A 56,895-nucleotide genomic window follows, 5' to 3' on the forward strand; every position below is an offset into this window, starting at 1 on the left:
TTCAGGCTCGAAACAGCACAGTTGGTTATCGATCAAGGTTACAGTCATCAGGAAGCTGCTGATGCGATGGGAGTGGGTTACTCAACGATTGGTAAGTGGGTAAGGCAACTTCGCGCAGAGCGCTCAGGCACCACTGCTCAGTGCACCCCGATCAGTGATGAGCAAAGAGAAATACGAGAGCTAAAGAAACGGGTTGAACGGCTTGAATTAGAAAAGGATATTTTAAAAAAGGCTTCAGCTCTGTTGATGTCGGACTCCATGAAACACTCTCGATAGTTGAGAGACTGAGTCAGAGCGATAAGCGCCGTTATACGGTAAAAATATTGTGCGAGGTATTGGATGTCCACCGCAGCACGTTCAAGTATTGGCAAAAGCGGGATAAACGTATCAACCCGGAAACCGTCAAATTGCATAGTTTAGTGCGAACTGCCCACCGGTTGAGTCAAGGCTCAGCTGGTGCCAGAACTATCGCTGATATAGTCACCAACGACGAGTCGCACCCAGTCAGTTTATCTCGATATCGTGCCGGGCGTATTATGAAAAAACTCAGTTTAGTCAGCTGCCAGTTGCCCAAACATGCATACAAGAAGGCGGCGCAGGAACATGTTGCCATACCTAACCTACTGGCTAGGGAATTTACCGTTTCGCATCCCAACCAGGTGTGGTGCGGTGATGTCAGTTTTATTTGGGCGGGGAGTCGTTGGGCATATTTAGCAGTTGTTATTGACTTGTTTGCCCGAAAGCCAATTGGCTGGGCTATGAGCTATTCACCGGACAGCTATTTAACGTGTCAGGCCCTGACAATGGCTTATGAAAGTCGCGGGCGGCCGCAGAACATCATGTTCCACAGCGATCAGGGCAGTCATTATACCAGTCGTCAATTCAGGCAAAGAGTATGGCGATACCGGATGAAACAAAGTATGAGCCGTCGCGGAAACTGTTGGGACAATAGTCCAATGGAAAGGTTTTTCAGGAGTTTAAAAACAGAATGGGTACCGGTCACAGGTTACCGGTATTTTACGGAAGCCAAACAGCGTATTGGTGATTATATCCATGGCTATTACAGTCAGCTCAGACCGCACTCATTCAACGGTGGATTAACACCAAATGAGAAAGAACAGAGGTACTGGGATAGCTATAAACCCGTGGCCAAAATGACTTGACCACTACACTGCGTGTGTGCCGCTGATGAAAGTGCGTTATGAGTACTTGTAAGCAGAGTAAGTGATTACAAAAGGAGAATAGTTAATGCATGATTATGCGATATTTGGTCATGATCGCGCTGGTATAGGTCGTTGGCTCGGATTGATAGCCATACTTCTTGCTGGCGGTGTGGCTCAACTTGGCAGCCTGTTGTCTAGCATGACGGGATGGGAAGCTTTTACAAAAGGTTCAGTTACTGTCGGCGTAGTATATTTTGGATTGCATTGGCTCTTTAATAAATGGATTTGGAAAGTTCAGTTTTTCAATATTCCTGACTTGAACGGAGTGTGGAAAGTTGATGGCCGCACTTTGGATGAGGAAGGCAACAATAAATATGAGTGGCCGGCTGAGTTAGATATAGAACAAAACTGGAAGCAAATTTCTATAAATATAAAAACTAGTAAGAGCCAAAGTGAAAGTTACACTGCAACTCTTTTCAAAAGAAGTGGAGTTCGTGGTGGTTGGGTTTTGAGTTATAGCTACAAGAATGAGCCTAACCTAGATCAGTCGCATGAATTAAGCTCCCACAAAGGCTTTTGCGAAATTGAATTTGATAAGGCCCTGAATTCTGCGGAAGGTACATATTTTAATAGTGGCGGAAGAAAAACCTACGGTTTGATGAGTCTTGAGAGAGGACAAAAATGATCAATTTCGATGCAAGGCTTAAAAGGCTTAAAGACAGACGCCAAGGTACAAGAGAGTTAGTTCTTTTAGAGAAAGGTTTTCATTCTTGGGATACCGGAGACTACCGGATTAGAGAGTCCTATGAGGAGCTTTCGGAGAGTCCTGGAGTTCGTTATGCCATTGGGTCAATGTCCGCTGTAAACCCTGAATCTACAAAAGTTTCCATCAATGAAGGAAATCGCGTTTCAGATACATTGATAAGCATGTTAAAAACAGAAGGAATTGGCGCTACTAAAAGAATTCAGGGATCGGTAGCGCTAGACATTCATATTGAAGGTCATTCTGATGTGGATATGCTTATAATTTGTGAAGACACTATTCTGGTGCAAACACCAAAACTTGATGGGTCTACTTGCTACGCTGCAGATAACCGTCCCATGGTTGAGATAATTGCAGAGCTGAGGAATAAATCAGAGCAGAAATTAACAACCAGATATTATGAGACAGATGTAGATTGTACAAACAGCAAGTCAATTTCCCTTGTGGGTGGAAGTTTAAAGCGTAAAGTGGATATAGTGCCAAGTTGTTGGTATCACACGCATGACTATCAAAGGAGCCGCCAAGAACGAGATATTGGCATAAAGATATATCACAAGAAAGAGCATCGATTATTAGGAAACTTTCCATTCAAACACATTGCTAGGGTGAATGATAAAGATACTCAGTACTCAGGTAATTTAAAAAAAGTAATTAGGTTGCTGAAAAACTTGGTTGCTGACATGCCCGATTATAAAAAAGGAAAAGCAAAGAAGCTGACGAGCTATGATCTAGCGGGGATTGCTTATCATATGGATCAGAGACTGAATGTTCCCAGCTATATGCCACTGGCACTTGTAGAGCAAACAAGAGACTTTCTTAGTTTACTAAATGCTTCTGAAACCTACCGGAATACTCTTACGGTTCCAGACGACACAAGAAAGATTTTTGATGATGAATCAAAAAAAGAAGCTCTAGAAATTATAACTAAGGAGGTGGAGGATTTGGCTTATTCGATTTTCAGAGAGTTACGTCCTCTGTCACAGGTCTACGACGGAAGTGTAATTGAGTCTAAGGTCATATAATGTGTCAGGCCACTCATAACAATTCAAAGCACTCGGACGTCGCTACGCTCCGCCGGTGTTTGAGGCGTTATGTGCCTTGCATACCAAGTGCCAAAGTAAAGGCACGATCAGTGTATAAAGGAAGGCGACAGAAACGTAATTGGCACATGAAATATCAATCACAGTCACCACTACTGCCGCTCGATTGGATAATCTCTCCAGAATGAGAAAGTATTATTTCAATTCAGTTAAACCCTACTGACATACTTCTGAACGAGGAACAAAGAATGATCAGATACAGAGATATAGATGGCGATTCCGGTGTAGCAATGTATGAAACAGGCCCTGATTACATCCGTGTTCAGTTCACAACCGGCGCAATCTACCTATATACCTATAATAGTGCAGGTCAACAAGCCATCGAACACATGAAGGCATTAGCCGCTGCTGGTGAAGGACTGAACGCTTTCATCAACACCAAAGTACGAAAAAAATATGCGGCGAAGGAAAGGTAATCCTAAAAACCTTTTAAGATATGTGTAACCCAGCTCCTTAAGGATAAAATCGGAATGAAAGAAATAATATGCCCAAACTGTAAAAAGGCCTTCAAAATTGACGAAGCTGGTTACGCTGAAATATTGAAACAAGTTCGTGATAATGATTTTGAAAAACAGCTTCATGAAAGACTCGAAATTGCTGAGCGAGAAAAGCAAAGTGCTATTGAACTCGCCAAGGAAAAAACTAGTAATGAGTTGCAACAGAAATCTGCTGAGAAAGATGCTGAAATTCAGCGCCTAAATACTCAAATTGAAGCAAACGAAGTGTCCCAGAAACTTGCAATCACGGAAGCCATAAGCTCAATTGAAAAAGAACGAGATGAACTTAAGAACAATCTAGAAAAATCAAACTTAGAAAAGGAGTTGGCTGAAAAGTCACTCAAAGATAAGTACGAGACACAAATTAAAGACAGAGACGACGCAATCGAGCGTCTCCGGGATATGAAGGCAAGATTATCAACCAAGATGGTTGGCGAAACACTTGAACAGCATTGTGAAACAGAATTTAACCGCATTCGCGCAACAGCCTTCCCGAACGCATACTTTGAAAAAGACAATGATGCAAGTAGTGGAAGTAAGGGAGACTACGTATTTCGAGACATCGATTCTTCAGATATTGAAATCGTTTCCATTATGTTCGAAATGAAGAATGAAAGCGATACAACTGCAACCAAGAAGAAGAATGAAGATTTTTTTAAGGAGCTTGACAAAGATCGCACAGAAAAAAACTGTGAGTATGCAATTCTAGTATCACTTCTTGAACCTGAAAGTGAATTATATAACACAGGAATCGTAGACGTGTTTCATCGTTATCCCAAAATGTATGTTGTACGACCACAATTCTTTCTCCCAATAATCACGTTATTAAGGAATGCCGCCTTAAAGTCTATCGAGTATAAGAAAGAGCTAGCTCTCGTTAAAGAGCAGAATATTGATATAACCAACTTTGAAGATGACCTGGAAAAGTTCAAATCCGGGTTTGCAAGAAACTTTGATCTAGCGTCTCGAAAATTTAAGACAGCTATTGATGAGATCGATAAATCTATCGATCACTTACAGAAAACAAAAGATGCACTTCTTGGTACTGATAGAAACCTTCGCTTGGCGAATGACAAAGCGCAAGACGTGACAATCAAAAAGCTTACAAGAAGAAATCCGACAATGGCAGCAAAATTTGAAGACATTGAAAGTGACGACTGATAGGCCTAGAAAACGGCAAATAACAAGCAGTTCAATAGAGGACGCTGCTCATCGCAGCGCCCATTAACAAGGGCGCTACCCGAGCTACCTACTACGAAATACAGGAAGATAAATGAGCAAAACGATTGGAAAATGTACCTGCGGTTCTCTGGAATTTACGTGCGAGGGAGACCCAATAAATTCTGTTTTCTGTTATTGCTCCTCCTGTCAGCAGCTCACAAACGCTGATAAGTGGTTTGGCCTCTGGTACCCCAAGGATAATATGAAGCTCCTGAAAGGGGAGCCTCTGGTATTTACTAGAAAAGGTGCATCAGGTAAAAATATGGAACACCTGTTTTGCGGCGATTGCGGTACGACGATTGCCGCATTCTGTGAAGCGGGAGATTTCTATAGCGTTGCTGCATCCTGCCTGCAAAATGGCAGAGAGTTACTGCCAAACATGCTCATATATACCTCTCAAGCGGTGAGCTGGGCGCAATTCCCAAGTGATATCCCAAAATTTGATATTTTGCCACCAGGAATGGGCAAGGCTTAGCTCTTATGGCGGCTACTCCGGGGATGGTATCGAATGATTGCCTTGATTAGCTGCAGCAAAGCCATTACATTCGCGTCTTTCTGCTACCTTCACCCCTAAGCAATCAGGCGAGTCTCCGTCCATGGCCACCAAACCCAGCATCCACAAATTCACCATCGCTCTCAGCGATCTCGACCGCAACATCTACGACTCCCTCAACCTGACCGTAGCCCGCCATCCTTCCGAAACCATCGAACGTATGATGGTTCGCGTGTTAGCGTTTTGCTACAACGCCAGCGAAAACCTGGTTTTCTGCAAGGGACTCAGTGATTCGGATGAGGCTGATTTGTGGGAGAAGAACCTGAACGGCACTCTGGATCTGTGGATTGATGTGGGTGAACCGGCCTTTGATCGTATCAAGAAAGCCAGCCGCATTGCCAAGACGGTGCGTGTCTATGCTTTCAATACCAAGGCCAGTGTCTGGTGGAGTCAGCAGCAGCCCCAGTTCAGCCGACTCAATGTTTCTGTTTATCGTTTCCCCTGGGAACCGCTGGAGGCCCTGGCTAATGTGGTGGATCGCACCATGGATCTGTCCGTGACCATCTCTTCAGGTTCCGCTTATGTCGCCACGGCCAATGGCGAATTTGAATTGACTGCCGACGTCCTGCAGTCGGTGGACTAGTGTTCATCAATAGTCCAGCCACTCCATAAAATCCACCGACGCCTTGATCAACCGGGCGCGTGGTGTTTCCAGCAATGCCGCATGATCACCACCAGCCAGCACAACCCACTGCTTGTTGGGGTTGGCGATTTTGGCAAAGAAACGCGCATGCGCATCCGTGTCCGCCAGTGGATCAAATTCTGCCTGTAACAGCAGCACAGGAACATCCAGTGCTTCACCGTCCAGTGCATTCCATTGATGCAACTGGTTCCAGTCTGCCCGGACCGGGTCGGCTGCCAGTGACGCTTCCACATAGGCCTCAATGGCTGCCTCACTGATCGAGCCGGGAACGATAAAATCAGAGGCCGCGGCTTCTGCCGTATTGGTTCGATTCTCCGGTTCACTGTCACCGGTCGCCATCGGGATTTCCACATCCGGGTCGGTGGGATAACCAAACAGCGTGACACTGCGAATGTCTCCTGGGTAACGCTGTGCTGTCAGTTGCGCCACCATGGAACCGTATGACCAGCCCCAGACATTAATCGCTTCTCCGGTGCGATCTTCCAGCCAGTCCAGCACCACCGACATATCCCTTGCTGCCTTGTCCGGTGTGTTCCAGCCACTGGCATCCTCCGGCGTGCCGCCATAACCCCGCGCATCCATCGCCCAGACGCTGTAGCCCATCTCGTTGAACCCTTCCATCAGCGACAGGTCTTCGCCGGACACCTGGAGATCAAAATCAGGTACCGAACTCCAGGTCCGACCGTGATGCAGGAGGATGTGACCTTTAGGCTCCGGTACCGATTTCTCCCAGACCGCAATCGGGTGTCCGTCGGATGTCACGGTGTGCTGTGTTAGCGGGTTTTGGGCGCAGGCAGTGTTTATCCAGCAAAGTGTGAGGAAAGGGATGAGTAGCAGGGCGGGAAATCGCTGAGCAGACATGTCGGGCCTCTCTATCTGTTTGACGGAACGGGTGTCTTGAGAATAGGAGTTTTGGATGGCCAAGTCCAGCTACCGTCCAGCTCGGTCAGTGACCTTAAAACACGAATGCAACTTAACGTTGCTGTGCCTGCCATCACACCCAGCCACCCCGTTGCTGCGTTACGCTATCCGCCAATAAATAATCTGACTCCACCAAGCGCTTTATCCATTTGTTGAGCAGGTACAATAATGAATAACCTTCTGGAACTCGGTCTGGTACCGTTTTTCATCCAGCAATTGAATGATGTGTCATTGCTGGAAACACAACTCGCTCGCGTGACTGCCGTGCAGCGTTCCCGATTAACGGTAGTGACCGAAACCGGCGAAAAAGTTGTCGAGCTTTCGCCAGCGTTGCTCCAGGCCGAACCGACTGACCGGCCCACTGTCGGTGACTGGGTGTTGCTGGATGCGTCACTCGCCCGTATCACTGATGTACTCGAACGCAAGAGTCTTTTCAAACGCCTGGGAGCCGGTAGCAGCAGTGAGATTCAGCCCATCGCGGCCAACGTTGATATTCTTTTTATCGTCACTTCCTGCAACGAAGAATTCAAGGAATCACGCCTTGAACGCTATCTTGCGCTTTGCGCAGAAGCTGGTGCCATGCCAGTCATTATTCTCAGCAAAGCCGACCTGGCTGATGATGTTGATCAGTATGTTCAGCGTGCCCGCCGAACACAGGCCGGGGTGGCTGTTGAGACAGCAAATGCGCTCGACCCTGACACGCTTGCAGGTGTTCGTTCCTGGATCGACAGCCATACCACTGTCGCGCTGGTCGGCTCTTCCGGTGTTGGAAAATCCACACTGCTGAACACACTGGCAGGGCACACGCTGACTGCAACCGGTGAGATTCGTGAACAGGACAGGAAAGGGCGACACACCACCACACACCGTCAACTTCATACGCTCCCTGACGGCGGATTGCTGATTGATGTGCCCGGCATGCGGGAACTTCGCGTTGCCGATGTTGACCAATCATTAAGTACGGTTTTTAAGGATATCGAAGCGCTGGCCACCCAGTGCCGTTTTGCCGATTGTCACCATGACTCAGAGCCAGGCTGCGCTGTTATGAAAGCGATCGAAACAGACAGTATCGATAGTCGGCGCTTGAGCAATTACAAAAAACTGTTGCGCGAAAATGCCCAGGCCACCGCAACACTTGCACAAAAACGGCAGCAGGGTAAGGACTTTGCCCGGATGGTCAAAGAGGTAAAACGTATCAAACAGAGCAAGCACGCAGAATGAACATTTGCCATCATTCAACATAATCTCGCCCGCTTCTTGTCAAAGTCAGTGGTTATATTGAAGCTGCTAGAAGCGACGATCAATCAGGAAGATTAATAACAATGAAGCCGTTAAACAAATTGTTGCCCCACCTCGCAGCGATCAGTTTATTCATGCTGTTGCTGGGCATCTCCATTTTTGGGTCCGATCGGGAAGCCGGTGCAGAGGTTTTGCCTGAGCCGGAAATTACCACCTATTCCAACGTACCCCGGCAGTATGACTAATTCTCTGTTGGCCAAAGGCAGCCTGGCAACTTTCCCCCAATCCTAATGTCTGTAAAATGATGGACTTTGTTTTAGCAGGGCTTTATTAGCCAGGGACGCCAGCAGTATGAGCCGACAACGCAGGATCAAAGCAATCCTCATCAAATGTCTGATCGCCTATGGCATTTTCACCTTTTTGCTCGGCATCGCCTTCGTCTCCGCTGGCGGCATGCAGCTTTTTTCCTCTTCAATCACGCCGCCTGTGCCTGAGTCGCCAACCCTGGCCTCTGATCTGGAATACCTGCGCGATGTGGTTCTGCTCAATGAAAAAGACATCACGCCAGAACAGCGCGGCGCCTTCAATGAGGTGCTGGACAATGCCCCAGAGCCGGAGAGCGTCACCGACGTTACGCTGACCGCCATGCGGGCGCTGGCGGTGTTTGATAATGCTCATACCACGGTGCTGGAAACCTGGATGCATCACTTGCCGGTGCGCTTTCACTGGACATCCAACGGCCTGATCATCGTCAAGGCCCGCTCGGCCTATGCGGACTTGTTGGGGCAGAAAGTTATCTTGATGGGCGGGAAGCCACCCAATACTCTGCTCAATGCCATGACGGAGTTTGTCGGCGGGGGCACAGACAGCTGGCGCCGCTACCGCAGTGAGTCGCTGTTCTCAGTACCTGCTGCGCTCGCGCAGATGGGCGCGATGGTCAATAACGCCAGCGTTGAACTGGCTCTGGAAAGCCCTGATGGTCAAAGATCCACCGCGACCCTCCAGGCCGATGAAGACCCCATGCCCGGCGATCCGTTCTGGGATTTCCGGCATGCCTTCCCCGGTAACGATAGCTTTGGTACTGCCGGCTGGGAAACGCTGCTCAGCGATGATCAGCCACTGCCGCTGTACCTGCAACAAAGCGACCGGCTGCACGTGGTTGGCAGTCTGCCTGATTTCAATGCGGTATACCTGCGCATGAACGCCAGTTTCGCTGACAGCGACGAAACCCTGGATCAGCTGGAGCAGCGGGTTCTGAATCTGATTGATGACTCCGCTGCTGACAACATCATTGTCGATTTTCGCTTTAATCGCGGTGGTGACTACACTCAGGTGTTGCCCATTGTCCGTGCCACGGCCGAGGCGGTGCCCGAGCAGGGCGAGCTCTATCTGCTTGTTGGCGCCAATACGTTCTCTGCCGGTATTATCGCGGCCAGCCAGTATCAGCGCTATCTCCCGGACAACCTGACCATTGTTGGCAGTGAAATCGGCGATCAGCTTCGCTTTCGCGCGGAAGGGTTCTATCCCACTCTGCCAGCTTCCGGGATTCAGCTCTATCTCACCAAGGCCTGGACAGACCTGGCTAATGGCTGCGGCTGGTTTGATGACTGCTGGCCGGTGAACAAGCTGCTGCTGCGCCAGGTCGATTCCCTGACGCCGGATATCTATGTGGAAAACACCTGGGCGTCCTATCGGGCGGCGCATGACCGGGTACTGGAGATGGTACTGCAGCATCAGCATATGATGACAGACCGTCCGGTCACAGCCGATCTTCCTGATTGATGGAAAAAATCCCTTGCAGAACCGTAGAAACGTATAAGGCTAAAGTCTGATATGATTGGGAAAACAGTAATCAAGGTTTTGGCGCCACCACTGTTATAAAGGTTGTCCAGAAACAGCCCTGAAAACAGTCTTGAAGCAACCGCCATGCCTTGCATGTAATGACTGCTGCTAAGAGGAAGTATTGTGGCCAAGACAGCAACGGAAGAACGTATTAAACGCCTGAAAACCCATCTTGAGCAGGAGAATCCTGCGCTGGCCGAGGCGGTGGAGCATTTTCAGGAGCTTGACGTGGTGGCTCGCAAACTGGGCTTTATGAGCGCAGATGACTCCTATGCCACGCAAATCTCCTGGTGGCCGGTGATCGCCGTACTGGGTACCTTTTCCGCGGGCAAGTCCACCTTCCTCAATGAATACCTGGGCCGTAACCTCCAGCGCACCGGAAACCAGGCCGTCGACGACAAATTCACCGTCATTTGCTACAGCGAAGAAGAGGAGCCCCGGCAGTTACCCGGTGTGGCCCTGGACAGCGATCCGCGCTTTCCTTTCTATCGCATCAGCCAGGAAATCGAATCCGGTGTGGCCGGTGAAGGTAAGCGAATCGATTCCTACCTGGCCCTGAAAACCTGTAAGGCCGAGCAACTGCGCGGCAAGATCCTCATTGATTCCCCCGGGTTTGATGCCGACAAGCAACGTGATGCTACCTTGCTGATCACTGATCACATTATTGGTCTGTCGGATCTGGTATTCGTCTTCTTTGATGCCCGTCACCCGGAACCCGGTGCCATGACCGACACCCTGAAGCACTTGGTGGCGAACACCATCAATCGCTCGGATTCGGACAAGTTCCTCTACATCCTCAACCAGATGGACAACACGGTGCGTGAGGATAACCCGGAAGAAGTCGTCGCGGCCTGGCAGCGCGCTATGGCTCAGTCCGGTCTGACTGCGGGTCGTTTCTACCGGATTTACTCGGAAGAGGCATCACTGCCTATTCCCGACGATCAGATGCGGCAGCGCATGCAGTCCAAACGTGATGAAGATCTTAAGGAGATCAAGCAACGCATTCAGCAGCTGGATGTGGATCGCTCTTACCGCATTGCCCGCCTGCTTGAGCACAGTGGCACGCACTTGCGCGACGTGCTGGTACCGGAACTGATCAAAGCACGCCAGTTGTGGTTCAAACGGGCCCGCTGGTTTCATGGTGTCACCTTTGGCGTGCTGATTGCCGCGTTCGCCTGGTGGAGCCTCAGTGCCGGTCACTGGAATGGTCTGACCTTCACGCCGCTGGCTAACCGTGCGCCGGTGCTGCAATTTCTGATTGGCGGCGTCACCGTGGCTGTGTTGTATCTTCTTTATTCCCGTCTGCGTCTGTTTGCCGGACGCACGGTATTGCGGAAAATTCGCAAGGAAGAGCGGCCCGGAGACGACAGCAAGCGCCTGGCCATGGCGTTTGAGAAGAACCTGGAAGCCTGGTGGTCGCCTCTATCTGCCGAGAAGCCGCAAGGCTGGACAGGTCGCACACAAACCAAACTGGACAAACTGATTGCCAGCGCGGACATCCTGATCCAGAAACTCAATGACCGGTTTACCACGACAGCCGGTGACAAGGAATGATTTGTCACGGTTGATGACGTTGGGCGTCCCGTTATAACAAGGCAGTGGCAAGTTCATGCGATGACCGCGAAGGCGTCGATGCCATGAACACCGCAGCGGGCAAGCACGGTGGCACCGCTGATGTCAGTCCTATGCAGGATCATGGTTTTATGTACAGTCGCATGCTGGCTGACCCGGATGGTCATATCTGGGAACCCATGTGGATGGATATGTCGGCAATGCCTGCGGCTGAGTAGTCATATCACTGTCACACGCTGGACATGATCCGTCTGGTACCTTCTGCCTAATTCATTATGGGTCGCTGTAAAGCAGCGATTGTCAAAGCAGGTAGAAGTAAAGTGATGAGATTAGATCGAACCCGTGTGCTAAAACAGGTCTGTTTTTCAGTGGCGTTGCCGTTATTAGCGGCAAATAGCATGTCAGTTGGCGCTGCTCAGGAAGGTGCACAGGAAGCTGAAGTCGCGCCCAGCCTGAACTGGCTGGCCTATCGCGTCAGAAGTGACGCCTCTGTGGCGTTGAATGCCGACGCAGGCTGGGCTGCTGCTGAAAACACCATGACGGCATTGCACTACGACAGCCCTTTCCGGTTGCGTGTACAGGTCCTGGCCAGCGAGGTGACAGCAGACGGTCATCAAATCAGCCTGCAATATCGCACGAATGATGACGCCTGGAAACCGGTCGGCTACGCGCACTTCCCTTACCCTTCACTGGCATCGCCATTAGTGTCCATCATCAAAACTGATGCGTATCAGTCGGGTGATGAAACCACACGTCTGCTGGGCGAAGCCACACAGGACTGGGATGATGGCCTGGGACTAAACGCTGAAGTCGCTACTCCGGTCTGGCGTGAAACCGGTAATGCACTGGGGTGGGAGTGGCCACTGGTGGTTCGCCGCTTCTCGGATGGCCCGACCTTTGCTGAAGACGGGCTGTCGGTGGACCTCCGTCTGGTCAATGGACTCGGTCAGCCACTGGGGGGTGTTGAGCCGTTGCAACTGACGTTGTCGGCGGAGCCCGGTCACCTGGGCGGCACATTTATTGAAACGCCAGGACGTATCGGCCCTTACCAGACAGAAAATGGTTCGCTGTATTTCTTTATGGAGCCAACGGAAACGGACAACCGTTTCATGGCCATGATCTCGACGGATTATGGCAATAGCTGGCGTGAAGTCGATGGTGAGAACCGCCCGGACGCTGATGATCTGGAAGGCGTGGCTGCTGCCCGTCATGGTGATGTGATCCATCTGATTCACCAGCAAAGCGAAGAAGTCTTCTACCACGCCTTTGATCTGTCGGCTGGCGCTGCCGGGCAATGGCTGGTCAATAGTGAGTCGATCGCACAGCCAGCTGAACCACCAACCCAGTATGCTGACCTGATTGCGCGCCAGGATGGGTCGCTGGTGGCATTGTATGCGGGTGATCACAAGCTCTTTATGCAGTTCCGCGATGTGCATGGTAACTGGACTGAGCCCGGCGAGCTGGATACCGACATGGCCCCTGATTTGTCAGGACCGGTCATGGCAGTCGGAGACGATGGTCAGGTAACGCTGGCATACACGGCGCTGGATGGTCAGGGCTTTGTCCGCCACCTGCGTGCCGACAACACCCTCACCGATCGTCAGCAGATTTCATCTGACCTGGGCACACGAGATATCGATAATGGTGCGATCGCACCGCTGGTTATCGATCCTGAAACTGGCGATAGCATCATTGTTTACCGTGAAAGTGATGGCATGTTGTATGAGCGTCGTCTGTCTCATGATGGTGAGCTGTCAGCACTTGCCAAAATCTCAGACATGTCGGTGGTGACAGGTGCTGTGGATTCCGAACAGGTCGGGGCAGACCTGATTTATCACAATGGTGTGCTGCACTTGCTGTTCATCGAAGAAGCCTCGCGTGACATCTATCATACCCAATCCAGTGAGCCTGGTGTCTGGCAGCAGCCGATGCGTGTCGTTGACAACATTCAAGGCGGATGGGTGCGCGGTTCCGTTCACCTGAACCAGGCAGGCGAACCAGTCTACGGGTTTGTCTATGATGCTGGCTCAAAAGGTGGTTCAGGGTTCAATCGCTACATGGCATTACCACTGAACTAAACCACTGAGCTAGCCTGAAACTACTCCAACAGGGTTGTTGCTGCGACTGTGACAGCCCTGTCACTGAACGATCACATCTTTGTCACTGAATCGACACCTCCTGCCACTAGTATCGCCGTCGAATAAGAACCGTATTTTCATACTGAATTATCGAGGCTATACATGACTATCGAGCGACGAGATGAATCCCAAGCCATCCGCCAGGGATTTGTAAAGAAGCAACTGGTACGCGAACTTGAGCGTGTCAAAAAGGGAGCTGTTACCCTGGCATTTGTTTTGGGAGCCTCACATGCTGCCGCGCAATCCGGTGAAGGCTCGCTCACAGGTCGTGTCTCGGAATCAGGGTCAGGCCGTTCGCTGGAAGGCGCTATCGTGACTATCTCCGATGCGCGCTATCGTGACTATACCGATGCCAGTGGCCGCTTCTCGATCACCGATATCCCACCGGGTGAGTACGAGGTTGTGATTACTTACGTAGGTCTGCAACCAGAGCAGGGAACAGTAACCGTACAGGCTGACCAGACGACGACATTCAATATGGACCTGGATCGCCAGGAAGGTATTGAAATGATCACTGTGCGTGGCATGCGCACAGGTACAGATCGCGCCATCAACGAACAAAAGACTGCTGCCGGTATTGTTAACGTGATCTCGGAAGAGTCCTTTGGCGCCATGGTTGATGGCAACATTGGTCAGGCCATGCAACGTCTTCCTGGTATCAGTGTCGACCTGGACCAGGATGGCTCGCAGGGCAGCATCAATATTCGCGGTGTCTCCGGCGAATACAACTCGGTGCAGATGGACGGCAATCGTGTGCCTTCCTCTGGTGGCAGCAACAGCTTTAACCCGCGTCAACTGGCGGCGGATGGTGTGACCAAGATTGAAGTGATCAAGGCACCGACACCGGATCGTGACGGTGATGCTGTTGGTGGTATCGTCAACCTGGTGTCTCGCAGCGCATTCCAGCGCCAGGGCCGACAAATGAGTGTTGATCTGTCAGGGCAGCTTAATGAAGAGCCTGGTAACTGGGGGCAGTCCGGTACGTTCTCTTACTCAGATATTTTCAGCGTTAACGGTGACCAGAACAATCTGGGTGTCAGTCTGACGGTAAGCAGTTATGACACGGACCGTTATTCACGTAACGCAGACCAGGACTGGGTCCAGGTCTCACCAGAAACAAACCCTGAACTGAAGCTGGGGGCTTATGGTGGTGACCCGGTCTGGTTCATGGAGTCGACTCACTTTGAGCACGACACTCGCGAGACCAAAACCAATACCGTCAGTGGCTCCATTGATTATCGCATCAGTGAAGGTAATTCATTTTACTTGCGGCCAATGGTCAGTACTTACTCGCGCCAGGGCAATAAGTATGAAACGGATATCGACATTGATACTGCCTTTGGCAATGACGCCGATGGCGACAAAACCTATGCTGAGCTGACGCCAAGCTACGGTCGTGGCACGGCTGACAGTGAAGGCTCGCGCGGCTGGATTGGTACGCTGGAAGATCAGGACAATACGCTGTATTCCATCTCGGCCGGTGGCAGCCATGAGAATGATGCCGACGTACTTACCTACGACCTGTCTTACTCGAGCAACAAAAGCGAGATTCATGACGACAGCGAAATGAATATGTTGATGGAACCGGATGATCCCTGGTTCATCTTTGAATATGAAGTGTTCGATCCAAACGGTGATATCCGCGTTGATGTGATCAATGGTGTTGACTCAACGGATCTGAGTCTGATGACCGAAGGCGAGCTGGAAAAAGTCTACGGTGAAAAAACGGAAGATGCTTTCAGTGCGCGACTGGACTGGGAGCGTAACTTCGCTCTGGACAGTGGCGCTTTCACCTTCAAAACCGGTGCTAAATATCGCCTGAGTTCACAGACACGGGACCTGACAGTTAATTTGTATGAGACAGATGACGCTTTCCCGTATGCCCAGGTTCTGACACCGACTGATGAAGTGATTTTCCGCAAGCCCAAGTACTTTGATGTGCAGCCTCAGGTCGGCCTGGCCATGCTGCAGAGCAATCCTGAGCTGTTTGAGTTTGTTGAAGATGACTCGCTGGAAGACAGCAACGTGGAAGACTACGATGCGGAAGAAACCATTTCTGCTGTCTATGCCATGGGTACCTTTGAAACTGGCATTCACACCATCATTGGTGGTCTTCGCTATGAACGTTACGGCTGGGATAACGAAAACAAGGTGGTCAGTTACCTGAATGACGTGGCCAGTGTGACGCCAGTGTCGCGCAGTGATTCACACGGATTCGTGTTGCCAGGTTTGCACCTGCGTCATGCGCTGAGCGAAAACCTCATCCTGCGTGAAAGCTATAACCGCAGTTATGCGCGTCCGCGACTGAGCGAGCTGTCTCGTGGTCGCTGGGTGGATGATGAAGGTAATATCGAAGACGGTAACGCCAATCTGCAACCGGCGATCTCGGATAACTTTGATGCGCAGCTTGAGTACTACACAGAGCAGGGCGGCCTGTACTCGGTGGGTGTGTTCTACAAGGATATTGCTGACTTCACTTACACGGAAACCTATGAGTTTAACGAGTTAGGCAGTGACGGCATTCCGGTCCCTGTCACAAATGGTGATTTTGAGTATGAGCGTCCGGTTAACGGTACTGATGCCAAGAACTATGGCATTGAGCTGATTGCCCGGCAGAACCTGTTCTTCCTGCCAGGCGCGCTGCAAGGCCTGAACGTGGCACTGAGCACGACACTGACTGAAAGTGATGCCAATTATCCGAACCGCACAGACGGTCGTGATTTGCCGCTGGAAGGCTTCTCAGAGCTGCTGTACACCGTCACACTGGGGTATAACTGGGGCGGATTCAGTGCTCGTATCGACTACACTTACCGTGATGACTATATCGAAGGCCTGGGTGGCGATATTGAGAGCGATGAGTTCTATGCCGCCGAAGATCGTGTTGATGCCGAGATTCACTACAGTGTTTCCGACAGCCTGCATGCCTTCCTGACGGGCAGCAACCTGACAGATCAGCCACAGGTCTCCTATCAGGGCTATGCGCCCTTTGTGGAAGATGCCAGCTTTGCCGGCCGCAAGTACACCATGGGACTGCGTTTCGAGTTCTGATCAACTTAGATGCCCTGCAAGGTTTTACGGCCTTGCAGGGTGTTCCTCTTTGTTATCCTTCCTGCTTACCAACCCGCTCTCACTCAACCCCTTGCACGCCTAAAGAGGTTTGAAAACATTTCGCTGATGATTGCAGAGTGTCGGCTAGCCTTTTGGCCACTTCAATGCCATTCAAAAAAGCGGTATAAAATAATCAGGTTTGCTGTCTTGACCCTGTATGACTGGCAATAATCATTCACTCAAATAAGGAGTGTCACATGAAGTGGTATCTTGAGCCGTTTAACAAGTACGCAACATTTACCGGCCGATCACGCCGCAAAGAGTTTTGGCAATTTGTTTTGTTTGTATTCCTTGTCCAGTTGGTACTTGGGGTGTTGGACCGAATGACAGGCACCTATAGCGAGGGCGCTGAATTTGGGCTCTTAGGTGGTGCTTTCAGCTTGCTTGTTCTCATACCCAGTATTGCCGTAACCGTCCGTCGTCTGCATGATATTGGCAGAACAGGTTGGTGGATATTGATCTACATCGTGCCGTTGATCGGCGCTATCGTGATGCTGGTTTTCATGGTGCTGGACTCTAAGCCGGAAACCAATCAGTATGGATCTTCTCCCAAAACCGGGAGTCACACCCTTTAATTCGAATGTTGTCAGGAAGGGAAGTTATGGAAAACGACGAGCAAAAGAAAAGCGGCCGCAAGAGAAAGTTCATCGCCTGGAGTATATTTATTGGTCTGATACTTGGGACGATTGCCGGGCTTGTTGTCGGTGCGATTGTTGGCGCGACAGTGATCATACTGGCTGGTTTGGCCGGTGCGGGGTTGATGATAGGTGTTATTGTCGGTGTCATGTCAGCCAACAAGAAAGATTGACCAGCATTACAGAAAATGCCTCGCGTCTACAGAGCGCTGGCAATGGAGCATCATGAAAATCTCGCGAAAGATGCTGGAAGGGGCTGAAGCCAGAGGTTTGATTACCGGAGAACAGGTGGAAGCCCTGCAGCAGTATTTTATCGAGCAAACTGAAAATCAGCCGCAGTTCTCTTTCACTCATATTTTGTATTACCTGGGTGGTCTGGTCGCCATAGGTGCCATGACTGTTTTCATGTCGCTGGGCTGGCAGTCTTTTGGCGGCGCTGCCATCGTGGTTATCGCAGCGCTTTATGCCATGATTGGTATTGCCATTACTAATCGGCTTAGTAATCAGGGAATGGCAATCCCTGCCGGGGTTTGTGCAACGTTTGTGGTTTGTCTGGTCCCGCTGGCTATCTATGGCTTGCAGGAATGGATGGGAACATGGCCTGACATTGCTGGATTCCAACAATGAATTGTCCAGGTTTATCTACTTTTGCATCAACCTGATTATGATCGGGCTTGGCGCCATTCTGGTAAGAAGGGTGTTTGTCGTCTTCGGGGCATTGGGCAGTTGCGGTTATCTGGGCTATCTGGCATTTGATGTGTTCAGGGAGAGCTGGCTTTTTCCGATCACATTGACGGTTATCGGTCTGGGTATTATCTATCTAGGCATTCTTTGGCAGCGACACGAGCAAGCGATCTCACAGAGGGCAAGAGCCATGTTGCCCACGGCCCTCCGTGATATGCTGTCAACCCGACACTAATGTCATCGATAGGATGCCCTGGCTTCGAGGGTCTGACCACCAATGCCTTCATAGCGTGTGACGGTTTCCATGCCTGATTTTACCGGGATGGGAGGCATGTAAGAGCCTGAGCTGACCAGGTCGCCTGGTTGCAATGATTCACCCTGGCGGCGTAACTCTTTCACGACCTCCAGCACCCCTTGTAACGGGTTTCCACCCAGGTAATCGCCTCTCTCTTCAGCAAGTATTTCACCCTTTTCGTCGATAAAACTGACGTTCATCGATTCCAGTGATCGTAAAAAGTCAGGGGAATCTGACACGGCAATACTGTCACCAATGACGCCCCATCGCGGCAATAAATTGGAGGCCTGCATGAGATACGGGTTAGGCGGGTTATTGTTGAAAAGCGGGGCAGGAACTTCAATAAAGGCATAGACCCGATCGATGTGACTCAGGGCGTCTTCCAGTGTATTGGCATCGTTAATCGCGCTGTCTTTTACACGGAAAAGTATGTCGGGCTCAGTTATCAGTATCTGCGCAGAGTCAACCGCAATGGCTGCGTTGTTTGGTAAAAAACTGCTGACATACATGGCGCCGACCATCGGACGATCGACGCCGTCCAGGGCAGCGTTCACCGGGTCCAGACCCACCACTTTATAGGCCGCGCGAGGCAGAATGATGTCAAACTCAGCAATGACCTGGTCTCGCAAGTCACGTGCAATATCCATGGTCGTAATAAGCTTTGCATAGCACGACGTTTTCTCATTGGAAATCATGCTGTGAGATTGCCAGGCTGTCAGCATGTCCTGAGGCCATTCTTCCAGTGAGCAGACTTCTCCCTCTTGAGCGAAAGAGTCTGGCAAAAGTGCGCTCATTAACAATACGGATGTAACCACTTTCAACAACCTTTTTACTTCCTTTTTACGAGATTGATGTTCCGAAAATACGCGCTTGAGCAAGGCACCATTCAATAGCTGCATAAAGAAAATACCCCATGCTCTCATCCACTTCTGATTAATGCCAGCCAGAGGCTGGCAGTTTTGCCGGTTCACTATGGAAAATTGTACCTGTCAGATTATGCCTGATTCCTGTCAGGTATGCCCGATACCTCCTTTTGATTTTATCGCATAGCCTGTCCCCGTCTTGAAACATCAGGCCCGGATTGTTGGCTGCAGTGCAGGGATGAAATCAACCGCTCAGTGCAACGCTATTGAAATATAAATCATCAGGAGTTAATAACAATGTCACTCTCTTTATTGAATCCAGAAAATAACGTACTCAAAAACCTTATTGATGACCTCGTTGGCGGATTGGTAGGTGGTCTGCCAGATTTACCGACAGAGCCCAGTGAGCCTGCATTACCGGATGGTGATGTGATAGGCGGTGTCACCGATGTATTGGGCGGCAGTGATGAGGATCCTGTTCTGCCAGGTGTACTCGATGACTTGCTTGGTGTGCCAAGTTACAGCGAAGCACTGGAAAATCTCATTGATGAGTTGGGGTTAGTGCAGACCGGAGATATTGAAGCCGTCCTGGCCGACCTGTTGCCTAAAGTCAGTGAGTTGCTCAACCTCTCTAACCTGGGTGATGCAGTTGAAGATGCGCTGGGTGGCGGTGGCGATATCCCTGGTGGTGAGGAACTGCAGCCCGTCTTTGATTTGCTGACTGATATCACTCAGAGCAGCACTGGATTGCTGAGAAACCTGTTGCTGGGTACGGTTGAGTTCACGCAAGAGGATGGTCTTGCCCTGGTTGATTCCCTGTTATCGGACGTCTATCAGTTGATTGATGAAATCACTGGCGGTTTGAATAATGGTGAGTTCGAGAACCTGGATGTCTTTGCCTCATTGACTGAATTTCTGGAAGGTGTTGCCGGGTCATTGGAAACGTTTGTGACCGCACTGACAAATCAGGAAGTGATTAATCCAGAAGATCTGCAACCGGTGATGGAAATCGTTGCTGTCGTTCAGCAGGTCGGCGAAGAAGTGGTTAACGGACTTGCTGGCACCGGCCTGATTCCTGACCTCGGAGACTGGCCAGGCCCGGAGGACGGCGATGGTGATAACGGCGGAGATAATGGTGGCAGCGGCAATGGTGATGGCGGCGGCTCTGGTAACGGCAGTGATGGAGTCGTCAGCGACGACTCTCCATTGATGGGTGATGAAGGTGTGTTGAATTTCAACACCATTATGCTGAATGGGGACGGTCCGGCTCGCGGCACAGAGGAAGAAGATCATTTTGTTTACCATCAGGCTGGTGATGCATTAATTATGGATTTCGATGCTGCAGGTGGTGACAGGTTAGTGTTTGATACCGGGTATGACTTCGATTCGGTTGACGACATTCTGCCTTTCCTGCTTTCTGCCGAGTTCCTGCAGAACGACATTGTGAACCTGGACTTTGGTCAGTATGGTCTGATCTCCATTGTTGGCCTGGCAACTCAGGATGCATCATGGGATCTGGTGCAGGTGCTGAGTTAATCATCGATGCGTACTGGCATGCGTGATTAACACAACGGTGCATCAAACCATTGGGTTGTGATGATGCACCGTCAATTCAATGGTGAGGACAAGGCTGAAAATGTGTACATGGAGCCGTACAGGAGAGTGACGCCTTGTCCTTGCCGACCCTTTCATCACACCAAAATAGTGCAATAAATCATCAATGAGGGGTACACTGCCTGCAGAACTAACACACTAGCAGGGAGCCCTCATGATTGATTTTGAGAACAAGAACTTCTTCAAACTCAAGCAAAACGCCGACTATGCGGACAAAGTCAGGGAGTTGTTGATTGACGGCGAAGACATTATCGATGCTTACAAATCCATGCGTGATGGTGTCGTTTTCACCACAGCCCGGATTATTGCGGTTAATGTGCAAGGCATGACCGGCAGCAAGAAAGACTTCACCTCTCTCCCCTATAAGAACATTGTTGCCTACTCAGTAGAGACATCAGGCACCTTTGATCTCGATGCGGAATTACAGGTCTATTTTTCCGCACTGGGTATGGTGAAATTTGAGTTCACTGGCTCGACAGAAATCCTCGAAATCTCCAGGCATATTGCCAAACATACATTGTAAACGTTGATAGAGCGTTCTTATGACTATCTCGATAGTGTGAGGTATCCATGAATAGCTTACTGGTCAGGATGCTGGTCTGGATTATCGTTTTTCTGATTGTTGTGGTCGCGGCATTTTTCTGGAATGAGGCCCGCAAGGAAGTGGTGTATCTCTGCGGAAACTTTATCTCCGGCATTGAAGAAAGCAGTGTCAGGCGTCAACTCGATACAGCCAATCTGTTGGGTTACCAGAGCGAAGAAACAGCAACTGGGCGGCAAATAGTGGCGCAAAGTGTGTTTAATCTTAATATGTACCAATGCGTTGTGTACCTTGATCAGGATGGTATTGTGACTGGGTATCAGCTGAATTAATCGCAACCTGGTTAATTAAAGGAGTGAAAACATGAAGACGATGACATGTGAGCAGCTCGGCGGAGCTTGTGATGCTGAATTTCAAGCAGAGACCTTTGATGAAATCGCTCAAAAAGCACAGCAACATGGTATGGAAATGCTGGAAATCCAGGATCCTGGTCACCTGGAAGCCATGCAGCGTATTCAGGTACTCATGCAGGATCCGCAAGCGATGAATAACTGGTATGAGGGCAAGCAAAAAGAGTTTGAAAACCTGCCAGAAGATAGCTGATTGGGTAGTTGTTATCTGGTGAAATCAACAGCAGTATGATGTTATCCCGTTAACAGATACATTGTCATTAAGATCGTTAATCACAAGGAGTTAGTCAAATGACAAAGACCATATTGATTACCGGTTCGACAGATGGCATTGGTCTTGCTGCTGCGAAAAAGTTCGTGGAACTGGGGCATCATGTCCTGCTGCACGGTCGCAGTGAAAGCAAGCTGGCAGCGGCCAGCCAGCAATTGCTGGATATCAACAGTGATGCTCAGATTGAGAGCTATCAAGCCGACCTTTCCATTAAAGATGATGTTGACGAGTTGGCTACCCGTATCTTTGAACACCACCGTAATCTGGATGTGCTTATTAATAACGCCGGGGTTTATGCAACCTCTCAGAGCATGTCGGCCGATGGTCTGGATGTACGCTTCATGGTCAACACGTTTGCTCCCTACATGCTGACGCAGTTGCTGGAGCCGTTATTGGGCAACAGTGGTCGGGTCATCAACATTTCCTCGGCTGCACAATCGACGGTGGATCTCGATGCGCTGCGTGGCCCGAGCAGTCTCAGTGATGGTGAAGTCTATGCCCAGAGCAAGCTGGCGCTGACCATGTGGAGCCGTCATGAAGCGTTATCACAAGCGGGAGAGGGGCCTTTAATTGTTGCGGTAAACCCAGGGTCCTTGCTTGGCACCAAGATGGTTAAAGAAGCCTATGGGCGTGATGGTGCGGATATCCAGATTGGCGCGGATATTTTGGTCAAAGCCGCTTTGTCGGATGAGTTTGCCGATGCCAATGGGTTGTATTTCGATAATGACTCTGGCCAGTTTGCCTCGCCCCACCCCGATGCCATGGACGCTGCAAAGATTGCCCGAATCAGCATGGTGATTGAAGAAATTCTGGATGATCAATCGGTGACCTGAGGATGTCTAAAGCAGGAAGTGTTTAATAACAAATAGGGATATAGAAATGAAAATTCAGGTAAAAAGATTTTCGGTCCATCAAACAGCAAAAGTGGTAGCCATTATTGCGATGGTCGCTTCATTCGTGATTATGCTGCCATTCATACTGCTTACCATGATAATTCCCGCAGGGGCAGAACCAGGCATGGCAGGCTTTGGTCTGGGAATGTTAATTTCCATGCCACTTATGCAGGGAATCTTTATGTACCTTGGCACCGCAGTCGGACTGTGGTTTTACAATCGTGTGTCAGGTCGTATCGGCGGTATCGAGTTTCAATACGAAGCGGTTGAAGAGCCGGTCCAGGAAACATTTGAAGGATAACAAGGTTTGGTGGCGACCCGTTGCCCGCTTCGTATTAAGCAGGCAACGGGTCGAAGCATCATCAATTATCAGTGTTGATATTACTTTTGTTGGTCCAGAAGATATCAATATTACCGAGGCTGTTATCCTGACGTGTTGAGAACCAGGTTATGGTTTTGCCACCTGGAGGCAGAGCAGGGCACATATCTGCCGCTGCCGTGTTCACCTGTGGCCCTAGATTGCTTGCTTCGCTCCATTCATTCACACCCAACTGCATGGCACTATAAATATCCATGCCGCCGTAACCGCCGGGGCGCGCCGAGGTAAAATACACTCTGCCGCTCTCATCCTGACTGAAATGGAACTCTTCCGCTGCAGTGTTGATGTTAGGCCCTTGATTGACAGGATCCTGCCAACCACCGGCACCGTCTGGACTGGCACACCAGATATCAGAACCACCGTATCCACCTGCTCGCCGTGACGCGAAACACAGCGTTTCACCGTCCTGTAATATGGCTGGGCAGTGCTCATCACCTTCATTAGTGCTGATGGGGTAGCCGACCAGTTCCGGGTCACTCCAGCTGCCATCGCTTTGTTTGTTAATGACGAATATGTCATTGTTGTTCCGAGGCGAGGTGGTGGCCAGGCGGTCTGACTTGAAATAAATGGTTTGTCCGTCGGCTGTAATCCAGGGCTCCCGGTCATCCCCCATGCGAAGTGGGTCTTCATCCATTGCCGGGGCCGCATTGATGGGAATACCCATATTGACAGGGGTGTCCCAACTGCCGGTGTCGGGGTTGAAGTTAGCGATATAGAGGTCTTTAGGATCGCCAGGGGCGACGGCCATGTCCTCGCGTGCACTGCAAAATACCATGGTCCCGTCATCAGCAAACGACAGTTCACCTTCCGCCCACATGGTATTGATAGGTGCACCAAAATTATGAACGGCCAGGTCGACCCAGTCCTGCCCCTCAGAGGCCGGTTGTGCGTTTGCGGCCAGAGGCAGGGAGAGTAGAATCGCTGCGGCCAGCGAGCGTTGGATGGCGGATTTCAGCGGACTGTGCATGGTTAATTCCTTGGCGAATGCTTATGTTGTTATGGCTAATAACCCTTAAGACAGCACATTAGCGTTGTCCTTTGCGAGTGTCCAATGACATCATGGATAATTCAAGCTAGATTATCTGTGTCGAGTTATCAGTAATAGTAACGATTGATGTGTATCAATAAATGCCATGCAACAAATCGTTACTGCGTATTCGAGCACCTGCTCGTTGGCGTATACTGGCAGAACAACAACTAAAGAGGATGCAGTTATGCCCCGAATTCTCACCCTTTTTGTGGCCGGTTTATCGCTCCTGCCACTGACCGATACGATGGCACAGAATGAGCCACTCGCTGTTCTGGTTCCTGGAGGCGGCACTTACAGCCGCATGACATCCATTGATGAGCCTTCGGCGCAGGACTTCTTTGACCAGGGGCTGCGCATGGCCTGGAGTTTCTACTTCCCGGAGTCTATCGCCTCCTACCAGGAAGCCGCCCGCCTGGATCCGGATAGCCCGATGCCATACTGGGGCCTGGCTCACGCCGCTGGGCCCAATCCTAACAGCCGTTACGCCAACATGCCGGATGACCCACAGGGGGCTGGCCTGGAAGCCATTCGTCAGGCGCTGGAACTGTCCAACAATGGCACAGCCAAAGAGCGTGACATGATTAACGCCTTGTTCGTTCTCTATAACAAGGATGCGATTCCGGATGATCGGGAACGTGATATGGCCTACATGGATGCCATGCGGAGCTTGCACGAGCAGTATCCGGATGATCCGGATATTGCCGCGGTATTTGCCGAGTCCTATATGAATACCACGCGCTGGGATTACTGGAATGCCGACGGCTCAGCCAAACCAGGCACTGCAGAAGCCAAGGCGGCGCTTGAAGCTGCTATGGTGGCTGATCATGATCATCCCGGAGCGAATCACCTGTATATTCATTTGATGGAAGCGTCCGCTGAACCAGAATTGGCGATGGCGGCGGCCCAGAAGCTGGAGTCCACGGTACCAATTTCGGGCCATATGGTGCATATGCCGGGCCATATTTACCTGCGTGTTGGCGAGTATGAAAAAGCCGTTCGTACCAATGAACGATCACAAATCGTAGACCAGCAATTTGCCGAGTTATGGGGGGATACTAACTTTCCATTGATTGGCACATACCCGCTGTCTCACAAGTCGCATTCCGGTCACGCGCTGGATTTTGTGCGTTATGCGAACATGTTGCAGGGCAATTATGCTGGCGCCTCTGAAGCGGCTGCGCGTAATGCACCTGATGCAAGTGAGATAGCCGTTGCCAATGGCCGCCAACAGAAAAATGTGGCACATGTCTGGATTATGGATAAGGTGTTTGGCCAATGGGACAAAATACATGCTGAGTATGCGGATAACCGTGACAAAGCGATTACCCCTTACCTCAGCGGTATGCTCAGTTACGTGATGGGCAGTGCACATGTGGCCAAAGGGCACATGGAGCCTGCGCGACAAGAACTGGCAAACCTGCGCGAGCAGATTGAGGCTGATGACGTGAATGTTGGCGTCGGCCCGACGCCAGCTGACCATGTGCTGACCCTGGCCATGCATGCACTGATGGGCGAAATTGATGAAGCTGAAGGTGACCTGGATTCAGCGATTGCTCATTACGAGCAGTCAGTTGAGTTTTACGATAACCTGAATTACACCGAGCCGCCCGACTGGTCTCAGTCCATGCGTCTCTACCTGGGTGCTGCCCTGCTGGAAGCCGGTCGTGCTGAAGAAGCTGAAGCTGTCTATCGCAAGGATCTGGAGTGGAACCAGCAAAATGGCTGGGCCAATTTTGGTCTGTACCAGGCGCTGGAGGCGCAAGGTAAAACAGCTGAAGCGCAACTGGTCAAACGCCAGTTTGAAGGACAGTGGCGCAATGCGGATATCGAGTTGACCCGTTCGCGTCTCTGATTCGTATCTAACAAAAAGGCATAAAAAAGCGCTTTACCTTGCTCAGGTTCAGCGCTTTTTTATTAATAGTTTGCAGGCTTGGCCGATACAGGTATCAGTTCATGCCGTCCCGTGGCTGACGATGAGTCAGGAGTTGATGATGAGAAAGTTTTTGCTGGTGATGTTGTTGCTGCTGGGTTCCCTGAGTGGCTGCACCGCAACCCCTGAGGGCGTAGAGCCGGTCAGTAATTTCGAAGTAGATAGATACCTGGGGCGGTGGTACGAAATAGCCCGCCTGGACCACAGTTTCGAAGATGGCCTCAGCCAGGTCACCGCAACTTATTCACCCCGCAAAGATGGTGGCATTACCGTGCTTAATCGCGGGTATTCGCAAGAAGAGGGCGAATGGCAAAGTGCGGAAGGTAAAGCCTATTTCGTTGAAGATGAAAGTACCGGTCACCTGAAAGTCTCTTTCTTCGGACCTTTTTACAGCTCTTATATTGTGTTTGAATTGGATCAGCAAGGGTATGAGTATGCCTTTGTGTCCGGGTACAATACCTCTTATTTGTGGTTGTTGTCGCGAACACCCACCGTTGATGATGCACTGATGGATCAGTTTATTGAAAAAGCCAGGTCGCTTGGTTTTGCCACGGAAGAACTCATCTTTGTCTCTCATCCCGAGTAATCGGAAGGCCTTAACATTGGAAGCAAAGAACAATACGAGCAGTAGTGGATGCAAGCTCTGCCGTGACAGCACGCCACTGGACTTTGAAATCACCATGGCATACCAGCCGATCGTCGATATTAAGTCGCGTTCTGTCTACGCCTACGAAGCACTGGTACGCGGTAAGGATGGCTCTGGCGCAGGCGAAATACTGGGGCGGGTGACTGATGAGAATCGCTACCGCTTTGATCAGACCTGCCGGGTCAAAGCTATCGAGATTGCAGCCAGGCTGGGCATTAAAACCCGCCTGAGCATCAATTTTCTGCCCAACGCTGTTTATGATCCCAAAAGTTGTATCAGAGCCACACTGGAAGAGGCCGCCCGGCATCAGTTCCCGGTTGAGCAGATCATGTTTGAGGTGACCGAGTCAGAACCGGTGAGAGACCCTGTCCACCTGCAAGGCATTTTCAATGAGTATCATAACCGTGGCTTCATCACTGCCATTGACGATTTTGGTGCCGGTTTTGCCGGGCTGAACTTGCTGAGCCGGTTCAGCCCTGACATCATAAAACTGGATATGGGAATCTGTCAGGGCATCGCTGATGACAGGGTCAAACGTGCGATTGCCGAAGGCATTATCAGCACAGCGATCTCTCTTGATATTACAGTCATCGCTGAAGGGATTGAGCGCAAAGAGGATCTGCAAGCGTTGGCTGAAATGGGAGTGTCTCTGTTTCAGGGGTATTTATTTGCCAAGCCTGAAGTAGAAGTGCTGCCGGAACCTGATTATTCCGCCATTTGACAGCAGTGCCCACAAGCTCTGCCTGGATACGTCCGCGCATTACTGCCAGACGTTCTAAAATCGCGATGACCGATATAGATTCCTGCCCCTTGTTACCCTACGCTGATAGGTGTTTAACGGAATAACTCAATCAAAGGGGGTAATATGAACAATCGGAAACTTCCTGTCCTGGGAGGCTTGTTCCTTTCAGCGATAGTGGTGGCCTGCAGTGACGGTGGTCAATCAGCGTCTACATCTGGTACGACTACCGAATCCATGCCTGAAGCCGATCCAGCACCAGCCGTAATGGCTGCTTCAGTGGCCGTTGGCGATGTCGTTGAAACGCAATGGGGCTCCGTGCGCGGTGAGACACTGACTGATGACGTTGTTGGTGTCTCTGCGACTATCTTTCGCGGTATTCCCTATGCGGCGCCACCGGTTGGCAATTTGCGCTGGCGTCCGCCACAACCCGCCCAACCCTGGGATGGTGTGCGTGTTGCGGTTGAGTGGCCGGATCGTTGCCCACAGGGTTCAAGCAGTATGGGCGCGGAAAATCCGATCAGTGAAGACTGTCTGTATCTGAACGTTGTCACGGATGCGGAAACTACCGAAGACAAACGGCCCGTGATGGTTTTTTTTCATGGTGGTGGTCTGACCACTGGTACGGGTAACTCGACTACGTACACGCACCCAACCCTGGCAAGCAAAGGGGTCGTGCTGGTGACGGTCAATAGCCGCCTTGGTCCGATTGGCTATTTGTCTCACCCGGCGCTGTCTGCCGAGGATGAGAATGGCTCATCCGGCAATTACGGGACACTTGACCTGAAAGCATCGCTGGACTGGGTACAGGCCAACATCGAAGCGTTTGGTGGAGATCCTGACAATGTCACCATCTTTGGTGAGTCTGGCGGTGGTACCAAAACAATTTCGCAAATGGCAACACCGCTGGCAGAGGGGCTTTTTCATAAGGCCATCGTACAAAGCGGTTCGGCACTGACGTCACCTGAGCGTATCACCATGCTCGAAGATGCTGAAGCCAAAGGTGTGCAACTGGCGCAAGCGCTGGGTGCATCCGGGAGCGATGATGTCCTGGCTGCCATGCGAGAGGCGAGTTGGCAAGACATTATCGCAGCCGGTGCCAGTGACGAAGTGGGTTTCCGGGCCAATGTCGTGGTTGATGGGTACGTGATTCCCGACCCGGTTTCGCAGATATTCAGCGAAGGTCGACAACATGATGTACCGTTGATTGTGGGCGCTAATGCCGGTGAGCAGGGCCTGCTGGAATACAGCGTACCGCAAATGGCCAATCTGCACAGCAGTACCGCATCCTCAGCTACCTATGTGTATAACTTCTCGCAGGTGCCCAAGACCTGGCGGGATGAGCCCTGCGTGGCCTTCCATGGGCTGGAACTGCCTTATGTTTTCGGTTCTGTGCCTACGGGCATAGATTCACCGACCATGATCTTCCTTTCCGGTGGTGGTGGTTGTGATTCCAATATGCCGGAAACCGATGAGGTGGATATGACGGTGGCTGACCATGCTTCCACAATCTAGGCTCAGTTTGCCAAAACCGGCGATCCCAGCGTGGAAGGCTTGATCGAGTGGGAGCCTTACACGAAGAGTAACAACCGTTACCTGGATATCGGCGCTATGCTGGAAATGAGTACAGGTATTCAGGACGCTTATACGCCACCTCCAAATAGAGAATAAGGTATTCAGTGGTCTGCAAAAGCGATTGCCAGTATTCAATTGCAGTCGCTTTTGCCCTTTCTAGGCTCTCTGATTACTATATGACCTCTCATTATTAGTAATAATCACAGGGAGAACTCTCATGCCAACCATTCGGATGTCAACTGTGCGTGATGCCATCGCTTTGGCAAACCTGGCTGAGCAGACATTTCGTGATACTTTTGCGGATACCAATACAGCGGAAGACATGGAGTTGCACTGCAAAAACACCTACGGCCTGGATATCCAGTTAGAAGAAATTAAAAATCCCAGTATTATTACCTTGGTAGCAGAAGAAAGTAGTCAGCTTATCGCCTATGCGCAAGTTCGCTGGGCCGATGTGGAGTCTTGTGTGAGTGGCTCTTCTCCTGGTGAAATTCATCGCTTGTATGTTGATCGAAACTGGCATGGCAAGGGTCTTGCTCTAACATTGATGGATGTTTGCCTGAACACATTAAAGGAACATGGCTCTGACGTTGCCTGGCTAGGTGTTTGGGAACATAACCCCAGGGCTATGGCCTTTTATCGTAAATTTGGTTTTGAAGAAGTCGGCGATCACGTTTTCCCCGTTGGTAATGACCTGCAAAGAGATGTCATTATGATGAGGCCGTTAGGATAAAAACCTGGTTATTGTTTCTAGAGAATTAGCAGAGAATCATATGAATAAAGTGGTACTGGTAACAGGCGCTTCGTCCGGGATAGGTGAAGCCGTCGCTCGGAAATTTGCTGAAAATGGGTTTGCTGTCATTCTGGCTGCCCGAAGTGAAGACAAACTGGCGGCATTGGCTGAATCGCTGAAACCGGTAACCGAGGTTTATGCGGCTCGCCTGGATGTCAGTGACAGCAATTCGATTGATGTTTTTTTTGATAGCCTGCCTGATGCTTTTCAGCACATTGATGTGCTCGTCAACAATGCGGGCCTGGCACTGGGACTGGAGCCCGCTCACGAAGCCCATCTGGATGACTGGGAAACCATGGTGCAGACCAATATCATGGGGCTGCTCAGGGTGACCCGCCGGGTGTTACCAGGTATGGTTGAACGCAAAACGGGGCATGTCATCAATATTGGTTCAACAGCAGGTAACTGGCCCTATCCGGGTGGTAATGCTTACGGAGCCACCAAGGCATTTGTGCAGCAGTTTTCCCGGGGACTGCGTGCCGACCTGCGGGGTAAGCCCATACGCGTATCCAACATCGAACCAGGCATGTGTGAAACAAATTTCTCCAATGTCCGTTTCAAGTGGGATACGGAAAAGGCCAGTCAGGTCTATCAGGGCACGCAACCCTTGAGTGCCCAGGACATTGCCGAGACGGTATTCTGGGTGAATTCGATGCCCCCGCACGTTAATGTGAATACCCTGGAGCTGATGCCGGTTTGCCAGACCTGGGGACCGTTCTCGATCAGCCGTGATATGGAGTGTGAGTAACAATGGAAGCACAATTCTGGCAGGATAAGTGGCAGAAAAACGAAATTGGATTTCACGAACCGGACGTTAATCCTTTGTTGGTGGAGCACATTTCTGCACTGGGTCTGGAGCCGGGCGATCGGATATTTTTGCCGTTATGTGGGAAGACACTGGATATAGCCTGGTTGTTATCCCAGGGTTACCGGGTTGTTGGTGTTGAGCTGGTTGAACTGGCAATCGAGCAGTTATTTGCTGAACTGGAACTTGAGCCAGATATTTCCAGAGCTGGGACATTATTGTGCTATCAGGCACCAGGCATTGATATCTATGTCGGTGACCTGTTTGACTTGAGCGTGGACGAGTTGGGAACTGTGGATGCTGTCTATGACCGGGCGGCGTTCGTGGCATTGCCTCCAGAAATGCGCGCATCATACGCGAAGAAAATGACAGAGGTGACCCACAGCGCCGATCAATTGTTGATTACCTTTGAATATGATCAGAGCCTGATGAGTGGGCCGCCTTTTTCTTCCACCCATTCAGATGTCGAGAATAGCTACCAGCCAGCTTATCAGTTGACATTGCTGAGTGAGGGAGAAATGCCGGGGGGGCTGAAAGGGCATCCGGCCGATGAATTTGTCTGGTTGCTGCGGCAGGAATGATTCCCCATAAAACAGGTGCGACAGTTACTATATAGGGGGAATCATTGCTTGGGTGATGGGCTTTATACAACAGATCTGGAGTCATATTGTTTTTAGTGATTATAAAAATAAATCTAGTGAATAATTTTATCGAGTACCGTCGTACGGGTTGTTGAGGTATGTCGATATGAGCTGTCGCCAACCAGGTTGGTCGCCAATCGCGAGAATCCCTCTATTTAGCCTGTTCTGGTCGACAAATGAGGACAAAATTAGCTATTTAACCCTCGAAGTAATTATTGGTAATGAAAACAATTCCTATCTGTTCGGGTTGCCTCAGAGCCAGCGATAGCTTATGCTGGCCAAGGTTAAATCCGGGTCAAAAATGCGCCCGGTGGCTTGTAGAGCACATATCTGTTTATTCAGCGAGTATTCAGTTTGCTGGGAGTAAGTTGAATGAAACTTAGCTACCTGCAAGTGAGAGTGAAGCTCGCAGAATCGTTGAATGACATAATAAAAAGAATTTCCGACGGCCGGATTGTATGCCGATCAAGAGATACATAAGTATAACTAAGACCTGAATTCAGGGAGTTAAGAATGATAAGAAGTAAATACTCATTAAAGATGCTGGCCCTCAGTGCCGGTATTCTGGCTGCTGCCCCCTCCGCCTGGGCGCAGCATGGTACCTCCGTAGCGGAAGGGGACTGGCCTGATTACAACGGCAATATGGCCGCTCAGCGCTATTCACCGCTCGACCAGATTAATGCAGATAACGTAGATGACCTGCAACTGGCTTTCGAATTTGATACGCGTCACTTTGGCTCCCAGCAAGAATTTACTGCGACTTTTACACCGCTTGAAGTTGACGGTGTTCTGTACACTACGATTGGTGCACAGCGTGACGTAATAGCTTTGGACGCAACGACTGGCCAGCAACTTTGGCAGTGGCGCGCACAGGAAGGCGAGCGATTCGATAACGCACCGCGTAAAGGTTCCGGCCGTGGCCTGGCAATCTGGCGTGATGGTGACGAGGCCCGAATCCTGGTGATCACACCGGGTTTCTACCTGGTGTCTCTGGATGCCAAGACTGGTTTGCCTGACCCTGAGTTCGGTGACAATGGTCGTATCGATATGCAACAGGGCCTTCGTTTAGGCATCGGTCGTGATGATCTGGATATCGGTTCATCCATGCCTCCATTTGTCATGAATGACGTGGTTGTGGTTGGTCCGGCGATGGCTGTTTCCATGCGTCCACCTTCAGCTTCCAACGTGAAGGGTGATGTACGTGCTTATGACGTGCGTACCGGTGAGCATATCTGGACATTCCAGACCATTCCTTCTCCTGGTGATTTCGGTTATGACACCTGGACTGCAGAAGGTGCAGAGATTACAGGTAACGCTGGTGTATGGGCGCCGATGTCAGGCGATCCGGAGCTGGGCATGGTTTATCTGCCAGTAGAGTCTGCGACGGGTGACCGTTTCGGTGGTGATCGTCCTGGTAATAACCTGTTCTCCACATCACTGGTTGCCGTTGATGTTGAAACCGGCGAACGTGAGTGGCACTACCAGATCATTCACCACGATATCTGGGACTGGGATAACCCGGCAGCACCGATTCTTGCTGATCTGCCAAATGGCCGTAAAGTGGTCATGCAGGTCACTAAACAGTCGTTTGTTTACACCTTCGATCGTGAAACCGGTGAGCCAATCTGGGAAATTGAAGAGCTTCCCGTACCGGCAGGCGACGTGCCTGGCGAATGGTACGCGCCAACTCAGCCTTTCCCGACCAAGCCTGCAGCATTTGATCGTCAGGGCGTCAGTGAAGATGATCTGAATGACCTGACTCCAGAGATCAAGGAAGCTGCCCTGGAAGCTATTGAGCCTTTCCGTCTGGCGGATAACCTGTACTCGCCACCTTCACTGAAAGATGCTGAAGACGGCACCATGGGTACTCTGGCATTGCCTTCAGCAACCGGTGGTGCGAACTGGGAAGGTGCTGCGCTGGATCCTGAAACAGGCATGCTTTACGTACCGTCGCGTACGGTAGCGACAGTGCTTTCGGTAGATAAGGATCAGCGCTCCTCTGTTGATTTCAGCATGGCACTGGGTGTTCGTGTGCCACGTGCGATGGGTCTGCCTATCATCAAGCCACCGTATGGTCGTATCACAGCGATCGACATGAACGATGGTGAGCACGAGTGGATGATGGCGAATGCGGATACACCCGACTGGATTGCCAATAACCCGGCGCTGGAAGGTGTTGACGTACCAAGAACCGGTGTTGAAACCCGTTCAGGTCTGCTGTTAACCAAAACCTTGCTGTTTGCCGGCGAAGGTGTTGGCGGTGGCCCAATGTTCCGTGCTCACGATAAGGAAACCGGTGAGATCGTGCACGAGTTAGAACTGCCAGGTACGCAGACTGGTCAACCATTTACCTATGAGCATGACGGCAAGCAGTACATAGGCATGGTGGTCAGTCCACAGGGACAGCCTGCTAAACTGGTTGTATACACGCTTCCCTAACAGATAGTTTCAGGAGTATAGATTCACATGCGTAAATCGTTTTACCGAGCGGCCCTGGCGCCGCTCCTGCTGCTCGGCAGCGTAAGCACAACTCAAGCAGCCACCTGGGTCATCGACCCAGAGGGCTCTGAGGTTGTATTCAGCTACACTTACTCTGGTACGCCTTACTCTGGTAAGTTCGTTAACATCGATGCCACGTTTGAAATTGACCCGACCAGTCCGGCAGATTGCCAGATTGACGTGACGATTCCGATCGAAGACATGGCGATTGATGACGAAGAAACCAAGAGCTACCTGCTGGATATCGAGCTGTTCGACGTGGGCCGTTTCCCGACTGCGACGTTCACTGCTGATTCCTGTGAAATGGAATCCATGAACGAGTTTGTTGCCGATGGTCAGTTGACCATTCGTGACCAGACACATCCGCTGCGTTTCCCGTTCACGCTGAACATTGAAGACAACCGCTTCAACCTGACCAGCGAAGTGACTATCCAGCGTCTGGACTACGGTGTGGGCCAGGGCTATTTTGCTAACACGTCAGCGATCCCGAATGAGATCAATGTCGCTGTCGATGTATACGCCGAAATGCAGTAAGCCAGCGGCGATTACGATTTAAGGTAAAAGATAATGATGACAACAATGTTTCGTAAATACCGTTCAGCAGCCATGCTGCTGGCCGGTTCCGCTTTGCTGGTTTCCTGTGACCGCCTGGTATCTCCTGACTTCAACACAGAAGTGGCTGAGCTGCGTGGTGGTGCCTACACACTGGATAAAGATCACGCATCCCTGGTCTGGAAGATCAGCCACCTGGGTTTCTCAACCTACGTTGGTCGCTTCAATGACTTCGATGCCACGCTGGATTTTGATCCGGAAAACGTTGAAAACTCCAGCCTGGAAGTGATTGTCGATACCACGTCAATTGATGTTAACAATCCAGAGTTTGCACAAGACCTGCAGGGTGATGACTGGTTTGATGTGGCTAACTTCCCACAAGCCATCTTCCGTACTACCAGCTTCGTAGAAGCGGTAGACGAAGATACGTTTGTGTTTGAAGGCGACCTGACATTGCTGGGCAATACTGGCCCGGTACAAATGACAGTCGACTTCAACGGTGGTGGCCGTAACTTCCTGACACGTCGCTATACACTGGGTTTCGCGGCTAACGCCACGTTCAACCGTTCAGACTTCGGTCTGGATAACATGGTTGCCTTTGGTGTGGGTGATGAAATCGAACTCAATATAAACGTTGAGTTCCAGGAAAGTTCTGACGAGTAATCCCGTCCTGGCTGCTTGATATACCAAGTGCTTAGCCAAATAAAAAGCCCCGCAATTTAGCGGGGCTTTTTTGTGTCTTATTAGTATTTATTTATGCTGTGCTTAATCGTATCAGTCGATTAAGGCTTCGGATGCTCATAGAGCCACTCAACCAGCTGTGCACCATAAGTATCAGATACGGTTGGCACGTGTGTTCCCGCCGTAATGGACCACAACTCAACCGCTCCACCAGGCTTGCAGCCTGCTTTGAAAGACAGAACGCCGGTTTCATGACCAGGAAGGCTGGCATCCAGGTCGCGACGCTCACGCCCTTTACCCTGGGCTTCGCAACCATTGTAAGCAGCCCATCGCTGAACAGTGCCGACAGCACTGGGATAGCGGTTGCCCTGGATTTCGGCACCCTGGTAACGAATGGTTTCATCGGCAGTGCCATGAATTTGCAGGATGTTTACCGGATTGGCTGGCGCAGTACGTTGCTCCAGGTGATTGGCACCTGCCAGGCTGACGATAGCGGCAATCTTGTCGGAATGTTCATAAGCCATGCGGTAGGACATAAAGCCGCCGTTAGAGTGGCCTATCAGGTAAATGCGTCGAGGGTCGACGTTATATTCGCCTTCCATCTCTTCAATGACAGAGCGTAGATAGGCGCTATCATCAATATCCGTGCTGAAGAAATTGCAGCAGGCGTCTGAGGCATTCCAGTATGGGTTTTCATCTCCGCCTGGTTCGCGCATGCCATTCGGTGCGACCAGCAGGAAATCATAATCATCAGCGATGGCGCTCAGCCCCATGTAACGGTCAGAAATGGGCCCGCTGGATGTGTAGCCATGCAGCAGCACGATTAACGGTGCAGGTGTGTTGTCACTGTAATCATCTGGCACTGTGACTGGCAATTCACCCCGTCCAAGGTCAATGGATTGTGCGTGAGAAAAGGCGGTGAGCAGACTAAGGCCTGCTGTGAGGGCGGTTTTGCTAAGCCAGTGCATACGGTGAACTCCTGTTCATTATCATTATGAAGACGTTCATCTATAGCACTCGCCACCTCGTACCGTCAATGCGGTGGCGTTGTGTGGTGTCATTCACGAGGTAAACGAGGTGTCTTGCGTTACTGCGTTACAGAAGAGGGCTTGGCCTTATTTGTTGAGCCGTTTTTCAATTTCCCGTTTTTCCCAGGCGCTGGAGAAGAGGCTGCTGGTCTCAAATACATGCATGGCATGCATGATGACGCCGATCCCCCAGCCGATGGCTGTCCATTTAACCCATAGATAACCCGGGTTGCTTATCAGGTTAACGATGAGTAAAAAGCTTAGGGTGACAACATAGGTAAACAGATGCATATAGAACTCCTTGAGTTCTTTTACCTGCTTACGGGCTTCCTGTTCCTCAACGCTGGGTGAAGATGAGCTGTCTGGTATCTGACCTGTCATATCCGAATCCTTTTTCAGTTCGTTGATATCCACTTCAAATACCGCAGCGAGAGATTTAAGGCTTTCCATCCCGCATGGCTGGCCGCGTTCTACCCGCTGAATGGTTCGCACGCTCAAGCCACTGAATTCTGCCAGCTGTTCCTGAGACCAGCCGCGTACCATCCGTAAGTTGCGAATTTCCATGATTTTCTCTCCTGCGGTATGCCTGTGAACGATGACAAAACATGGGTCGAAAAAGAACGACAGATACCCGACAGTTACCTGACAGTCATGTTAGATTGACTATACCACAGGGGCTGACAGGCGACTGGGCTTCATTCGGGTAGCTGATTTATTGCGGCCCAAGTGGCAACGAGTTCGCGGTTTGGTCTGAGTCGTATTATAATGCTCGCTATGAAGTCGGACGTATTACTGGCGTTATCTGAAACGCGCACCTTAGCATTCCATTCTCTGCCTCATCATTTATGTCGCTGAACCCCGGTACCAAGGACCTTTGGTTTATTCCGCTGGGTGGCTGTGGCGAGATAGGCATGAACCTCAACCTCTACGGTCATGCCGGTCAATGGTTGATGGTCGACTGTGGCGTTACCTTTGAGAAAATGAGCAATGGTCTCAATCGGGTAGAAATGCCTGATCCCCTGTTTATTAGCAATCGTAGCGAGCAGCTCTGCGGGCTGATTGCCACGCATGCGCACGAAGACCATATCGGTGCCATTGCACACCTCTGGCCACAATTACGCTGCCCCATCTACACCACACCATTTACGGCACAGGTACTGCTACGTAAATTAAGGCAGAAAGGTATTGATGCTCCGGTGCATATTGTCAGCACGACTGACAGAGTCTCAATTGGACCCTTTGATATCCGCTGGATTCCTATTACTCACTCCACACCAGAAACCTGTGCTCTCCTGATTGAAACGGAAGCTGGACGGGTGTTGCATACGGCTGACTGGAAGCTGGATGCTGCGCCGATTGTCGGCCCTGCCATCGACCACAATGATTTCCTGAACGCGGGCAAGCAGGGCATTGACGCCATCGTCTGTGACTCCACCAATGCGCCTCAGTCCGGACATTCTGTCTCAGAAGGGGAGTTGTTTGAAGGCTTGCTTAAAACGGTTCAGGAAGCCAAAGGACGTGTTGTCGTGGCCTGTTTTGCCAGCAATGTTGCTCGCCTGCAGACCCTGGCTAATGTAGCGCATGTTTCAGGCCGGTACCTGGGAATGTTGGGGCGGTCGCTGGTGAACATGGCCAGCTGTGCCCGTGCCGCCGGGTATCTGGATCAATACTTCCGTCCCGAAAGTCCCAGGGACATAGGCTATCTGCCTGCCGCTGATGTGTTATTGTTGGCCACCGGTAGCCAGGGAGAACCCCGGGCAGCCTTGCAGTGTCTGGCACTGGATACCCATCCGGATATCAGTCTGGAGCCAGGTGATACGGTGATTTTCAGTGCCAAGACCATTCCAGGCAATGAAACTGATGTTGAAAGGCTGGTGTCTCAACTGGAGGCCAGACAGATCCGCGTCGTGCAAGCGGATCAAAGTGACCGGGCATTGCATGCATCGGGCCATCCTTATGCGGACGAGCTGCAACAGATGTATCAGTGGGTCCTGCCGCGTACAGCGATACCCGTTCATGGTGAGTCCTGGCATATGAAGTGTAATGCGCGTATTGCAAAAGCGTCAGACGTGCCATTTACACTGGAAGGGTTAAATGGCGACTGTTTCGATATTGTGAACAGTCGTGTCAAACGGTCCGCCGTTCCGGTCGGCAGACTCTGGTTTAATGAAGATAAACAAACATTGAATAAGGTAGTCGCATGTTAACTGCTCCCATTGTTGGTGCTGTATTAGGTTTTATGATTGGTGGGCCTGCTGGCCTGGTGTTTGGTGCCGTGGCGGGGTTGCTGGTAAAAGCATGGCTTCAGCAGAATGCGGGGCCCAAATTACGTGCCATGCAATCGGCTTATCTGGACTCCATGTTTGCCGTGATGGGGCAGCTCTGCAAGGCTGATGGTGTCGTTACACAGAACGAAGTGCAGGCTGCAGAAAATATGTTCCAGCAGTTACGTCTTTCACCGGAGCAACGTCAGTCAGCGATTAATGCATTTAACCGTGGCAAGGAGCCGGGTTTTGACCTGGAAGCCGAACTGCGAAATTTTCGTCAGAAAACAGGGAATCATCCGGCGCTGATGCGCCTGTTTTTGCAAGTACAGATAACCGCGATTGCTGCTGATGGCGAGGTCCATCAGGCTGAGCATGAAATGCTGATTCGCATTGGCCGGGGTCTGGGTTTGCCTGAATCTCAGGTTGAACAGCTGGAATCCATGCTGAGAATGGGGCAGGCTGGTGGCGCCCGAGGTGGCCCTGCACCGGCTCAGCAGCTAGCTGATGCCTACAAAGTCCTGGGGGTGTCGGAGTCGGCAAGCGATGCTGAAGTCAAAAAGGCTTACCGCAAGCTGATGAACGAACATCATCCTGACAAACTGGCCAGCCAGGGCCTACCCGAAAGTATGCGTGAAATGGCGCAGAAAAAAGCATCGGAAATTACTAATGCATACGATGTTGTGCAGGAAGCGCGCAAACGTCAGTGAACCTTCTCCATATTGATATCTTCTCTTTGTGTTAAAAAATTAGCACAAATGCTTGACAATTATTTTAGAGGTGTTAAATATATAGCATAGTGTTAAAAAATTAACATTCAGCAAGCGAACATATAACCAGCGAATTTATAAAAAGAGAGGCGATCATGGTTGATGGCAGCGCTTTACTTCACGCAATAGCAGGTACGCCTGCACTAAATTTTGTTGTGACTCTCTTGTTTCAGTCGCTGTTTGTGTTTTTGATATTCTTTCTGGCTGAGTTTGTCATGAAAACACTGGCAAACCAGCATGCAGGCCAGTACACACCGGTGTTGCCTCATACCCTCTGGCAGTCTGCGTTTATTGTCCTTCTGGCATTACCATTATTACCGTTTCTGGCAGCGAATCTGCTGGCAGTGTTCCCGACTATCGCTCTGGCTTCCCCTATTGTTGAGGTGGTAGTACTTCCAGAGTTCAACTCGATGCCTGATCAATTTGATTTTCCCCTGATGGCGACGACAATCTATTTTTCTGTGATCGCCTTGCTGCTACTGAAGCTGGGGTGGTCATACGTGCGCTTGTTGCAGCTGACCGCATCAGCACAGCTGTTGCACGACCCTGCTGTTCATAGTGTGCTTACGCGCCGGGTTCAGCAGCTGAATATTGAGAAAAACATTTCACTCCTGATCAGCCCAAAAATAGATTCCCCCATATCATTTGGTATGCGAAGAGGTGTCATTATGTTGCCTGAGAATTATCGGCAATGGAGTGAAAGCGCCATGACAGATGTGTTGATGCATGAACTTTGCCATCTGCGCCGCAACGACTGGCTGACGTTAATGCTCACTCACGCCCTTTGTGCCATGTATTGGGCCAATCCAGTGGTCTGGCTGGCCCAGCGCCGCTTACTTGAAGTTACCGAAAACCGTTGTGACCTGGATGTTGTCAGTCACGGCAGAGACCAGTTCACGTACGCCGAAAGCCTGTTGGGGGTTGCCAGCAGTTGTCGACAATGCCAGCAGCGTTTTCGTAGCCAGGGACTGCCTGCGCAGCCCATGTTTGACCGAAAAACCCTTAAAAACCGACTTAACCAGGTGCTAAAGGAGACAACAATGAAAAGTAACCAGATCGCACAGCAAGGTAAAAAAATCGTATGGGGTAGCAGTGTGTTTTCTTTGCTTATTCTTTCTGTCCTGGCATTCAATCCGATTTTGTCAGCCCAGGATGCTCAGCAGCAAGTTGCCCTGCCCATTGATAAGGAGATGCTACCTGTTACGGACATCATGCCTTATTACCCCAGGAAAGCAGCGGATGAAAGTATTGAAGGCCATGCCACGGCGAAGTTCACAGTGGATGTACAAGGCAGAGTTGTGGAGGATTCCATCACAATTATTGATGCGGTGCCTTCAGATATTTTTAATCAGAGTGCTATCGCCGCTGTCCGCCAGTTTCAGTTCCAGCCGCATGTCATCAATGGGCAGGCGGTGCCCGTGGCAGAAGTGGAATATAAATTTAACTACCGCATGAAGGCAGAATGAATATCATCCGGTATCCGGGTTGTCCATCTAAGGGGAACCCGGACATGAAGTCTAGCGAAACAGTTTCAGATATATAGCGAGTAATACCATGACCAAACCCAACAAACTCAGCCGCCGCGAACGACAGATCATGGATATTCTGTATCGCCTGGAAGAGGCCAGTGCCAAAGATGTCATGGCCGAGATGGAGGATGCACCGAGTTACTCATCGGTCCGCACCCTGATTGGCAAGCTGGTGGAAAAAGGCCATGTTGCCCACCGGGAAAGTGGACTCAAGTATGTCTATTACCCGTTGCAGACCAGAGAAAAGGCCTCCAAGTCAGCGTTGAACCACCTGCTACAGACATTCTTTGATGACTCGCCATTACGGGCCGTGAACTCATTGCTGGATATGTCTGCCAGGAATCTCTCTGATGAAGAATTGCAGGAACTGGCAGATATTATTGCAGCGAAGAAAAGAGAAGCGAAAGAAAGAGAAGCGAAGCAACAGGACGGGGAAGGTGCTGCCTCTGAGGTTGCTTTAACTGAAGAGCCGGTATCTAAAGAGTCTGCTAAGAGTCAGCAGAGCTCAGACGGGAGGTCGGTATGATCAGCAGCGATCTTTTCCTGAGCGCCATTGGGGCCTCTCCGGCGTTGAGCTATTTAACGGCATTGCTGGCTCAGTCACTTTTCGTGCTGGGGGTGTTGTCAGTGGTAGAACTGGGCGCCAGAAAATATTTGCGTGGATATCAACCTGTGATGTCCGTTGTGCTCTGGCAGTGTGCATTTTTCCTGTTGCTGGCGTTACCGGTACTGCCTTTACTTTCCCTGACGTTGCAACGTGCAGCTCCCTTGACCGGGGTGGTCTCACCCGTATTTGAAGTGACTGTCATGGCCGGACAGTCAGCCAATTTCAGCAGTCAGAATTTTGTGGCTGTGGCACTTGGTATATACGCCCTGGTTGCACTCTACCTGATACTGAAACTTGGGTTCTCGTACTTTCGGTTGATGCAACTGCAGTCAACGGCTATGCCAGTCAGGTCGTGCAATTTAGAGCTCGAATTAAACCGCTGCGTGCAGCAATTAAATATCAAGAAGGAAGTCAGGATCCTGGTTAGCGAGAAAATCGACTCGCCCATCTCGTTCGGATGGCAGCAGGGCACTATCGTATTGCCTGCAAACCATCAGCAATGGAGTGATAGTGCCATGACTGATGTCTTGCTGCATGAGCTTTGCCACCTGCGTCGCAATGACTGGCTAGTGTTGATGCTCACGCATGTACTGTGCGCACTGTTTTGGGCCAATCCTATGGTCTGGTTAGCACAAAACAGATTACTGGCAGTGACTGAAAGCCGCTGCGATCAGGATGTCGTTAACCAGGGACGGGACCAGATCACCTATGCCGAAAGCCTGATGGGCGTCGCCCACAGCTGCCAACAGTGTCAGCAGCAACCATCACCGTCAAATTGGTTGCCGGCACAACTTATGTTCGACCGCAACACCCTGAAAGCTCGACTTAATCAAGTGTTAAAGGAGACAACAATGAAAACTAACCAGAATGCACAACTCACGAAAAAGACGATTTGGGGCAGTAGTGCCTTGTCCCTGTTAATGCTGTCAGTTCTTGCATTTAATCCCATACTGTCAGCGCAGGAGCGACAGCCCGAACAGCCTCCAAGAGCCAACCAGGTGGATCAACCGGCCCTGCCGAGCTTGATGGAGCAACCAGCCAGCCCCCAACAAGTCGCCCAAGCGCCCAGCGCAGCCAGAGAGCCTGCTCCTCGTGAAGTTGACCAGGAAATCAGGCCGATGCATCAGGTTGAAGCTGCCTATCCACCTGCCGCTGCTGATGAAGGCATTGAGGGTTGGGCGCAAGTGAAGTTTACCGTTTCGGAGGAGGGTACAGTGCCTGTGAGTTCCATTTCCATGGTGGATGCTGAACCGTTGCAAGTCTTCGACGAAAGCGCCAAGGCCGCCATTGCGCAATTCCGCTTCCAGCCTAGAGTCGTCAATGGGCAGCCGGTTGCTGTGCCGAATGTTCAGTATGTCTTCCGTTTTACCATGGATGACGAATAACGTCGTGTCGTACTTTTGACGGCCTCTCTGGGCATGCTCGTAGGTATCGCTGCCGACCACTGCCTGTCGCTACTCCCCCGGCAACCGAAAACTCGCCTGACGGCTCAGACAGTTCGGTTGCGGTTTCGGGTGAGTAGCAACAGGCAATGCGTGGTCTGACTGGCAGCGATACCTACGAGCATGCCCAGAGAGGCCTCTGACTGTGCCAGCGGCTGGACTTTATTTGGGTTTTGATATCAGGTTGTTAATGAGACAAAGCCTGGTATTGGCCATGGAAGCTTTTGTAATGAGTGGCAAGCATCAAAATGCTACGGCAGGGCATCTAGGGCAGGCACAAGGACAGGGCATCATGGATCAAATGGCTGACAATCAGGCTACGTTTAGCGCATCGGGTGTCGCTCGATAAAGCGGGCGGACTGTTTAAAGCCGTCAGGCTGAGTTTCCGCCCGCCGAGCGTCACCCGGTGTGCTGTGGCCGTCAGCCATTTGATCCATGATGTCCTGGCCGCTCCCCATTCAAAACGAGCAGGTACAAAAAAGGGCAAGACCCGAGGATCTCACCCTTCTTTGTTTCACATTCAAGCCGCCTCAGCGGCCATCAATGTGCCGGATTAAGCTGTCAGAGACCGCTCAACCAGGTTATCCATCAATGGCATCTTGAAGTGGTTGAAGTTCAGCGGACGTGCACCTTCGCTGGCCATACCGGCGACAGAGTCGGCGGTGGCTTTATTGCGAGGCATGCCACGTACAGCTGATTCAACGGCTGTCAGACGGCGAGGTGTGCACTCAACCGCGCCACAGACCATGCGTGAGTCGGCGATGTTGCCGCCTTCAATGCGCATGACCGAAGCCAGGCTGACCAGAGCGAAGTCCCAGACGTTTCGGTCGGCGACTTTCTCATAGAAGTAGTCAGCATTAGCCCACTTGGCTGGAATGCGAACTGCTGTCAGGATTTCACCGGAACGCAGAACTGTCGGGTTCTCGATATCGACATCGGGTCCAACGAAAAAGTCTTCAGCAGCAACAGTGCGTTCACCGCTTTCGCTGTTGATAACCATGGTCGCTTCCAGTGCAACCAGCGCAGGGCCAGTGTCACTAGGCGTGACCGCCACACAACGGCTGGCATTGAACAGCGCGTGTTCGCGGTTCTGGCCTTCCGGCGTGTCGGCGTAGCAGAGGTTACCACCGGCACGGTAGCACTGCAGACCGCGACGGTAGTACCAGCAGCGAACGTCCTGAGAGACGTTGCCGGCCAGTGTGCCGACGTTACGGATCTGCGGGCTGGCCACAGCTTCTGCTGCTTCGGCCAGTACACCGTACTGTGAACGGATCATGTCGTTCGAGTGGATCTCTGTCAGTGTTGTCAGGGCTCCAATCTCAATGCCGTCGGCAGTCTCGCGAATGCCGCGCATGGATTCGATTCCAGTCAGGTCAATCAGAGCTTCAGGGCGTTTGGCGCGGTCTTTAATCCACCCGTAGGTGTCCTGACCACCGCCAACCAGCCAACCACGTTCAGCCAGACGTGCTGCCAGAGAGACAGCGTCCTGGATCTGCACCGGCTGATAAAGCTCCATTTCGGGCATGTTGTCATAAGATGGCATAGTGTTACCCTCAGAATGTATTCGTTTTCAGATCGCCGGTATTAAACCCGTTCTGCGCGACATGGTTAAGAATCATGTCAGGCGTTACCGGAGCCCGGTTGAACAGGTGACCATCCAGTGCATCAGCAATCGCACTGGTCAATGCTGCCGCGGCACAACCCTGGGCCGGCTCGCCGACACCACGTGTACCAACAGGGCTCTGTGGATCAGGCTCGTTCACCGCACCAACGTTGTTGGTCAGTGGCACGTCCAGATAGGACGGGATACGTGCCTGGTACAGGCCTACGTTGGCAGGCAGACCATTCTGACGGTCGTAAACGTGACGCTCGTAGCCGGACATGCCGACACCCCAGACGCCACCACCGTTCATGCTCTGACGGAAGCCCATCGGGTGTACGATCGTGCCACAGTCTGCAACGCAGCTGTAATCAACGATTTCGTATTTGCCCGTCTGGGTATCCAGTTCGATTTCCATAAAGCCGATAGCCATTGATGGTGGCATACCTTCATGACGAGAGTCTTTGACGACGCCAATCAAGCCAGTACCAGCCAGACCTTCAACGGCACGTTTGGTGACATCGTTCAGGTTGTCAGGGTAGGTCTCACCGCTGTACTCCCCGCCCATGTTGATAGCTGCCTGTGCTGCTTCGCCATAGGTCATGCCACGGCTGTTGTCTGCTGTTGCAAACACACGGGCACCATCGATGTCGTAGTCATCGGCCACGCCACCGAGCTCCGCGGCTGCAATTTCTTTCAGCTTACGGATGGCATCCAGTGCCGCCAGATGGTTGGTTCGGGCTTCTGTGAACATCGTGTTGCTACCGGCCTGATACGTGCTGTAAGGCAGGTGACGATCCGTGTTACCACGAACGATTTCACAGTTTTCCCAGTCAACTTTCAGCGTCTCAGCCGCAACACGTGTGACAGAGGCGTAAGAGTAGGTGCCAAGGTTGCCAACACCAGTATGCATGTAGAGCTTGCCATCTGTACCAATGCGGCACAGACCGTCGTAGCCACTGGCGCCTGCCGGGTGGAATCCCATGCCGATACCGATACCGGTTACCTTGTTGCCGTTGCGTTGGCCGGAACGGGCTTTTTTCTCGTTCCAGTTGAACAGTTCGGCACCCATTTCAATCGCTTTTGGCATGAATGCGCTGGTCAGTTCCGTGTGATGTGGGCCAACCGTATCGGAACTAATGGGCGCGTTCATGTGACGCACCTCCATGCGGTCGAGACCGGCCTGACGAATTGCCTTGTCGAAGATGGGGGCCAGTACGGCAGCCATTTCGTTCTGACCTGGGCCACGCTGTGCACCACGCGGTGTGGTGTTGGTGTACAGGGTGACGCCACGGAAGCGCATGGTTTCGGGTTGCAGCATCAGTGATACGTGTTCGGCAGCTGAACCACCGCTGGCACCACCACCGGAACCGGCGTCACCGACAACGATCATGTCGACAGCACCAACTGTACCATCGTCTTTCAGACCCAGTTTCATCCAGCCCTGCATGCCTGAGCGCGCAGAACCAATATAGAACTCTTCTTCACGGGTGATACGCAGCTGCACCGGGCGGTTGATCTTGCGCGCCAGATGACCGGTTACCGCCATGATGGGGTAAGGGAAGATCTTGCCGCCAAAACCACCACCCGTGTATTCGTTGATGAATACCAGGTTGGCAGGATCAATGCCCAGCATGCCTGCCAGAGGTGCTACTGCAATGGTGTGACTTTGCAGTGAGCCATGGAAGTAGCAGCGGCCGTTTTCCCAGTAAGCCATACCGGTACGCGGCTCAAGCGCGTGGTGAGGCTGGCCGATGGTCACGAATGGCTCTTCAACGATAGTGGAGCAGTTGGCGAAGCCATCAGCAACGCTACCGATTTCCCACTCTTCGCCGTAGTTGGCGCCTGCTGGCTCACGACCGGCACGAAAAGCGTTGATCGCGTCGCGTGACCATTTGATCTCACCAACGTCGGTGCCCGATGCAGTGGTACCTGCAGCGGCGGCACCGGCGTTACGGATCAGTGTGTTACCGTTCGGGTATGGGTTCGCGCCACCTTCAACCAGGGTATCCAGGGGATCCGTCACGAAAGGACGACGCTCGAACTCAATTCGGATTCTTTCAATGGCCGCTTCCGCGATTTCTTCAGTGATGGCAGCCACTGCCAGAATGGGCTGACCAATATAGGTGATGTGCTCAGAAGCGAGTGGCGGGTTGGCCGGAGGCGCCGCCTGTGGCAGGTCTTCTGTTGACAGAATGCCAACAACACCTTCCATTGCTTCCGCTTCAGATGTGTCGATGCTGATGATTCGGCCGGCGGGCAGCGGGCTGGTCAACAGCCGTGCGAATACCATGCCTTCTTTACGGAAATCTTCAGCGTAGCGAGCCGCACCCGTTACCTTTGCTTCGATATCGGGCGGCGTAAAGTTTTTACCAAGTAATTTATACGTCATGACAATTGCCCCGAGGCGCGCATCACGCCATTCAGATAGTGATCATAAGCTCCACATCGGCACAGGTTACCGGACAACGCTTTACGCGCTTCGTCGCGGCTCGGCCGTGGGTTGCTCTTCAGCAAGGACACGGTCGCCATAATCTGGCCGGGGGTACAGAAACCACACTGCGGGCTCAACTCTTCGATAAACGCCTGCTGTACAGGGTGCAGCGTTCCATCTGCCGCACGCAGTCCTTCCACAGTCGTTACTTGGCGACTTTTGACCATGTGCGTCAGTGTCGAGCATGCGTAGTTGGTAACATCATCGATAAGCACGGTACAAGCACCACACTCGCCGCGGTTGCAGCCCAGTTTGGTGCCGGTAAGACCCAGTTTGTAGCGCAGGGTGTGTGCCAGCGTTTCTTGTGGCATAACATCAACGCGTCGCGAGCGACCGTTAATGTTTAGAGTGATAAGGCGTTCTACCCCACCTGCTGGCCGGTTGGCCGCACTGGCGAGATAGAATCCGGCGCCACTGGAAGCAGCTGCGCCAACAAATATGACGCCTTTAATAAATCGTCTGCGTGTGAGTTTGGCATTCACGGATGGATTCTCCATTTGTTTTCGTGATTGACGGAGACTATAGCTGGTCTAGCTGAATGTTATTTTCCCCAGATGCTAACGCTAAGCCTGATTGCATTCAGGATCAAGTCCCAAATATAAAATGTCACAATTTGTGCCGATTAGGGCAGTGAAATCGTGGGTCTCAGCATTAGCCTTCGCAAGATCAGTATACGCCCTGCGGCGTCTCTTGTCCCGTTTATGGTAAACTGCCTGCCGTTTTTCTCCAACCACTCACCCAGTCCTGCTAAAAAACAGCAGGTTAGGAAAGTCGGGACCACATTCATGACAGTCATTAAGCAAGACGATGTAATTCAGAGCGTAGCCGATGCGCTGCAGTATATTTCCTACTATCACCCCCTGGATTTTATCCAGGCCGTGAATGAAGCCTACGAGCGAGAGGAATCCCAGGCTGCCAAGGATGCCATGGCGCAGATTCTGATCAATTCCCGTATGTGTGCAGAGGGCAAGCGTCCTATCTGCCAGGACACCGGTATCGTGACGGTGTTTGTAAAAATCGGCATGAATGTACAGTGGGCCGATGCCAGCATGAGCCTCAGTGACATGATCAATGAGGGCGTGCGCCGCGCCTACACCCACCCGGATAATGTGCTGCGGGCATCGATCCTGGAAGATCCGGCTGGAGCGCGTAAAAACACCAAGGACAACACACCAGCTGTTATTCATATGGAAGTGGTGGCCGGTGACAAGCTTGACATTACGGTGGCGGCGAAAGGTGGTGGCTCCGAGAACAAGTCTAAAATGGTTATGCTCAACCCCAGTGACAGCATTGTCGACTGGGTGCTGAAAACCGTGCCGACCATGGGGGCAGGCTGGTGCCCGCCCGGTATGCTGGGCATAGGTATTGGTGGCACAGCAGAAAAAGCAGCCGTGCTGGCCAAAGAGTCACTGATGGATCCAGTCGATATCCATGAGCTTCGTGCGCGTGGTCCGCAAAACCGCATTGAAGAGCTGCGCCTGGAAATCATGGATCGTGTTAACGAACTGGGCATTGGTGCACAAGGTCTGGGCGGTCTGACGACGGTGCTGGATGTCAAAATCAAAGACTACCCCACACACGCTGCTTCTCTGCCAGTTGCCATGATTCCTAACTGTGCCGCGACACGTCATGCACATTTTGTGCTCGATGGCAGTGGTCCTGCTGATTTGCAGCCACCAAAACTGGAAGAGTGGCCAGAGATTACCTGGGATGCTGGTCCCACGGCCCGTCGAGTCAATCTGGATACGGTCACCCAGGAAGAGATCGAAAGCTGGAAGCCGGGTGAGACTTTGCTGCTGTCCGGCAAAATGCTGACCGGCCGTGACGCTGCCCACAAGCGTCTGGTTGATATGTTCAATCGTGGTGAGTCCCTGCCTGAAGGTGTAGACCTGAAAGGCAAGTTTATCTATTACGTGGGCCCCGTTGATGCGGTACGTGATGAAGTGATTGGACCAGCGGGTCCGACCACGGCAACGCGTATGGACAAATTTACTGACACCGTGCTGGAAAAAACCGGACTGCTGGGCATGATTGGCAAGGCCGAACGTGGCCAGGTGGCGATTGATGCCATCAAGAAGCACCGTGCGGTATATCTGATGGCAGTTGGCGGTGCGGCGTACCTGGTGTCCAAAGCGATTCGCGAGGCAAAGATCGTCGCTTTTGAAGAGCTGGGCATGGAAGCCATTCACGAGTTTGAAGTCGAAGACATGCCGGTGACAGTGGCGGTGGATGTGGAAGGCAGTTCGGTCCACCAGACCGGCCCTGCTGAATGGCATGCCAAAATCATGGAAGCCCGGCCTGTGGAAGTGAAGTAAGATCTTAATCAGTAAGTCCCGGAATGGTCGGGTTGAAATAAAATCAATCCGACCGACGGGAATTGTAAGAGGTCTGCGTATAAGTCTTTGAAACCTGCCTGGGCAGGTCAAAACAAGGAGACTTACTATGACAGACCTTATTTCCCTGAAGCGACTCTTCATCGCTACTGCAGTGATAGCAGCCATGGTGCCTGCGCTGGCCGTTGCGGCTGATGGAGAGGAAGGCGGTGAAGGGCGGCACGGGCCGCGTCCTGAACGAATCGACTTTTCTGAACTGGACGCTAATGGTGATGGCAGTCTGGACTTTGATGAGTTCATGACATTGCCAACGCCCCGGCTCGATCGTATGGACACTAATGGCGATGGTAATGTGACCGCTGAAGAGATGCAGGAGCAATTATTTTTGCGCCTGGACCAGGACGGTGATCAGTTGTTGAGTGAAGATGAGTTGCGTCCGCCTCGTCGGGACCGCGAGGGTCGTGGTCGACGACTGTCCGATGATCAACGTGAACGCATCATGGAGCGCCGCAGTCAGGGGCAGTAATCAACCAGGCTTGCTATCGATACCGCTGGAATCAACAGGAGACCTATGCTGAGCGATCAGGCGCTGGCATCCGCTATCGCCGGGGGCGATCAGCAAGCCTATCAACAGGCCGTAGCGCGCCATGGGCGCGCTATTGCTGTGTATGCCTGGCGGCTTCTGGGTGATGAGTCGCTGGCTGAAGATATCGCTCAGGAAACATTTATTCGCTTATGGACCAGGGCCAGTGACTGGCGGCCCGAAAAAGCATCCCTGACCACCTGGTTACACCGGATTGCTCATAATCTCTGCATGGACTATTTACGTCGAACAGGGCCTTCAGCACCTTCGTTGTTACCAGGTGAGGATTCAGTCCGAGCTGATTCATCAGAGTCTGGCGATCCTGTTGAAGACGAGCGGGTCAAGCAGCTACTGCACGAGGCCTTGATGCTGTTGCCTGAGCGGCAACGCAGTGCTCTGGTGCTTGTACACTATCAGTCACTGAGCAACCGTGAAGCAGCTGAAGTCGTTGGTGTTTCTGTCCGGGCTCTGGAATCGTTACTTGTTCGGGCCAGGCAGTCAATAAAGCGTTCAATGAAAGGGGAAGGCAATGGATCACCAGGGTGATGATTTGCATAACACAGCAGAGGTGACGGAGATGCTGAAGCAGCATGCTGCCGACGAACCGTCATTCCCAGGGTTGCAGCAACGACTGAACGCCATTCCTGATACATACCCTCGCCAGTCAGTCAGTACGCTGGTTACGCAGCTTTTGGCGACATTATGGCCTGAGCAGCTGTCAGCCAACTGGCGCCTGAGCCGCTTGGCATTTCTGGCACTTCTGCCTATGGCTTTGGGTGTTTCAATAGGGCAAGTGCTGCCATCGGGTACCGAGGAAATGACCATGACGGCAGAAACCGAATGGTATTACCTGGCATTTGGCGATGTTTCGAGTGACATCGCTGCGGGCGAGTTGAACGAGATGGAGGCAGCGCCGTGATCAAGCTGACTGATAAACGCGTAATTGGCATTTTGTTGATATCACTGGCCGTTAATCTGTTTTTGATGGGTATGTTATCGAGTCGAATCTTTCGCCCAGGACCTGAGCCTGAGCGCCCGCCGGCTTCAGAATCAGTTAATCTGCAGTGGCTCACTGGTGACCTGGCTTCAGGTCAGCGCCAGGCATTGTTACCAGAACTGCAGACTATGAATCAGGCGCTGCGCCCAGCACGCCTGCAACTGATCCGCGAGCAGCGTAATGTCAGCAGAGAGTTGATGGCGGAAACGATGGATAAGGCGGCCACTGTTGCTGCGCTGGCCGACCTGCGTCAGGCAAATGAAAACTATCAGCAGGTGATGCACGAGCAACTGGCTGATGTGCTGGTACAAATGCCAGCGGAACAGCGGCGCCGTGTTATGCAGTTTATGACAGAGCGCAGGCCACCCTTACGCCGCCTACGTGATGGCAGGGAGGGGCGGCCAGATGCTGAGCGCCGTTAGTTATCTGTTTCCAGCATGTCGGCGTAGGCAGAGTCTTTCGGTAAAGTCACCTTGCGTGCAAAACCTTTGATGCTGATCGAATCAGGTGTCATGGCCACCGCACCGTCTTCCATGCCATCGATTACCTGGTCACCGAAGCGATAAATCAGTGATGTCTCGCCACGTGTTTTGGCGCTATCGTAATCGCGGCTTGCCTGCGCGACCGCTTCATTTTTCTTTTGCCACTCGCTGATGGCCGCTTTGCCATGACGTTTCTCCAGCATGCGCTGGGTCACGTGCGGGGCCAGCACTGAGGCACTGGCGTTATTGCCACCAAAGCCTTTGGCATTGAGTATCACTGCGTCCATGGCCTGGGCGCCGACTTCACGGTTTTGCAGCAGAAAGTCCAGTCCTTCAGTGTGCACGTCCTCGGCGAGCTGGTCGACGGTGGTGATGCCAGGCATCCAGCCGTACTGCCACAGACCCAGACTCGACACCAACTGGTCTGCTGAAGCAGAAGCCAGCGAGTGGCCGATATAGGTTTTCAGTGCCGTCACCGGCCACTTTTCGATACCCCAGTTTTTGGCCATGGTGCTGAAAATATGCGATTCGGTAATCCGGTTTTGCGGTGTTCCGGTGCCATGGGCCTGAACGTAACTGCGCTCGCGCAGGCCTTTCTCGCCGATTACGTTTGCGGTTGCTGCAGCAGCCTGGGCCATGGTCAGGTAGTTGCCCACACCAGGGCTGGAGATGGATTTTTTGAAGCCATCAGCGTTGACAAAGACATCGTTCACAGAGCCATGAATGTTGGCGCCAAGCTCCAGTGCCAATTTGTCGTCGCAAAGCACAATAAACTGCGCAGACTCACCCAGCGTGAAGCCGGCGTTGAGACCAAAGGGACGGCAGGCTCTGCGGAAATCCGGTGCTGTCAGCCCCAGGTGCTCATCCAGTGCCTGTAGCGCTTTGTCATTTACCAGGGCGCCCATGGTGGTGTAGCCATCAATCACTTCGGGCAGGATCGGCGCTTCTGCGGTACCAACTACCGCAATGCGGTGAGTACCACTGCGAATGTCGCGGATTGCCTGCCGCAGGTTATAAAGGAAGGTGGCACAAGCGGCTGCGTTGGTACCTGTGGTGCCCAGGTTGCCCAGCACATAGGCATTGATGAAATCCGCCGGCATTTCGGCAAAACCTAACGCCAGCTGCTTGGACGAAACGCGGTTGCCCAGCAGGCGCGCCTGCATCAGGCCGCCATTACCTTCGTAGTCCAGCTGACTCATGCTGCTGCCGGCGTAAACGCTGATCTGTTCGACTGACACGTGATTCAGTACCTGATCCCAGTCAAAGCCCAGCGACTGAATGGCATCGCTGGCGCCGAACACTGTCATCTGCAAGCCACGCGGGTGGTTGCGTGACTGGTACAGGGTTTTGGGGTCAAATCCGCTGGGTAGCTGACCGGCGGCATTGACCGGGCTGGGGCGCACGCTTTCGGTCAGTACATCCAGGCCATTGTGAACTTCCACATCGACTTGCCCGTCATCGGCATCGCTGATCAACCAGCCCATGGGTATCTGATCGGGTAACTGATTGCGACGAATACGGAAACGGATGGATTCGCCATCGGTGCCAGTGAGTCGGGCCTTTTTATGAAAGGGGATATGGTTCGGGTCGAAGCGGTCATTTTCCAGCTTGCGAATCAGGGTGCCAGCTTTCAGAATGGGCTCAAGCTCAGTCAGATAGCTGTCCAGCTCGACCGGCTGTTTTTGCGTATTCAGCCACTGGCCATTGTGCCAGTGCAACAGCCCCATCAGGCTGGCCAGGCTGGCTTTGGTGTCGCGAGCATCTGCGGTCGAGAGATTGTCCAGTACCAGTCGACGGTAGCCATGGTGGGCGGAGCTGCGGCCAGCCGGGTTGATGCCACCAAATCCTACAATGACGGGTAATGCGGTCATATCTCTCTCCTAGTCTATCCTGTCTGGTCGATCCTGGGCTGACGGACAATTGGCAAAATGCGACACTCAATATAAAGGATTGTCATATTTTGATATTATGGTTAATGGGAAATTTAACATGGTAAATGAGACATTGCAGCGTTTGGAGACGCCGGATGAGCAGAGCCTGGCTCGCTTGCACGAGGGCCTGTCCCTGCCGGAAATGCATGAATGTCTGGGTATTCCGCCGGATTATGCTGAAATCACCGGATTGATCTTCTTTGCTGAACCCGAGTCCCTGGCTATTGTTGGTGAGGACTGTTTCGGTCGTTTGCTGCGTCTTGAACCGACAGCCCGGGAAGCCTGGGAGGAAATGCGTTCAGCCGCCGCTGGGGATGGCGTGGATCTGTTGCCGGTGTCGGGTTTTCGCAGCCACTACTATCAGGCTGATTTGCTGCGTCGCAAAATTCGCGATGGGCGAGCCCTGTCAGAACTGTTAACTGTCAATGCTGCTCCGGGCTACAGCGAGCACCACAGTGGTCGTGCACTCGACATTACCACGGTGGACACACCACCGCTGCAAATCCAGTTTGAGGAGACCGGTGCTTTTGCCTGGTTGCAAAAAAATGCAGCACAATTCCAGTTTTCGTTGTCCTATCCAAAAGAGAGATCAGGAATCATCAGCTACGAGCCCTGGCACTGGTGTTTCAATCAATAGCTGTTTTCGCCAAGAACAGTTTTCACCAATAACGCTTGATCAAATGCCAGAGAAAAGAGTAGGCTGAAAGTCAGTGAAGGAGTTAGATTGCATGATAAGAATTGGGACTGCCTTTTGGTCCATTTGTTTCATCCTTTTATGGCCGATTGGTCAGGTACACGCCCAGGAAGATCAAACTGCCGGCGATACCAACTCACAAAATTCTTCGAGTGAGCAAGCTGATCCTGAGTTCCAGCGGTGGTTGCAGTCGTTTATCGACGAGGCACGCGCAGCAGGTATCAGTGACGCCATCATCAACCAGACCCTGGTGAACGTTACCCCCATTCAACGCGTGGTCGATAATGATCGCAACCAGGCTGAGTTTGTCGAAACTTATCAGATGTATCTTGATCGCCGGGTCACCGACTGGCGCATTCAGACCGGTCGTGAACGCCTGGCGCAACACCGCGAAATCCTGGAGCAGGTTGCTGCTGAGTACGGTGTTCCTGCCCGTATTATTGTCGCCATCTGGGGCATAGAAACCAACTACGGTAACTTCACTGGCGGTGAAGATGTGATTCAGGCCCTGGTCACGCTGGCTTATGATCCGCGTCGCGCCGATTTTTTCCGCAACGAACTAATGCAGGCTCTGCGTATCCTGCAGGAAGGCCATATCTCGCATGCAGACATGAAAGGGTCCTGGGCTGGAGCCATGGGGCAGAGCCAGTTTATGCCCAGCAGTTTCCGTCAGTATGCTGTTGATTTTAATGACGATGGTCGCCGGGATATCTGGACCACCGAAGCCGATGTGTTTGCCTCGATCGCCAACTATCTGCGCGAGGCTGGCTGGCAGCCCGGTATTCGCTGGGGGCGCGAAGTCCGCTTGCCTGGTGACTATGAAACACGTCAGGCACAGTGGCATCAACCTGCTGATGTGTCCTACGGCTGCAGCCGTTTGCGGGTTCACAGTATCCAGCAGCCAGTGACTGACTGGCAGGCCGATGGCTTCCGCCGGGTGGATGGCGGTAACCTGCCTCAATCCGATATCCGGGGCTCTATTGTCCGTCCGGATGATGACACCGGTCCGACTTTTTTGACCTATGATAACTTTCGCGCCATTTTGTCCTACAACTGTGCCAATAACTATGCGTTAGCTGTTGCACATCTGGCTGACAGCTATTAATGTGAAGTGAGTGAATCAAGAAAGCGCCAGGTGATCCTCTCAGCCGTCGAGCGCTGAAGTCGAAAATGAGAGAGGGAAGAAAGCCGAAGTAAGACCTGAAAAATATAGGTCTGCGCAACCATAAATATGTAAACAGGAATGCGCAAATATAAATACGTAAATATTAATAGGGAAATATGTAGAGGAGGACATTACCGACAAAAAGAAGTGTTGTTTTGACTTGTCACAGAAACGATCAGGAGACACACAATTATGTCCAATGAATTTCAAATTGTTTATCACAATATCGAACAATCCGACTCCATCACCGAAGCGGTGCAAAAAAGAGTCGATAAACTGCGTCGATACTGTAGCGATATTATCGGTGGCCGAGTAGTCCTGGACTGTCCGCACAATAACCACCATAAAGGCAAAGTGTATTCTGTAGCGCTGGAGTTGCAAACTCCCAACAAGCCTGTGATGGTGACCCAGGAACAGCATGATAACCATGCCCACGAAGATCTGTATGTGGCCATTCGTGATGCCTTTAATGCGGCAGAGCGACAATTGAAATCCGTGGATAAAAAACACCGCAAAGCCGCCGTGCACAAGAACCCTGATGCTGTGGCGGAAGAAATGGTTGTCGACGACGATCTTGACGACGAACCAGAATATCAGAGCGCTTACGGCTGAGGCCGCATGAAAGCGTTTTTCCTGCCGACAGTATATTCATGCAGCAGGAAACACTCAGTGAGGTAACGCACATTTATCCTGTGTAAATGCTGACACTGAACAACAGAGCCGGGTGAAAGAGCGACGATTCCTTTATAATCGCCTCATCACCCGGTTTTTTAATGGCCGGAGGAAAGTGAAAGGCCAGCTAGGCTGGAGCAGCTATCTTTTTTTGCCGACACTTTCCATGCAATGAATCTGTTTGTTTCATGAATCTGTTTTTTTAAGAGGGAGATACCCATGAGTGATAACGCCCAACAAGCCGCCGAAGCCGCCGCCTTTCGCCGTCTGCTGAAACACCTGGACGACAACAAGGAGGTGCAGAATATCGATATGATGAACCTGACCGGTTTCTGCCGTAACTGCCTGTCAAAGTGGTACGCTGCAGCTGCCCAGGAAGAGGGCATGGATGTCGACTACGATCAGGCGCGGGAATATGTTTACGGGATGCCTTATAGTGAGTGGAAGGAGAAGTATCAAACGCCGCGTTAATCTGACTCTTCCACATTAAACAACTTCGTCCTAACCAGCCGCCGATAGGCATTCGGCGTCACCCCGTGGCGCTTGCGATACAGCTCCGTAAAGTAGCTGCTGTCCTGGTAGCCCACGGCAAAGCCGATTTCTGAGACAGCCAGATTGCTGTGTTTGAGCAGCTCCCGCGCCTGGCTGATGCGAATTTCCTGCAGGTAGGCTTTGGGGCTCTGGTTAGTCGCCTGGCGAAAGCGGCGATAAAACGTGCGGGGGTTGAGATCGAATTCGGCAGCGACGTCGGTAAAGACCACATGGTCGGCGTAATGCCGGTGCAACCACTCCTGGACTTTGATGATCAACTCGTCGTGGTGGCTGTTGAAGGGGTCCGCCTGCAATAGCAGGGACTCATAAGAGCGCTTGAGTTCGTGAGTGAAGTGACGTGACACTTCATCAGCAACGGCACTGTCAAAAATGCGTTCGACAAAATGCAGCATGACGTCACGCACCGCATTGACGCTGCCAGTACAATAGAGTCTGTCCTGGCGGGTAATGAAGCGCTTGCGCTGTAGCTGTATCTGCGGGAAGCGCTGGGAAAAATCCTTGAAGTATCGCCAGTGT

59 protein-coding genes (1 of these 59 only partly in view) are annotated in these 56,895 nt (G+C 51.6%); 49 read left to right on the forward strand and 10 right to left on the reverse strand.

The window, feature by feature from the left end:
* From PSCS_RS06850 to PSCS_RS06880, 7 genes are all read left to right on the forward strand, one after another.
* A protein-coding gene (locus PSCS_RS06850; RefSeq protein WP_232790082.1) for an IS3 family transposase occupies positions 1 to 1,163 on the forward strand; the annotation gives its coding sequence in 2 pieces (ribosomal slippage) (positions 1 to 235 and positions 235 to 1,163; 1,164 coding nt annotated over the 2 pieces). This gene is flagged as partial in the annotation.
* Between the two features lie 85 nt (positions 1,164 to 1,248).
* Positions 1,249 to 1,848, forward strand: coding sequence for a Cap15 family cyclic dinucleotide receptor domain-containing protein (locus PSCS_RS06855; RefSeq protein WP_068811154.1), 600 nt, complete (start codon positions 1,249 to 1,251; stop codon positions 1,846 to 1,848).
* Entirely contained in the window at positions 1,845 to 2,948 is a 1,104-nt protein-coding gene (locus tag PSCS_RS06860; RefSeq protein WP_068811156.1) for a nucleotidyltransferase family protein, read from the forward strand. Before PSCS_RS06855 ends, PSCS_RS06860 begins: the two co-directional genes overlap by 4 nt.
* Positions 2,949 to 3,214: 266 nt before the next feature.
* Positions 3,215 to 3,442, forward strand: a complete 228-nt coding sequence (locus PSCS_RS06865; protein WP_068811158.1) for a hypothetical protein — start codon at positions 3,215 to 3,217, stop codon at positions 3,440 to 3,442.
* A gap of 54 nt (positions 3,443 to 3,496) precedes the next feature.
* Positions 3,497 to 4,684, forward strand: coding sequence for a DUF2130 domain-containing protein (locus PSCS_RS06870; protein WP_068811160.1), 1,188 nt, complete (start codon positions 3,497 to 3,499; stop codon positions 4,682 to 4,684).
* Between the two features lie 112 nt (positions 4,685 to 4,796).
* Entirely contained in the window at positions 4,797 to 5,219 is a 423-nt protein-coding gene (locus PSCS_RS06875) for a GFA family protein (protein ID WP_068811162.1), read from the forward strand.
* A gap of 121 nt (positions 5,220 to 5,340) precedes the next feature.
* Positions 5,341 to 5,880 carry a YaeQ family protein gene (locus tag PSCS_RS06880; RefSeq protein WP_068811163.1) on the forward strand — a complete coding sequence of 180 codons (540 nt, stop codon included), beginning with the start codon at positions 5,341 to 5,343 and terminating at the stop codon, positions 5,878 to 5,880.
* 6 nt (positions 5,881 to 5,886) lie between these two features.
* On the opposite strand, the gene PSCS_RS06885 is transcribed toward PSCS_RS06880, so the two are convergent.
* A complete protein-coding gene (locus tag PSCS_RS06885; protein WP_082866430.1) occupies positions 5,887 to 6,801 on the reverse strand; it encodes an alpha/beta hydrolase in 915 nt (304 codons plus the stop codon).
* Positions 6,802 to 7,029: 228 nt separating this feature from the next.
* Here PSCS_RS06885 and rsgA point away from each other — a divergent pair, with 228 nt between their 5' ends.
* The 11 genes from rsgA (at position 7,030) to PSCS_RS16340 (ending at position 18,314) form a co-directional block, all read left to right on the forward strand.
* Complete coding sequence (gene rsgA, locus PSCS_RS06890; RefSeq protein ID WP_068811167.1) at positions 7,030 to 8,082, forward strand: ribosome small subunit-dependent GTPase A; 1,053 nt, start codon at positions 7,030 to 7,032, stop codon at positions 8,080 to 8,082.
* A 101-nt stretch (positions 8,083 to 8,183) separates the two neighbouring features.
* Positions 8,184 to 8,345: a hypothetical protein gene (locus tag PSCS_RS15870; RefSeq protein ID WP_157885651.1), complete on the forward strand. Its 162-nt coding sequence runs from the start codon at positions 8,184 to 8,186 to the stop codon at positions 8,343 to 8,345.
* A gap of 106 nt (positions 8,346 to 8,451) precedes the next feature.
* The gene (locus PSCS_RS06895) at positions 8,452 to 9,882 is read left to right on the forward strand and encodes a S41 family peptidase (RefSeq protein ID WP_082866429.1); all 1,431 of its coding nucleotides are present in this window, start codon (positions 8,452 to 8,454) and stop codon (positions 9,880 to 9,882) included.
* 183 nt (positions 9,883 to 10,065) lie between these two features.
* The gene (locus tag PSCS_RS06900) at positions 10,066 to 11,496 is read left to right on the forward strand and encodes a dynamin family protein (protein WP_229694678.1); all 1,431 of its coding nucleotides are present in this window, start codon (positions 10,066 to 10,068) and stop codon (positions 11,494 to 11,496) included.
* A gap of 83 nt (positions 11,497 to 11,579) precedes the next feature.
* Positions 11,580 to 11,732 (forward strand): hypothetical protein, encoded by a 153-nt coding sequence (locus PSCS_RS15750; RefSeq protein WP_317621791.1) that lies wholly within the window; start codon positions 11,580 to 11,582, stop codon positions 11,730 to 11,732.
* A gap of 105 nt (positions 11,733 to 11,837) precedes the next feature.
* The gene (locus tag PSCS_RS06905; RefSeq protein ID WP_157885652.1) at positions 11,838 to 13,592 is read left to right on the forward strand and encodes an exo-alpha-sialidase; all 1,755 of its coding nucleotides are present in this window, start codon (positions 11,838 to 11,840) and stop codon (positions 13,590 to 13,592) included.
* 162 nt (positions 13,593 to 13,754) lie between these two features.
* On the forward strand, positions 13,755 to 16,700 hold the full coding sequence (locus PSCS_RS06910) for a TonB-dependent receptor (protein WP_068811173.1): 2,946 nt from the start codon (positions 13,755 to 13,757) through the stop codon (positions 16,698 to 16,700).
* A 257-nt stretch (positions 16,701 to 16,957) separates the two neighbouring features.
* Entirely contained in the window at positions 16,958 to 17,335 is a 378-nt protein-coding gene (locus tag PSCS_RS06915) for a DUF805 domain-containing protein (RefSeq protein ID WP_068811175.1), read from the forward strand.
* 26 nt (positions 17,336 to 17,361) lie between these two features.
* The gene (locus PSCS_RS06920; RefSeq protein WP_068811177.1) at positions 17,362 to 17,568 is read left to right on the forward strand and encodes a hypothetical protein; all 207 of its coding nucleotides are present in this window, start codon (positions 17,362 to 17,364) and stop codon (positions 17,566 to 17,568) included.
* A gap of 52 nt (positions 17,569 to 17,620) precedes the next feature.
* Positions 17,621 to 18,022, forward strand: coding sequence for a hypothetical protein (locus PSCS_RS16335; RefSeq protein ID WP_317621792.1), 402 nt, complete (start codon positions 17,621 to 17,623; stop codon positions 18,020 to 18,022).
* Position 18,023: 1 nt separating this feature from the next.
* Positions 18,024 to 18,314, forward strand: a complete 291-nt coding sequence (locus PSCS_RS16340) for a hypothetical protein (RefSeq protein WP_317621793.1) — start codon at positions 18,024 to 18,026, stop codon at positions 18,312 to 18,314.
* A gap of 2 nt (positions 18,315 to 18,316) precedes the next feature.
* On the opposite strand, the gene PSCS_RS06930 is transcribed toward PSCS_RS16340, so the two are convergent.
* The gene (locus PSCS_RS06930) at positions 18,317 to 19,345 is read right to left on the reverse strand and encodes a hypothetical protein (protein ID WP_068811179.1); all 1,029 of its coding nucleotides are present in this window, start codon (positions 19,343 to 19,345) and stop codon (positions 18,317 to 18,319) included.
* A gap of 189 nt (positions 19,346 to 19,534) precedes the next feature.
* Between PSCS_RS06930 and PSCS_RS06935 the strand changes: the two genes are divergently transcribed.
* The 6 genes from PSCS_RS06935 to PSCS_RS06960 all read left to right on the forward strand — a co-directional run bounded on the left by PSCS_RS06935 (position 19,535) and on the right by PSCS_RS06960 (position 23,267).
* Positions 19,535 to 20,773: a hypothetical protein gene (locus tag PSCS_RS06935; RefSeq protein WP_068811182.1), complete on the forward strand. Its 1,239-nt coding sequence runs from the start codon at positions 19,535 to 19,537 to the stop codon at positions 20,771 to 20,773.
* A 232-nt stretch (positions 20,774 to 21,005) separates the two neighbouring features.
* Positions 21,006 to 21,374, forward strand: a complete 369-nt coding sequence (locus PSCS_RS06940) for a PH domain-containing protein (protein WP_068811184.1) — start codon at positions 21,006 to 21,008, stop codon at positions 21,372 to 21,374.
* Between the two features lie 47 nt (positions 21,375 to 21,421).
* Positions 21,422 to 21,724, forward strand: coding sequence for a hypothetical protein (locus PSCS_RS06945; RefSeq protein ID WP_068893757.1), 303 nt, complete (start codon positions 21,422 to 21,424; stop codon positions 21,722 to 21,724).
* A gap of 31 nt (positions 21,725 to 21,755) precedes the next feature.
* Positions 21,756 to 21,995, forward strand: coding sequence for a DUF1059 domain-containing protein (locus PSCS_RS06950; protein WP_068811188.1), 240 nt, complete (start codon positions 21,756 to 21,758; stop codon positions 21,993 to 21,995).
* Positions 21,996 to 22,093: 98 nt separating this feature from the next.
* A complete protein-coding gene (locus PSCS_RS06955) occupies positions 22,094 to 22,906 on the forward strand; it encodes an SDR family NAD(P)-dependent oxidoreductase (RefSeq protein ID WP_068811190.1) in 813 nt (270 codons plus the stop codon).
* Between the two features lie 46 nt (positions 22,907 to 22,952).
* A complete protein-coding gene (locus PSCS_RS06960) occupies positions 22,953 to 23,267 on the forward strand; it encodes a hypothetical protein (protein ID WP_068811191.1) in 315 nt (104 codons plus the stop codon).
* Positions 23,268 to 23,328: 61 nt separating this feature from the next.
* Here PSCS_RS06960 and PSCS_RS06965 read toward each other — a convergent pair whose 3' ends face one another.
* A complete protein-coding gene (locus tag PSCS_RS06965) occupies positions 23,329 to 24,312 on the reverse strand; it encodes a TolB family protein (protein ID WP_068811193.1) in 984 nt (327 codons plus the stop codon).
* A gap of 247 nt (positions 24,313 to 24,559) precedes the next feature.
* Between PSCS_RS06965 and PSCS_RS06970 the strand changes: the two genes are divergently transcribed.
* The 10 genes from PSCS_RS06970 (at position 24,560) to PSCS_RS07015 (ending at position 35,218) form a co-directional block, all read left to right on the forward strand.
* A complete protein-coding gene (locus PSCS_RS06970) occupies positions 24,560 to 26,227 on the forward strand; it encodes a tetratricopeptide repeat protein (RefSeq protein ID WP_068811195.1) in 1,668 nt (555 codons plus the stop codon).
* Positions 26,228 to 26,363: 136 nt separating this feature from the next.
* Positions 26,364 to 26,891, forward strand: a complete 528-nt coding sequence (locus tag PSCS_RS06975; protein ID WP_317621794.1) for a lipocalin family protein — start codon at positions 26,364 to 26,366, stop codon at positions 26,889 to 26,891.
* A 16-nt stretch (positions 26,892 to 26,907) separates the two neighbouring features.
* On the forward strand, positions 26,908 to 27,672 hold the full coding sequence (locus tag PSCS_RS06980) for an EAL domain-containing protein (RefSeq protein WP_068811199.1): 765 nt from the start codon (positions 26,908 to 26,910) through the stop codon (positions 27,670 to 27,672).
* A 144-nt stretch (positions 27,673 to 27,816) separates the two neighbouring features.
* The gene (locus tag PSCS_RS06985; protein ID WP_068811201.1) at positions 27,817 to 29,205 is read left to right on the forward strand and encodes a carboxylesterase/lipase family protein; all 1,389 of its coding nucleotides are present in this window, start codon (positions 27,817 to 27,819) and stop codon (positions 29,203 to 29,205) included.
* Positions 29,206 to 29,482: 277 nt separating this feature from the next.
* A complete protein-coding gene (locus PSCS_RS06990) occupies positions 29,483 to 29,998 on the forward strand; it encodes a GNAT family N-acetyltransferase (RefSeq protein WP_068811203.1) in 516 nt (171 codons plus the stop codon).
* Positions 29,999 to 30,038: 40 nt separating this feature from the next.
* Positions 30,039 to 30,806: an SDR family oxidoreductase gene (locus PSCS_RS06995; protein ID WP_068811205.1), complete on the forward strand. Its 768-nt coding sequence runs from the start codon at positions 30,039 to 30,041 to the stop codon at positions 30,804 to 30,806.
* Positions 30,807 to 30,808: 2 nt separating this feature from the next.
* Positions 30,809 to 31,444, forward strand: coding sequence for a thiopurine S-methyltransferase (tmpT, locus tag PSCS_RS07000; protein ID WP_068811207.1), 636 nt, complete (start codon positions 30,809 to 30,811; stop codon positions 31,442 to 31,444).
* 573 nt (positions 31,445 to 32,017) lie between these two features.
* Positions 32,018 to 33,943, forward strand: a complete 1,926-nt coding sequence (locus PSCS_RS07005) for an outer membrane protein assembly factor BamB family protein (RefSeq protein WP_068811209.1) — start codon at positions 32,018 to 32,020, stop codon at positions 33,941 to 33,943.
* A gap of 27 nt (positions 33,944 to 33,970) precedes the next feature.
* Positions 33,971 to 34,537, forward strand: coding sequence for a YceI family protein (locus tag PSCS_RS07010; protein ID WP_068811211.1), 567 nt, complete (start codon positions 33,971 to 33,973; stop codon positions 34,535 to 34,537).
* Positions 34,538 to 34,570: 33 nt separating this feature from the next.
* A complete protein-coding gene (locus PSCS_RS07015) occupies positions 34,571 to 35,218 on the forward strand; it encodes a YceI family protein (protein WP_082866428.1) in 648 nt (215 codons plus the stop codon).
* Between the two features lie 119 nt (positions 35,219 to 35,337).
* Here the strand turns inward: PSCS_RS07015 and PSCS_RS07020 are convergent, their stop codons facing one another.
* Complete coding sequence (locus tag PSCS_RS07020; protein ID WP_068811213.1) at positions 35,338 to 36,204, reverse strand: alpha/beta hydrolase family esterase; 867 nt, start codon at positions 36,202 to 36,204, stop codon at positions 35,338 to 35,340.
* Positions 36,205 to 36,351: 147 nt separating this feature from the next.
* Positions 36,352 to 36,828: a helix-turn-helix domain-containing protein gene (locus tag PSCS_RS07025; protein WP_068811215.1), complete on the reverse strand. Its 477-nt coding sequence runs from the start codon at positions 36,826 to 36,828 to the stop codon at positions 36,352 to 36,354.
* Between the two features lie 281 nt (positions 36,829 to 37,109).
* Here PSCS_RS07025 and PSCS_RS07030 point away from each other — a divergent pair, with 281 nt between their 5' ends.
* The 6 genes from PSCS_RS07030 to PSCS_RS16250 all read left to right on the forward strand — a co-directional run bounded on the left by PSCS_RS07030 (position 37,110) and on the right by PSCS_RS16250 (position 43,225).
* A complete protein-coding gene (locus tag PSCS_RS07030) occupies positions 37,110 to 38,471 on the forward strand; it encodes a ribonuclease J (protein WP_229694679.1) in 1,362 nt (453 codons plus the stop codon).
* Positions 38,465 to 39,238, forward strand: a complete 774-nt coding sequence (gene djlA / locus PSCS_RS07035; protein WP_068811217.1) for a co-chaperone DjlA — start codon at positions 38,465 to 38,467, stop codon at positions 39,236 to 39,238. Before PSCS_RS07030 ends, djlA begins: the two co-directional genes overlap by 7 nt.
* A gap of 155 nt (positions 39,239 to 39,393) precedes the next feature.
* Positions 39,394 to 40,764, forward strand: coding sequence for a M56 family metallopeptidase (locus tag PSCS_RS07040; protein WP_068811219.1), 1,371 nt, complete (start codon positions 39,394 to 39,396; stop codon positions 40,762 to 40,764).
* 88 nt (positions 40,765 to 40,852) lie between these two features.
* Positions 40,853 to 41,353: a BlaI/MecI/CopY family transcriptional regulator gene (locus PSCS_RS07045; RefSeq protein WP_068811221.1), complete on the forward strand. Its 501-nt coding sequence runs from the start codon at positions 40,853 to 40,855 to the stop codon at positions 41,351 to 41,353.
* The gene (locus PSCS_RS07050) at positions 41,350 to 42,819 is read left to right on the forward strand and encodes a M56 family metallopeptidase (protein ID WP_068811223.1); all 1,470 of its coding nucleotides are present in this window, start codon (positions 41,350 to 41,352) and stop codon (positions 42,817 to 42,819) included. The genes PSCS_RS07045 and PSCS_RS07050 overlap by 4 nt, the downstream gene beginning before the upstream one ends.
* A gap of 271 nt (positions 42,820 to 43,090) precedes the next feature.
* Complete coding sequence (locus PSCS_RS16250) at positions 43,091 to 43,225, forward strand: hypothetical protein (RefSeq protein WP_267890010.1); 135 nt, start codon at positions 43,091 to 43,093, stop codon at positions 43,223 to 43,225.
* Positions 43,226 to 43,429: 204 nt separating this feature from the next.
* Here the strand turns inward: PSCS_RS16250 and PSCS_RS07055 are convergent, their stop codons facing one another.
* From PSCS_RS07055 to PSCS_RS07065, 3 genes are read right to left on the reverse strand one after another with little or no spacing between them, the layout of a single operon-like run.
* Complete coding sequence (locus PSCS_RS07055) at positions 43,430 to 44,419, reverse strand: FAD binding domain-containing protein (RefSeq protein WP_068811224.1); 990 nt, start codon at positions 44,417 to 44,419, stop codon at positions 43,430 to 43,432.
* A 10-nt stretch (positions 44,420 to 44,429) separates the two neighbouring features.
* The gene (locus PSCS_RS07060) at positions 44,430 to 46,868 is read right to left on the reverse strand and encodes a xanthine dehydrogenase family protein molybdopterin-binding subunit (RefSeq protein WP_068811226.1); all 2,439 of its coding nucleotides are present in this window, start codon (positions 46,866 to 46,868) and stop codon (positions 44,430 to 44,432) included.
* Positions 46,865 to 47,452 carry a (2Fe-2S)-binding protein gene (locus tag PSCS_RS07065; RefSeq protein WP_229694680.1) on the reverse strand — a complete coding sequence of 196 codons (588 nt, stop codon included), beginning with the start codon at positions 47,450 to 47,452 and terminating at the stop codon, positions 46,865 to 46,867. Before PSCS_RS07065 ends, PSCS_RS07060 begins: the two co-directional genes overlap by 4 nt.
* A 303-nt stretch (positions 47,453 to 47,755) precedes the next feature.
* Between PSCS_RS07065 and PSCS_RS07070 the strand changes: the two genes are divergently transcribed.
* From PSCS_RS07070 to PSCS_RS07090, 5 genes are all read left to right on the forward strand, one after another.
* Positions 47,756 to 49,285 carry a fumarate hydratase gene (locus PSCS_RS07070; protein ID WP_068811228.1) on the forward strand — a complete coding sequence of 510 codons (1,530 nt, stop codon included), beginning with the start codon at positions 47,756 to 47,758 and terminating at the stop codon, positions 49,283 to 49,285.
* Between the two features lie 127 nt (positions 49,286 to 49,412).
* The gene (locus PSCS_RS07075; RefSeq protein ID WP_068811230.1) at positions 49,413 to 49,829 is read left to right on the forward strand and encodes an EF-hand domain-containing protein; all 417 of its coding nucleotides are present in this window, start codon (positions 49,413 to 49,415) and stop codon (positions 49,827 to 49,829) included.
* Positions 49,830 to 49,874: 45 nt separating this feature from the next.
* Positions 49,875 to 50,432, forward strand: coding sequence for a sigma-70 family RNA polymerase sigma factor (locus PSCS_RS07080; protein ID WP_068811231.1), 558 nt, complete (start codon positions 49,875 to 49,877; stop codon positions 50,430 to 50,432).
* Positions 50,416 to 50,805, forward strand: a complete 390-nt coding sequence (locus PSCS_RS07085) for a hypothetical protein (RefSeq protein ID WP_068811233.1) — start codon at positions 50,416 to 50,418, stop codon at positions 50,803 to 50,805. The genes PSCS_RS07080 and PSCS_RS07085 overlap by 17 nt, the downstream gene beginning before the upstream one ends.
* Positions 50,802 to 51,305 carry a periplasmic heavy metal sensor gene (locus PSCS_RS07090; RefSeq protein ID WP_068811235.1) on the forward strand — a complete coding sequence of 168 codons (504 nt, stop codon included), beginning with the start codon at positions 50,802 to 50,804 and terminating at the stop codon, positions 51,303 to 51,305. The genes PSCS_RS07085 and PSCS_RS07090 overlap by 4 nt, the downstream gene beginning before the upstream one ends.
* On the opposite strand, the gene PSCS_RS07095 is transcribed toward PSCS_RS07090, so the two are convergent.
* Positions 51,302 to 53,236, reverse strand: coding sequence for a beta-ketoacyl synthase (locus PSCS_RS07095; RefSeq protein ID WP_068811237.1), 1,935 nt, complete (start codon positions 53,234 to 53,236; stop codon positions 51,302 to 51,304). The genes PSCS_RS07090 and PSCS_RS07095 overlap by 4 nt on opposite strands.
* A 118-nt stretch (positions 53,237 to 53,354) precedes the next feature.
* Between PSCS_RS07095 and PSCS_RS07100 the strand changes: the two genes are divergently transcribed.
* The 4 genes from PSCS_RS07100 (at position 53,355) to PSCS_RS07115 (ending at position 56,298) form a co-directional block, all read left to right on the forward strand.
* Positions 53,355 to 53,933 (forward strand): M15 family metallopeptidase, encoded by a 579-nt coding sequence (locus tag PSCS_RS07100; RefSeq protein ID WP_229694681.1) that lies wholly within the window; start codon positions 53,355 to 53,357, stop codon positions 53,931 to 53,933.
* Positions 53,934 to 54,024: 91 nt separating this feature from the next.
* Positions 54,025 to 55,095, forward strand: a complete 1,071-nt coding sequence (locus PSCS_RS07105) for a lytic murein transglycosylase (RefSeq protein ID WP_082866426.1) — start codon at positions 54,025 to 54,027, stop codon at positions 55,093 to 55,095.
* A 252-nt stretch (positions 55,096 to 55,347) separates the two neighbouring features.
* On the forward strand, positions 55,348 to 55,767 hold the full coding sequence (locus tag PSCS_RS07110) for an HPF/RaiA family ribosome-associated protein (protein ID WP_068811238.1): 420 nt from the start codon (positions 55,348 to 55,350) through the stop codon (positions 55,765 to 55,767).
* A gap of 279 nt (positions 55,768 to 56,046) precedes the next feature.
* Positions 56,047 to 56,298, forward strand: a complete 252-nt coding sequence (locus PSCS_RS07115) for a DUF1244 domain-containing protein (protein ID WP_068811240.1) — start codon at positions 56,047 to 56,049, stop codon at positions 56,296 to 56,298.
* Here PSCS_RS07115 and PSCS_RS07120 read toward each other — a convergent pair.
* Positions 56,295 to 56,895 carry the 3' portion of a GlxA family transcriptional regulator gene (locus PSCS_RS07120; RefSeq protein WP_068811242.1) on the reverse strand. Its footprint extends 398 nt past the window's final position, so 601 of the gene's 999 nt are visible here — the last part of the coding sequence; its start codon lies off the right edge, out of view; it ends in the stop codon at positions 56,295 to 56,297. The two genes, PSCS_RS07115 and PSCS_RS07120, sit on opposite strands and share 4 nt — an antisense overlap.

Source organism: Pseudohongiella nitratireducens (assembly GCF_001642735.1).
Lineage (GTDB): Bacteria > Pseudomonadota > Gammaproteobacteria > Pseudomonadales > Pseudohongiellaceae > Pseudohongiella > Pseudohongiella nitratireducens.

Coding starts and splice junctions, on each gene's coding strand:
- PSCS_RS15750 (WP_317621791.1), top strand. CDS start 11,580: ATGAACACCGCAGCGGGCAAGCACGGTGGCACCGCTGATGTCAGTCCT.
- PSCS_RS06965 (WP_068811193.1), bottom strand. CDS start 24,312: ATGCACAGTCCGCTGAAATCCGCCATCCAACGCTCGCTGGCCGCAGCG.
- PSCS_RS07105 (WP_082866426.1), top strand. CDS start 54,025: ATGATAAGAATTGGGACTGCCTTTTGGTCCATTTGTTTCATCCTTTTA.
- PSCS_RS06865 (WP_068811158.1), top strand. CDS start 3,215: ATGATCAGATACAGAGATATAGATGGCGATTCCGGTGTAGCAATGTAT.
- PSCS_RS06990 (WP_068811203.1), top strand. CDS start 29,483: ATGCCAACCATTCGGATGTCAACTGTGCGTGATGCCATCGCTTTGGCA.
- djlA (WP_068811217.1), top strand. CDS start 38,465: ATGTTAACTGCTCCCATTGTTGGTGCTGTATTAGGTTTTATGATTGGT.
- PSCS_RS06945 (WP_068893757.1), top strand. CDS start 21,422: ATGAATAGCTTACTGGTCAGGATGCTGGTCTGGATTATCGTTTTTCTG.
- PSCS_RS16335 (WP_317621792.1), top strand. CDS start 17,621: ATGAAAATCTCGCGAAAGATGCTGGAAGGGGCTGAAGCCAGAGGTTTG.
- PSCS_RS06860 (WP_068811156.1), top strand. CDS start 1,845: ATGATCAATTTCGATGCAAGGCTTAAAAGGCTTAAAGACAGACGCCAA.
- PSCS_RS06955 (WP_068811190.1), top strand. CDS start 22,094: ATGACAAAGACCATATTGATTACCGGTTCGACAGATGGCATTGGTCTT.
- PSCS_RS07005 (WP_068811209.1), top strand. CDS start 32,018: ATGATAAGAAGTAAATACTCATTAAAGATGCTGGCCCTCAGTGCCGGT.
- PSCS_RS06885 (WP_082866430.1), bottom strand. CDS start 6,801: ATGTCTGCTCAGCGATTTCCCGCCCTGCTACTCATCCCTTTCCTCACA.
- PSCS_RS07040 (WP_068811219.1), top strand. CDS start 39,394: ATGGTTGATGGCAGCGCTTTACTTCACGCAATAGCAGGTACGCCTGCA.
- PSCS_RS06920 (WP_068811177.1), top strand. CDS start 17,362: ATGGAAAACGACGAGCAAAAGAAAAGCGGCCGCAAGAGAAAGTTCATC.
- PSCS_RS06880 (WP_068811163.1), top strand. CDS start 5,341: ATGGCCACCAAACCCAGCATCCACAAATTCACCATCGCTCTCAGCGAT.
- PSCS_RS15870 (WP_157885651.1), top strand. CDS start 8,184: ATGAAGCCGTTAAACAAATTGTTGCCCCACCTCGCAGCGATCAGTTTA.
- PSCS_RS06995 (WP_068811205.1), top strand. CDS start 30,039: ATGAATAAAGTGGTACTGGTAACAGGCGCTTCGTCCGGGATAGGTGAA.
- PSCS_RS16250 (WP_267890010.1), top strand. CDS start 43,091: ATGGAAGCTTTTGTAATGAGTGGCAAGCATCAAAATGCTACGGCAGGG.
- PSCS_RS06970 (WP_068811195.1), top strand. CDS start 24,560: ATGCCCCGAATTCTCACCCTTTTTGTGGCCGGTTTATCGCTCCTGCCA.
- PSCS_RS06975 (WP_317621794.1), top strand. CDS start 26,364: ATGATGAGAAAGTTTTTGCTGGTGATGTTGTTGCTGCTGGGTTCCCTG.
- PSCS_RS07050 (WP_068811223.1), top strand. CDS start 41,350: ATGATCAGCAGCGATCTTTTCCTGAGCGCCATTGGGGCCTCTCCGGCG.
- PSCS_RS06875 (WP_068811162.1), top strand. CDS start 4,797: ATGAGCAAAACGATTGGAAAATGTACCTGCGGTTCTCTGGAATTTACG.
- PSCS_RS07060 (WP_068811226.1), bottom strand. CDS start 46,868: ATGACGTATAAATTACTTGGTAAAAACTTTACGCCGCCCGATATCGAA.
- rsgA (WP_068811167.1), top strand. CDS start 7,030: ATGAATAACCTTCTGGAACTCGGTCTGGTACCGTTTTTCATCCAGCAA.
- PSCS_RS06870 (WP_068811160.1), top strand. CDS start 3,497: ATGAAAGAAATAATATGCCCAAACTGTAAAAAGGCCTTCAAAATTGAC.
- PSCS_RS07015 (WP_082866428.1), top strand. CDS start 34,571: ATGATGACAACAATGTTTCGTAAATACCGTTCAGCAGCCATGCTGCTG.
- PSCS_RS07100 (WP_229694681.1), top strand. CDS start 53,355: ATGGTAAATGAGACATTGCAGCGTTTGGAGACGCCGGATGAGCAGAGC.
- PSCS_RS07025 (WP_068811215.1), bottom strand. CDS start 36,828: ATGGAAATTCGCAACTTACGGATGGTACGCGGCTGGTCTCAGGAACAG.
- PSCS_RS07085 (WP_068811233.1), top strand. CDS start 50,416: ATGGATCACCAGGGTGATGATTTGCATAACACAGCAGAGGTGACGGAG.
- PSCS_RS07055 (WP_068811224.1), bottom strand. CDS start 44,419: ATGCCATCTTATGACAACATGCCCGAAATGGAGCTTTATCAGCCGGTG.
- PSCS_RS06895 (WP_082866429.1), top strand. CDS start 8,452: ATGAGCCGACAACGCAGGATCAAAGCAATCCTCATCAAATGTCTGATC.
- PSCS_RS06950 (WP_068811188.1), top strand. CDS start 21,756: ATGAAGACGATGACATGTGAGCAGCTCGGCGGAGCTTGTGATGCTGAA.
- PSCS_RS07095 (WP_068811237.1), bottom strand. CDS start 53,236: ATGACCGCATTACCCGTCATTGTAGGATTTGGTGGCATCAACCCGGCT.
- PSCS_RS07110 (WP_068811238.1), top strand. CDS start 55,348: ATGTCCAATGAATTTCAAATTGTTTATCACAATATCGAACAATCCGAC.
- PSCS_RS07030 (WP_229694679.1), top strand. CDS start 37,110: ATGTCGCTGAACCCCGGTACCAAGGACCTTTGGTTTATTCCGCTGGGT.
- tmpT (WP_068811207.1), top strand. CDS start 30,809: ATGGAAGCACAATTCTGGCAGGATAAGTGGCAGAAAAACGAAATTGGA.
- PSCS_RS06940 (WP_068811184.1), top strand. CDS start 21,006: ATGATTGATTTTGAGAACAAGAACTTCTTCAAACTCAAGCAAAACGCC.
- PSCS_RS07080 (WP_068811231.1), top strand. CDS start 49,875: ATGCTGAGCGATCAGGCGCTGGCATCCGCTATCGCCGGGGGCGATCAG.
- PSCS_RS07115 (WP_068811240.1), top strand. CDS start 56,047: ATGAGTGATAACGCCCAACAAGCCGCCGAAGCCGCCGCCTTTCGCCGT.
- PSCS_RS06935 (WP_068811182.1), top strand. CDS start 19,535: ATGTCACTCTCTTTATTGAATCCAGAAAATAACGTACTCAAAAACCTT.
- PSCS_RS06905 (WP_157885652.1), top strand. CDS start 11,838: ATGAGATTAGATCGAACCCGTGTGCTAAAACAGGTCTGTTTTTCAGTG.
- PSCS_RS06985 (WP_068811201.1), top strand. CDS start 27,817: ATGAACAATCGGAAACTTCCTGTCCTGGGAGGCTTGTTCCTTTCAGCG.
- PSCS_RS06915 (WP_068811175.1), top strand. CDS start 16,958: ATGAAGTGGTATCTTGAGCCGTTTAACAAGTACGCAACATTTACCGGC.
- PSCS_RS07010 (WP_068811211.1), top strand. CDS start 33,971: ATGCGTAAATCGTTTTACCGAGCGGCCCTGGCGCCGCTCCTGCTGCTC.
- PSCS_RS07070 (WP_068811228.1), top strand. CDS start 47,756: ATGACAGTCATTAAGCAAGACGATGTAATTCAGAGCGTAGCCGATGCG.
- PSCS_RS06910 (WP_068811173.1), top strand. CDS start 13,755: ATGACTATCGAGCGACGAGATGAATCCCAAGCCATCCGCCAGGGATTT.
- PSCS_RS07075 (WP_068811230.1), top strand. CDS start 49,413: ATGACAGACCTTATTTCCCTGAAGCGACTCTTCATCGCTACTGCAGTG.
- PSCS_RS06960 (WP_068811191.1), top strand. CDS start 22,953: ATGAAAATTCAGGTAAAAAGATTTTCGGTCCATCAAACAGCAAAAGTG.
- PSCS_RS07020 (WP_068811213.1), bottom strand. CDS start 36,204: ATGCACTGGCTTAGCAAAACCGCCCTCACAGCAGGCCTTAGTCTGCTC.
- PSCS_RS07045 (WP_068811221.1), top strand. CDS start 40,853: ATGACCAAACCCAACAAACTCAGCCGCCGCGAACGACAGATCATGGAT.
- PSCS_RS06855 (WP_068811154.1), top strand. CDS start 1,249: ATGCATGATTATGCGATATTTGGTCATGATCGCGCTGGTATAGGTCGT.